Below are 57,671 nucleotides of genomic sequence, written 5' to 3' on the forward strand. Positions count from 1 at the left end.
ATGGTGATGGTGTAAACATCAGCCGCATTCCCGGCTTTGACGGTAAGTATTTAGACCCTTTTTTAATGATCGACGAGCTTAAGTCAGATGATCACAGTGATTTTATGGGCGGTTTTCCTGCGCATCCTCACCGTGGTATCGAAACCTTTACGTATATTATTAAAGGTGGTTTTGAGCACCAAGATCAAATGGGCAACAAAAAAGCGATTCGTGCTGGTGACGTGCAGTGGATGAGTACCGGCTTTGGTGTGATCCATAGTGAAATGCCATTAGCAGATGCCAAAGAAGGCATGCATGGTTTTCAGATTTGGCTCAATATGCCAAGTTCCGAGAAGCTCAGAGCACCACGTTACCAAGATACCACTGAAGCGCCTGCGCCGACGACACGAAATGAACAGGGTGTTGAGCTTAAAGCATTAGCTGGAAGCTGGCAGTTTTCCGGTGAAGAGCAGGTATCAAGCCTTCAAGATCTTGCTGCTAATGGCATGCTGGCTGATGTGACCTTACCTGCAGGAACTGTATTTAACCATGCGCCTTTAGCGCAAACCAAAGTGATGCTTTATGTTCATACTGGTGAAATACACACAGAGCAAGGTGGTCCTGTAAAAGCGGGTAGCTTACTCATTCTTGAGCCTGGTAGTGACATTGAATTTAACTCACAAACAGGGGCTGGAGTTTTAATCCTTGCTGGAGAACCACTCAATCAGCCAATCGCGCACATGGGTCCGTTTGTGATGACTACCCAAGCTGAGTTACAGCAAGCGGTTCGAGATTATCAGTTAGGAAAATTTGGCACACTATAGGAGGTTATTGTGGGATTACTTGTAAACGGTCAATGGCAAGATAAATGGTACGACACCGATAACAACCAAGGTGAATTTAAACGTGAGGCGGCCCAGTTACGAAACTGGGTTACCGCTGATGGTAGCGCTGGTCCAAGTGGTGATGCAGGCTTTAAAGCTGAAAAAGATCGCTACCACCTTTATGTCTCTTTAGCCTGTCCTTGGGCTCATCGCACCTTGATATTTCGCCACTTAAAGGGGTTAGAAGATTATATCAGCGTGTCGGTTGTAAGCCCTGACATGCTAGAGCATGGTTGGACGTTTGATAAAGATAATCACAGCACCGGTGATGCTCTTTTCAATAGCGACTTTATGCATCAAATTTATACGCGTAATAAAGCTGATTATTCAGGCCGTGTTACGGTGCCTGTGCTTTGGGATAAAAAAACGCAGCGTATTGTTAGCAATGAATCTGCTGAAATTATCAGAATGTTTAATAGCGCGTTTAATGCACTCACAGGTAATGAGCGCGACTTTTATCCTACAGCATTACATGCTGAAATTGACGAAATTAATGAGTTTGTTTATCACAACATCAACAACGGTGTATACCGTGCAGGCTTTGCGACAACGCAAGAAGCTTATACAGAAGCCTTTGATGATCTATTTGCAGCGCTTGATAAAATTGAACAACGTTTAACAGAAAACCGTTATTTAGTAGGCGATACACTCACAGAAGCTGATTGGCGTTTATTTACCACTTTAATCCGCTTTGATAGCGTTTATGTTGGTCATTTTAAGTGTAACTTACGTACTATCGAGAGTTATCCGGCAATCAGTAACTATCTGCGTGAGTTGTATCAAGTTGAAGAGGTAAGTAAGACGGTTGATTTTTACCATATTAAACGTCATTACTATTTCAGTCATACTATGATCAATCCAACTCAAGTCGTGCCAAAAGGGCCTGATATAGACTACGCTCGACCACACAACCGTGGTTAATAGACAATGATAACTAACAGTTTAATGACTTGATTAAACTGTTAGTTATAACTATCCATCACCTTGCGGATGGTGTCGATGCCAAACATTACCTTCTGAATAAATGATTCTGAGCTTTTCACTAAATTAAAATTAGGGTGTTGAGACCAAACAGCTTGTAGTTTGTCATCAAGTAATATGGCTTGTTGGTCAGACTCATTTCTTACTGGGTTATTAGAATGAATACTTTGTCCAGATTTAGCTGCAGTTTCAAAAAAGATCACTGCATCATATTGGTTAAGTTCGGTTTGTAGGTTGGTATTTAAGCATTGAAAAAATTCATCTTGCTCACCAGGCCAATAGGCTAGTCCATCTAAGCTACCACGATCGCAAAGCATTAAACGATCTGGGTGCATGGTTCGCTGAATATGCTCTAAGTGTTTTTGTAGGTTATAAATAGCCTGTTGGTGAGCCTTGATAAGGTGAGGTTCGTTGCTACGTTCAATTCCTCCGCCAAATAACATGGTGGCAGATTCAGGAACGACAACAATTTGTTTTGAAAACTCGCGTCTTAGTAAATCGATAGCTGTAGTTTTACCACCTCCGGGGCCGCCAGTTAATACTATCCGTTTTTTCACTAATAATTCCCGAAATTAATTTCTGATACTTTAAGGTAGTGAAATTGCGACTTAATGAGAAGTAAAAACTCTGATTTTACTGATAAAGATCATAATAATCTAAGAAGCCAACTAAACTGACTAACTTGTTTTAATTTGCTTTTAGATTGGTCATTGCTTTGTAAAGCTTGATAACCCATCCCTGCGGTGAAGGCGCTAGCAAGGCCGACTTTAGTGACAGCAAAGCGTTTTAAACGATAGTTGAATGCTTGGTGATGCTGACGTTTAAGTTCATTTTGCATGTCCATACTATGACTAAGATCAGTGACTTTTTTCAGTGGTTCGCGAATAAAGTAGTTAATTAACATTATTTTTCCTTATCAATGTTGAATAATTGGCGGGCACTTTTAACCGTTCGATCAAAACCAATTTTACTACTGATATAGCCAATATTTTTCCAAAGCCAAAACAAACAAAGCAGTTGCAAAACGATCAGCGATAAAGCGCAAAGAGCGACTGATCCACTTAAACTGAATATGGCAATACCTATTGTGGCTAACAAACCAGCCCAAAGTAAAACTAAACCACCTGCAAAGCAGACCAGCATGATGATAGTTAATGCCAAAGAGCGTGTCGATAATCGCCACTCAGCTGCAGCTACCTGTTTACACAACCCAGCTTGGGTACGGTAGTCTACGTAAAGTTGTTCAGCATATTGCGACAACTTGGCAAGGTGATCTTGCCACTGATCAGCATGCAAAGGCTGATCAGTGGCTGCTTGCGACTTCTCTTGTGAATGTTGAGAGTGCGGCATGTTATTTACGGCGAATAAGTGCGCTAACTAACATACCTGCAGCAAACGCAATACCTGCTGTTGCAAGCGGATTCTCAGAGGCAAGCTGACGTGTTTTGCTACTGTACTCACCTAGTTTCTCGCGAGCTTGAGCTTGTTTCTCTGAAATAGTTTGTGCTGAATTTGATGCGCCTTCACGAACTGAATGCTCAGCTGATGCAGCACGAGTTGACAGCGCGTCAACTGCATGATGAGCTGCCTCAGTTGCTTTTTCCGTAAATGGCGCCTCTACTTCAGTTGGTTTCGGATTTGTTTTGCTGTTTGCAGTACTTGAATTCGATTTCGACGTTGCTGTAGCCATGATCATTCCTTAAAAATTGCCATTATTGGTATTCAATAACTCGCAACCTTTATACCAATTATTAAATCATTTAATTTCAGGGTGTTATATTTTTAGACTCTGAGATCAACATAATTTCTAGTAACTATTGCACAGTAGTTAAGTAAAAATTACAGGCTAAGAAAGATGTACGATTCATTTGTAACTATTCATTGGTTATTCATTAATCATTTTTCCCCAATTCGTCGCCAATAAAATAGTAAAAAAAATTTTTTTATTTGTTTTCCACTTTTTCCCACGTAATTCAGTGGCTTTGCTTGAAGCCTTATTTTTTCTGGCTTTAGAAGCCTATTATGATGATCAGCTTACTTGACAAAAAGCCTTGTCAAGCCCTAAACTGGAGCACTGTGGTAAAAAGTGGTTTTTAGTGGATCAAATTGGATCGGAAATAATCATTAACAATTTATAACCTATTTTAAGGCTAATTATGTTTAGGGGTGCAAGCTCGCTGAGTTTGGATGATAAAGGACGCTTTGCGGTACCAACCAAGTACCGAGACGCGATCTTGTCTGAAGATCAGGGAACCGTTATTTGCACAGTCGCACTGAATGAGCCTTGTTTGTGGTTATACCCACTAGCCGAATGGCTAGAAATTGAAGAACGATTATTAAAGATCTCTAACATGAATCCACGAGCACGCCGAATGCAACGTATGTTGCTTGGCAATGCTACAGAGTATCAACTAGATAAAAATGGCCGGATTTTGCTTGCTCCTTCTTTACGAGCTCACGCGGAACTTGGAAAAAAAATCATGTTGGTTGGCTTGATGAATAAGTTTGAAATTTGGGATGAAGATCGTTGGCATGAACAAATGCGCCAAGATACTGAAATTGAACGCTTAGGTGAGTTTGAGGCAAATCCCGAATTCGATAACTTCTCGCTCTAACCACAATAATAAAAAGGCAAAAAATAGCTAATGACAGCGCAATTTGAACATGTCTCTGTACTGATGGACGAAACCATAGACGCTTTGGATATTAAACCCGAAGGCATTTATATGGATGGCACGTTTGGTCGCGGCGGACATTCAGGACAAATTCTTGCGCGCTTAAATGAGCATGGTCGTTTACAAGCAATTGACCAAGATCCGCAAGCTATTAAAGCTGCTGAAAAGTTTGCAGATGATGCACGTTTTTCGATTGCCCATACCCGTTTTTCCAACCTTAAAACAGTCGCTGAAGACAATGATTTAATTGGTAAAGTAGACGGAATTTTATTAGATATTGGCGTGTCATCCCCGCAGCTAGATGATGCTGAGCGCGGCTTTAGCTTCATGAAAGATGGCCCGCTAGATATGCGTATGGACCCAACCAGCGGCCGCAGTGCAGCACAATGGCTAGCTGAAGCTGAACTTGAAGATATCACTCATGTCATTAAAACCTATGGTGAAGAAAAGTTTGGCCGCCGTATCGCTCATAAAATCATTGAGACTCGAGAGCATACTCCAATCACTAGTACAAAGCAGCTTGCTGATTTAGTTGATGAAGCTGTACCAGTAAAAGATAAATATAAACATCCAGCAACACGTACATTCCAAGCGATCCGAATTTATATCAACAGCGAGTTAGAAGAAATTCAAACGGCACTACAAGCTGCTGTTGAAGTGCTTAAGCCCGGTGGTCGATTAGTGGTTATTTCGTTTCACTCGTTAGAAGATCGCATTGTTAAGCAGTTTATTAAAAAACAGAGTAAGGGAGAGGCGATACCCAGAGGTCTGCCTTTAACTGATGCACAAATAAATAAAAACCTGACGTTAAAGGCAGTGGGTAAAGCCATTAAGCCAAGTAAGGCGGAAATTGATGCAAATCCTCGTTCACGCAGTTCTGTGTTAAGGGTTGCTAAGAGGTTGTAATGAAAGCAAAAGCGACGAATCGCCAACCTAATTTATTTGTTGAAGTGTTTAAAGGTCTTGCTGCTAATAAGCTGACCTTAGCCTTGTTGGTTGTGATTCTCGCGTCAAGTTTAAGTGTTGTGCAGGTGACGCATTTAGCGCGTCAGCAGTTGATAACACAAGATGAGTTATTGCAAGAACGTGATGAGCTTGATCTCGAGTGGCGTTACTTGCTTGTAGAAGAAGAGTTTTATTCGCAGCATGCGCGCATTGAAGAAATCGCGACCATGCAATTAGAAATGAAACGGCCGACCAGCCAAGACGAACAGGTGGTAGTACTGCAATGAGAAGCAGAGGGAAAAAGCCAACTAATACCTTGATCACATGGCGCTTTATGCTTGTGTGCTCTGTGCTGCTTTTAGTCTTTATGACACTGGTTGCACGTGCCGCATTTTTGCAGGTTATTGAGCCCGATAAAGCACGTTCTGAAAGCGATAAACGTACCGTTCGCGTTGAAAAACAACATGTACAGCGCGGAATGATCTTTGACCGTAACGGCAAAGAGCTTGCGGTGAGTGTGCCTGTTGTAAGTGTGTATGCTGATCCCAAGGCACTGCATAAATCATTAACGAGCAAGGTGCTGCGTCAAGCGCGTAAGAATGGTGAAGATCAAAATGCACTTGCTGAAAATACGGCTGAACTAAACAAGCGCATCGCTACTTATTATAACAATGACATTCGTTGGCGTGAGCTTGCGGATGTATTACGCATTGAACCAAGTAAAATCAACTCACGTCTTCGTGATAATCCAAAACGCCGTTTTGTTTATTTAAAACGTCAAGTAACACCTGCAGTTGCAAACTATATTGGTGATTTACGTTTACCGGGTATCCATCTGCTGGATGAGTCTAAACGTTACTATCCGGCAGGAGAAGTGACTGCACATGTGATTGGTTTCACAAATATCGATGGTCATGGTATCGAAGGTATTGAAAAATTATACGAAAAATCGTTAACCGGTGTTGAAGGACAAAGAACAATACGTAAAGACGCTCAAGGCCGAGAGGTCGAAGTGCTTGATGAGCGTGAACGTGTTGAACCAGAAAATATCCATTTAAGTATCGATCAACGTATTCAAGCGATTGCCTACAAGGCGATAAAATCGGCTGTGCTGACATATAAAGCGACCTCGGGCTCAGCTATGGTCGTGGATGTAAAAACAGGCGAAGTATTGGCTATGGTAAATAGCCCGTCGTTTAATCCTAATAATCTTAATGATGCTGCTCCACATAAGCGTCGAAATCGAGCAATTACTGATTTGTTTGAGCCAGGCTCAACTGTTAAGCCGCTAGCCATTTTAGCTGGTTTAGACTACGGCTCAATTCAACCGGATTCAATTGTTGATACTTACCCTGGCTGGATGCGTGTTGGTGGCAGCCTTGTCCAAGATACGCGTAACCATGGTGAAATGACATTAAGAGAAATCTTAAAATACTCAAGTAACATGGGTGTGACTAAAGTTAGCCAAGACTTACCAAAAGACTATTTTGTCGGGCTTTATCAAAAAGTCGGATTTGGTAGTGATAGTGGAACAGGCATGGTCGGTGAAAGTAGCGGCTTGTTTTACCCTAATCGTCGTTGGTCAGATCATGAAATAGCAGCATTATCATTTGGCTATAACTTAGCTGTGAGCACCGCACAAATGGCACGTTTTTATGCCATGTTAGGTTCTGGTGGCGTGATGCGTCCTCTTACTGTACTTAAGCAAGAGTCAGTGCCTGAAGGTGAGCGCATTTTTCAGCAAAAAGATGTTGAAGCCGTCGTCCATATGATGGAAAGCGTGTTCGAAAAAGGCGGCACGGCACAAAAAGTTCACGTCGATGGTTATCGCGCAGCTGGCAAAACAGGTACCTCTAAAAAAGCCGCTGTAGGTGGTTATGGTGATGAGTATGTCGGCTACTTTGCTGGTGTTGCACCGGCAAGCAATCCACGTTTAGCGGTAGTAGTATTGATCAATGAGCCGGGTGGAGATGTTTATTATGGCGGTGCGACGGCAGGCCCTGCATTTGCAGAGATTGTCTCCAATGCCTTAAGAATTTTAAACGTCGCACCGGATAAAGATGCGGTTGCGTACGTAGAAGGCAAAGATAACGATGCGTGATTTAAAACCAATTCTGAGTCAAATTGAAGTTGAGGCCACTAGTTTGCTGGTTAATCAACTACGTCTTGATAGCCGAGACGTAAAAACAGGCGATGTTTTTGTAGCTGTTAAAGGCCATCAACTTGATGGCGGACAATTTATAGATAAAGCCATAGAAAATGGCGCTGTAGCAATTATTGCTGATAGGTTATGCGAATTTGAAAGTGATTTTGAATCGCTTTACTTGGTCACAGACCTAGCGAAGAAACTACCTGCTTTAGCTGCTGCGTTTTATCATCAGCCATCAAAACAATTAGATCTGGTTGGCGTTACTGGAACAAATGGTAAATCAACCACAACTGCGATGATCGCGCATTTAGCACAGCAATGTCATAAATCAGCAGCGGTCGTGGGGACGCTTGGCTATGGGCATCCAGAGCAATTAACTCCATTAGTTAATACCACACCATCAAGTGTTGATTTGCAGCGAATTTTGTTTGAATTACATGAACAGCACACCGATGTTGTTGCAATGGAAGTTTCATCACATGGCCTTGTGCAACAGCGTGTTGACCATTGTCAGTTTAAAGCAGCCGTTTTTACTAATTTATCTCGCGACCATTTAGATTATCATGGCACTATGGATGCCTATGGTGATGCAAAGCTGATGTTGATGCGTGATCACAATCCTGAGATTGTGGTTCTCAATCAAGATGATACACAAGTTGAGCAGTGGTTAGAAAAATACGACTTTAACAACTTAATTTGCTACGGCCATAAAAACTTAGCACCAGAAGGTGCGCGCTATGTTTACTTTAGCGATGTTGTTTATAGCAACACCGGGATTTCGGCAACATTCGAAACAAGCTGGGGTCAAGCACAGGTGCAGTCTGCATTATTTGGTGAGTTTAACTTGTATAATCTGGCTGCGGCGATGGCCACTCTACTTGGTATGGGGTATCCGCTGGCACAGTTAGTTGCTGCCTGCAAAACACTGCAACCAGTGGCTGGTCGTATGCAAGCGTTTAGCGTACCAGGGCAGCCAACCTGTATTGTTGATTACGCGCATACACCCGATGCGTTGGCTTTAGCATTACAGGCTTTACAAAAGCATGTACCTGGAGGCGTAAGCTGTGTGTTTGGCTGTGGTGGTGACCGTGATAAAGGCAAGCGGCCAATGATGGCAAAAGCTGCTGAAGGCAACGCAGACCGTATTATTATTACTAGCGATAATCCGCGCAGTGAAGACCCTAATGCCATTATTGCTGATGTGGTGGCAGGTCTTGAGCATGCTGAAAAAGCCCATTGTGAAGCTGATCGCGCTAAAGCAATTAGTTATGCAATAGAGCAGGCCGGTGCTGATGATGTGGTTTTAATTGCCGGTAAAGGCCATGAAGATTATCAAATTATTGGCGATACACGAATCGACTTCTGCGATCGCCAATATGTACAACAACAATTAAAAGAAAAATCGCAAGGGGCGCAGTTATGATCCCTATGGATTTTGATTGGCTAGCAAAAGTTCTAGCAACTGATTACCAAGGTGGTAATCAAACGGTAAAAAATATTAACACCGACACCCGTACTCTGTGCGAGGGTGAAGTGTTTTTAGCGCTACAAGGGCCTAACTTTGATGGTCATAAATTTGTTGCGCAAGCAAAAGAGAAAGGGGCGATTGCAGCTATTGTAGCGCGTCCTGTTAATATTGATATTGTGCAGTTTGTGGTGAGTGACACACGTATAGCGCTAGGCCAAATTGGCGCAGCTGTGATGGCACAGGTTGCACCAAAAACAATCGCTATTACAGGTAGTGTGGGTAAAACCACTGTAAAAGAAATGTGCGCGGCGATTTTATCAGGTCATGGTGAAGTACTGGCAACCAAAGGTAACTTTAATAATGACATTGGTGTACCTCTGACCTTGTTACGCCTTGAGCCACAGCATCAATATGCGGTAATTGAATTAGGCGCCAATCACATTGGTGAAATAGCTTACACAGTCGCGATGACTAAACCTGATGTTGCTGTGGTTTGTAATGTGGCTGAATCTCATTTAGAGGGATTTGGATCATTACAAGGTGTGGCTACTGCAAAAGGCGAAATCTACGACGGCCTAAAACCTGACGGTGTTGCAATCGTTAACAGCGACAGTGATTTTGCAGATTACTGGCTCGAAAAACTAACTGATCGCAATGTAAAACGTTTTTCTACTCAGCAAAAACTAGATTACTGGGCAGAAGATGTGGTGCTTGACGAGCAAGCGCGTGCGTCTTTTGTGCTTTGCAGTAAACAGCAAAAAGTTCCTGTTACTCTCGCATTACCGGGCAAACATAATATTGCTAATGCACTAATAGCGACAGCATTAACCACTGAGCTGGGTGTAAGCCTAGAAAGTGTTGCTAAGGCATTGGCTGGCATGGGAGAAGTCAAAGGTCGTGTCAATGTACTTAAAGTATCAGACACTCTAACCGTAATTGATGATACTTATAATGCCAATGTGCAGTCAGTAAAAGCGGCGATTGATTTATTAAGCGACATGCCTGGACGTCGAATTTTTGCGTTAGGTGATATGGGCGAACTTGGCGAAGAAGCCCGCTTTTATCATCAGCAAGTAGGCGAATATGCAAAACAAAAAGGCATTGATGAGCTATACAGCCTAGGCGTATTAAGCAAGTCGGCCAGTGATGTATTTGAAAAACCCAATCGTCACTTCTCGAACCGTGAACAACTATTACAACAATTACAAAGTGTGCTTACTGAATCTCAGCAAAAGACCACCCTTGTAGTAAAAGGATCGCGCAGTTCTCGTATGGAACTAGTGGTAGCAGATTTAGTTAATAGCCAGCAAGATGGCAACAATGGAGTATCGTCATGTTAGTTTGGTTGGCAGAGTATTTAACACAATATTATAGTGGCTTTAATGTTTTTTCTTACCTTACGCTGCGTGCGATTTTAGGTATTTTAACTGCGCTGCTTATCTCTCTTTATTTTGGTCCTAAGCTTATTCGTGGCCTACAAAAAATGCAAATTGGTCAGGTGGTACGTCACGACGGCCCCGAATCTCACCTATCTAAAAAAGGTACGCCTACCATGGGTGGCATTTTGATTTTAGGGGCGATTTTTACCAGTACATTACTGTGGGCTGACCTTTCAAACAAATATGTATGGGCAACCTTATTTGTGGTGGGGTCATTAGGTGTAGTTGGCTTTATTGATGACTACCGTAAAGTGATCCGCAAAGACCCTAAAGGCCTAATTGCGAAGTGGAAATACTTTTGGCAATCAGTGATTGCATTAGTGGTTGCCAGTGCGCTTTATTTTACTTCGCAACAAGGCAGTGAAACCTCGTTAGTTGTGCCGTTTTTTAAAGATGTGTTACCACAGCTAGGGCTGTTTTATATCGTGATGACCTATTTTGTAATTGTAGGTACTTCGAATGCGGTAAACCTAACGGATGGCCTTGATGGTTTAGCAATTGTGCCAACCATTTTGGTTGCTGCGGCGCTTGCTATTATTGCTTACTTAACCGGTAACGTTAACTTCTCAAGCTACTTACATATTCCGCATTTGCCATTAGCAAGCGAACTTGTGGTTGTATGTACTGCCATAGTTGGCGCAGGACTGGGTTTCTTGTGGTTTAACACTTACCCAGCACAGGTATTTATGGGTGATGTAGGCTCATTAGCACTCGGTGGTGCACTGGGTATTATTGCGGTGCTTGTTCGTCAAGAACTGGTACTTATCATCATGGGTGGTGTGTTTGTAATGGAAGCATTATCGGTGATTTTACAAGTAGGCTCTTATAAATTACGTGGTCAACGTATTTTTAGAATGGCGCCTATTCACCATCATTATGAATTAAAGGGTTGGCCTGAGCCGCGCGTAATTGTGCGCTTTTGGATTATTTCAATCGTGCTAGTTCTTGCTGGCCTTGCGACATTAAAGATCAGGTAAATGACAGTTATTAACGAGATAAAAAACAAACAAATCTCAGTGCTCGGACTCGGTGTAACCGGTCTGGGCATTGTGCGTTTTTTATTGTCTCAGAATATTAAACCAATTGTTGTTGATAGCCGCATGGCGCCGCCGGGTGCGGATTGGCTAAACGAGCATGCCAGCGAGTTAACTACGTTCTTTGGTGATTTAGAACAGGCAGACTTAGCCAGCAATGACATTATTATCATCAGCCCTGGTCTAAGCCTTGCTACACCGGCTGTTGCAAAGGCCATTGCTGCGGGCGTTGAAGTGATTGGTGACGTTGAGCTTTTTGCCCGTTTAACCGATAAACCAATTGTTGCGGTAACAGGTTCAAATGGTAAGTCGACAGTGGTTACCTTGGCGTTTGAAGTACTGAAAGCCGCTGGTTATAAAGTAGGGCTTGGCGGTAATATTGGCACAGCAGTACTTGATTTATTGTCGCAAGATTACGACGTTTATGTACTTGAGCTATCGAGTTTTCAGCTTGATACCACGCACAGCTTAAAAGCGAAAAGTGCCTGTGTATTGAATGTTAGCGAAGATCACCTTGATCGCTACTCAAGTTACCAAGCATACATTGACTCAAAGCAAAGTATTTATAACGGCTCAGAGCTTGCTGTTGTGAATGCCATTGATGTAGCAACCCATACAGCAAAGCAACCACAAGTAAGCTTTGCACTTGCAAATGCAGACTTTGCCTTAGTAGAGCATCAAGGTGAGACGTACTTTGCAGCACAAGGTAAACCTGTGTTACCTGCAAGCTGTTTGAAAGTTGTTGGCTCACACAATCAACAAAATGCACTAGCAGTTATGGCGCTACTAAGCCCGTTTAGCATTTCTACAGAGCATTATCAGCAAGCGTTTAGTACGTTTACTGGGCTTGCACACCGTTGTCAGTTTGTCGCTGAAATTAATGAAGTGAAATACTTTAATGATTCAAAAGCGACCAACGTTGGCGCAACCATCGCTGCTATTGAAAGCTTAGCTGATCAAGCAAAGCAATTAGTTGTGATTGCTGGCGGTGATGCAAAAGGGGCTGATTTAGATGCCTTGAAACCCTATTTGAATGACAAAGTGAAAGCTCTTATTTGTTTTGGTAAAGATGCTAAAGCACTGGTGTCATTAACTGAAAAAGGTCATTTAACCACGAATATGCATGAAGCTGTGCAATTGGCAAAGCAGTTAAGTAGTAGCGGTGACATCGTATTGCTTGCTCCTGCGTGCGCCAGCATTGATATGTATAACAACTATATGCAACGTGGTGATGACTTTGCGCAGTGCGTATTGGCGGAGGCAATATGATCGCATTTGCCGACATTCGTGAAGCATTAACCCCTAAGCAATCGCCACAGCTTTATGATGTGCCGTTGTTGTATTGTATGTTGATGTTGATAGGTGTTGGTTTTGTGATGGTTACAAGTGCCTCAATGCCAACCGCAGAGCGATTATTTGATAATCCGTATCACATTATTATTCGCCATAGCATGTTTTTAATCATGGGCTTTTTTCTATTTTGGATTGCCACAAGTGTGCCTATGGACTGGTGGAAACGCAGTAATGCCTATTTATTGTTATTGGGTTTAGGTTTACTGGTGTTGGTACTTATAGTTGGCCGCGAAGTGAATGGTGCAAAACGTTGGATCCCCATAGGCCCTGTAGGTTTTCAGGTGGCAGAAGCCGCTAAGTTATTCTTTTTTAGTTATATTGCCGGCTATTTAGTTCGTAAGCGCGAAGAAGTACAAGAAAATCTAAAAGGCTTTTTTAAGCCACTCGTTGTCTTTGGTGTTTATGCATTGCTTATTTTAATGCAACCAGATTTAGGTACTGTTGTTGTACTTTTTGTTACCACTGTCGGTTTATTATTTTTAGCCGGTGCTAAGTTATGGCAGTTTTTTGGACTGATCTTAACGGGCATTGCAGCCATTGTGGTGCTAATTATCGCTGAACCATACCGTATGGCCCGTGTAACTGGCTTTTTAGAGCCATGGGAAGATCCGTTTGGTAAAGGGTATCAGTTAGTACAATCACTAATGGCCTACAGTCAAGGCGGTTGGTTTGGCCAAGGCTTGGGGAATAGCGTACAAAAACTGCAATATCTACCAGAGGCGCATAATGACTTCATCTTTGCCGTAATTGGTGAAGAGCTTGGCTTTTTTGGTGTACTGAGCATTTTGATAGTACTAGGTGTATTCGTATTTAGAGCCTTGCTAATTGGTCAAAAAGCCTTGAAGTGTGGCAAAGAGTACGAAGGCTATTTTGCCTTTGCAATAGGTATCTGGTTTGCGTTTCAAACCATGGTCAATGTTGGCGCAAGTGCCGGAATATTACCTACAAAAGGCTTAACATTACCGTTTATTTCTTACGGTGGTTCTAGCTTATTAATTATGACCATAGCAACAGGTGTACTTTTGCGGATCGATTTTGAAACAAAAATGGCGACTAAGCAGGCAACCTCACGCGGAGGTAAACGATGAGTAAAAAGTTACTTGTTGTTGCAGGCGGTACTGGCGGACATATTTTTCCGGGTATTGCCGTCGCTGATTTTTTAAAGCAGCAAGGCTGGCAGGTCAGCTGGATTGGCACGCCTGACAGAATGGAAGCGACAGTGGTACCTAAGCACCACATTGATATTGACTTCATTAATGTCAAAGGGGTTCGTGGTAACGGTATTAAACGCTTGATTAAAGCCCCGTTTATGGTGATGAATGCTATTTTTCAAGCGCGTAAAATTTTAAAAGCACAAAAGCCTGATGTGGTGCTTGCTATGGGTGGTTATGTGACCGGACCTACTGGAATTGCAGCTAAAAGCTTAGGCATTCCTTTGGTTATTCATGAGCAGAATGCAGTTGCAGGCATGAGTAACCGCTGGTTAGCAAAGTTTGCCAATAAAGTGCTTGCCGCTTTTCCATCTGCTTTTGCAAAAGAACACTGTGAAGTGGTAGGTAATCCGGTCAGAGCAAGTGTTGCAAATGTTACAGCTAAGCAGACAACTACGCCGATTAATGTGCTTGTGGTGGGTGGTTCGTTGGGCGCGCAGGTACTCAATGAGACTTTACCTGCTGTATTCAGTGAACTTTCAGCGCTAACAACGCTTAATATATGGCACCAAACGGGTAAAAATAATGAACCGAATGTGACTGCCAGCTATCAACAGTTAGGACTAGCTGAAAATAGCAAAGTTGCTGAATTCATTGATGATATGGATAGTGCATATCAGTGGGCCGATTTGGTAATTTGCCGCGCTGGTGCGCTAACGGTTAGTGAGATTGCCGCAGCGGGTCGAATGGCGTTATTTGTGCCTTTTCCACATGCAGTGGATGACCACCAAACGGCCAATGCAAAGTATTTAGTGACTGAGCAAGCCGCGCTGATTATGCAGCAAAGTGAGTTTAATAAAACAGCGGTCGTTGAATTATTAACACCGTATGTAAACGCACCAGAGAAAATTTCAACAATGGCAAGTAAAGCAAAACAGCTTGCTATTTTAGATGCCACAGCCAATGTTGCCAAACGCTGTGAGCAACTAGCAGATAGAAGAGATTAGTAGTGAAAGAAAGCACGAAGAAAGAAAACAACACTCGTCCTGCGATGCGTCGTATCGACACCATCCACTTTGTTGGTATTGGTGGTGCAGGCATGGGTGGAATTGCCGAAGTACTTGCTTTTGAAGGCTACCGCATCACAGGTTCTGACATTGCGCACAGTGCGATGACTGAACGCTTAATTCAAGTGGGTGCAGAAGTATTTATTGGTCATGACGAAAACAACGTAAAAGATGCCAGTGTTGTGGTGGTATCAAGTGCTATTAATGAGCAAAACCCTGAGATTAAAGCAGCTAAAGCGGCGCGAATTCCTATTGTTCGCCGCGCAGAAATGCTTGCTGAATTAATGCGTTTTCGCCACGGTATCGCAGTGGCCGGCACCCATGGTAAAACCACAACAACCAGTTTAATTGCCAGCATTTATGCACAAGCCGGTCTTGATCCAACCTTTATTATTGGTGGCTTGTTAAACAGTGCTGGTAGTAATGCCAAGGTCGGTAAAAGCGACTTCTTAATTGCTGAAGCCGATGAGAGTGATGCGTCATTCTTACACTTACAGCCTATGGTTTCGGTGATCACAAACATTGAAGAAGATCACATGGATACTTACGGCGGCAGCTTAGAAAAAATGAAAGACACCTATGTTGATTTCATTCATAACTTACCGTTTTATGGTTTAGCTGTGGTGTGTATTGACTCTGAAGTTGCGGCAGAGCTTATTCCGCGTTTTGGACGCCCTGTTATTACTTATGGTGAATCGGCTGAAGCTGATTATCGCATGCTTGATTTTAGTCAAACTGCGAATACTTGTTCATTTAACGTAGTAAATAAGCAAGGCGAAAGCTTAGCTGTAACGCTTAATATGCCTGGCAAGCACAATGCACTTAACGCGACAGCGGCGATTGCAGTGGCAAAAGATCAAAACATTGCTAACCACGCGATTTTAGAAGCGTTAACAAAGTTTGAAGGGGTAGGCCGTCGTTTTCAGCATTACGGTACCTTTGAAAATGAGCGTGGTAGCGTGATGCTAGTTGATGACTATGGACACCATCCATCAGAAGTAGCAGCAACGATTGCAGCGGTTCGTGAGGGCTGGCCAGATAAACGATTAGTGATGGTTTATCAGCCTCACCGTTATAGCCGTACTCGTGATTTATACGAGGAGTTTGTCAAAGTACTGGCTGACGTTGATCAGTTATTACTGTTAGATGTGTATTCAGCAGGTGAAGAGCCTATTGTGGGAGCTGATAGTAAGAGTTTATGCCGTAGTTTACGCCAACGAGGTAAAGAACCATTACACATCGCTAGCAGCTCTGAGCTTGCGGGTGTTCTTGCAGATACCCTGCAAGATAATGATTTAGTTTTAACACAAGGCGCTGGTAACATAGGCCAGTTAGTGAAAAAGTTAGCAGCAACCAACTTGTCAGTTGAACAACTAAAGCAGGTAAATATATGAGCCAGTTAAGCGACAAATTTGGCAAAGTAGCGGTACTTTTTGGTGGCACATCTGCCGAACGAGATGTCTCGCTAAAATCAGGCCAAGCCGTATTGAACGCTTTGCAAAGCGTTGGCGTTGACGCCATTGCTTTTGATCCAAAAGATAACTCATTATGGCAATTAAAGGATTTAAATATAGAGCGCGTATTTATTGCGCTTCATGGTCGTGGTGGTGAAGATGGCACCATTCAGGGCGCTCTTGAATTTATGGGTATTCCGTATACCGGTAGTGACGTACTTGGTTCTGCGCTTGCGATGGACAAAGTTCGCTGTAAGCACTTGTTTAAAGCAATGGGCCTGAGCACTGCACCATATACTGTTGTTGATAGCCGTAATGAATTTGATAGCCAAGCAATTATTAATGAATTTGGCAAAGTGATGGTAAAACCGTCACATGAAGGCTCAAGCATTGGTATGGCAGAAGCAAGCAGCGCAGAACAGCTAGATGCCGCTTTAAACGCTGCATTTAAGTTTGATAGTCAAGTGTTGGTAGAGCAGTGGATCACTGGGCGTGAATTTACTGTAGCGGTACTTGGTCAAGATGTTCAGCCTGTTATTGAGATGACCACGCCAAATGGTTTTTATGACTACCAAGCTAAGTATCAATCGAACACAACTCAGTATCATTGCCCAGCTGATTTATCAGTACAAGAGACTGAGTTATTGCAAGATATGGCATTAAAAGCATTTGATTTAGTCGGTGCAAGTGGTTGGGGCCGTGTTGATGCAATGCGTGATCAGCAAGGTAACTTCTATTTATTAGAGGTTAATACTGTGCCAGGAATGACAGAAAAGTCGTTAGTACCTATGGCTGCAAAAGCAAACGGTGCTAGCTTTGAACAATTAGTGGTTCGCATTTTGGAGCAAACGCTTTAATATGCATCCGGTTTTAGAAAAAGCAAAGCAGTTAAAACAACAACTTAATTGGTCGTTGATATTTGGTGTGAGCTTTTTTTTAGTCGTGGTTTTTGGTCTAGTAAAAATCACGACAGGTGTGTCTGACTGGTTAGTTGAAAATAAAGATGCGCAAATAAAGCATTTATCGGTATTAGGACAACCCAAATATACAGATGAAAAAGCGATTATTGGCGCAATAAAAAAAGCGGATTTATCGAGTTTTTTTGAATTAGACGTGAAACATGTGCAACGCTTGGTACAAAGCTTACCTTGGGTTGCGACAGCTTCAGTAAGAAAGCAATGGCCAGATACTCTGCAAGTTTACGTAGTAGAGCATCAAGCAGTTGCGCACTGGAACAGTGGAGCGCTTTTAAATCAATCAGGTGAGGTATTTGAAGCAACTAGCGATAAGCTACCTGATACACTTCCTCAGCTTTATGGCCCAGAGGGAAGTGAAATTGAAGCCTGGACAGCATTTCGTCAATTTCAAGAAATGCTTAAGGTCAATAATTTAGAGCTGACAAGTTTAGCGCTTTCAGAGCGCTTTTCATGGCAGTTATGGCTTGATAACGGCATTCGCCTGAATTTAGGTCGTAAAGAAAAAGCAAAGCGTGTACAGCGTTTTATTGATGTGTATCCGCGCATGGAACAACGTGCAGATGCACAAATTGATGTTGTTGATTTACGGTACGATACCGGTCTTGCAGTGAGCTGGAAGCCACTTCAAGAAGAGCAATTAGAAAATAAGAGTAAGGCATGACTAAGTCAGCAGAAAGAAACCTAGTGATTGGATTAGACGTTGGCACATCAAAAGTAGTAGCCACCGTTGGTGAGATCACCGCAGATAATAAACTCAGTATTGTGGGTGTTGGCAGCCAAGTATCGCATGGTATGGATAAAGGCGGCGTTAACGACCTTAACCTTGTTTCTGAATCGATTCGTCGTGCTATTGACGAAGCGGAGTTGATGGCTGATTGCCGTATCAGCTCTGTTTACTTAGGTATATCTGGTAAACATATTCAATGTCAGAATGAAAGCGGTGTGGTTGCAATCAATAACACAGAAGTGACTGATGAAGACATCGAGAATGTAATTCATATCGCGCGTTCAGTGCCTATTTCGGCTGAACGCAAAATGTTACATGCTCTGCCACAAGAATACAGCATCGACATGCAAGAGGGGATTAAAAACCCATTAGGTATGAGCGGTGTACGTATGGAAGCCCGTGCACACATTATTACTTGCTCGAACGATATGGCAAAGAATATTGAAAAGTGTGTTGAACGTTGTGGCCTTGAAGTCGATCAGTTGATCTTTACGGCTCTGGCATCATGTTACTCAGTACTAACGGATGATGAAAAAGAGTTAGGTGTCGCTGTATTAGATATTGGTGGTGGTACAATGGACATCACTATTTATATCAATGGTGCGCTGCGTCATTCGGCTGTTATTCCGGTTGCTGGTAACCAAGTGACTGGTGATATTGCAAAAATATTTAGAACACCTATATCACATGCAGAGTCACTCAAAGTACAATACGCATGTGCAAGCAGCCAAATGGCAAGCAATGAAGACACTATTGAAGTACCAAGTGTAGGTGGACGTCCAGCGCGAATCATGTCGCGTCATACTTTATCTGAGGTTGTTGAACCTCGTTTTAGAGAATTATTTGAGTTGGCGATGGAAGAAATACGCCGCTCAGGTTTAGAAGACCAGATTGCTGCAGGTCTCGTCATTACAGGCGGAACAGCAAAAATGACTGGCGCAATGGAAGTGGCAGAAGACATTTTCCAAATGCCGGTCAGAATTGGCAAACCAATCGGGATTGTTGGTTTGACAGATTATGTAGATGATCCTTCGTACGCGACCGCGGTTGGTTTGTTACAATACGGCCGTACAATGCAATCGATGAATGCACAAAAGTCGAAAGCGGAAGGTGATAATAATTGGTGGAACCGTATTACTAAATGGTTCCAAGGTGAGTTTTAAGACTCAAGTCGGAGAGTAAACATGTTTGATATGATGGAACAGCACAGCGAAGAAGCTGTCATTAAAGTAATTGGCGTGGGCGGTGGCGGCGGTAACGCTGTTGAGCACATGGTAAAACAACAAATTGAAGGCGTACGTTTCATTGCTGCGAATACGGATGCACAAGCATTACGTAATTCGTCGGCTGATGTGACTGTACAGCTAGGTACACAAATCACCTCAGGTTTAGGTGCGGGGGCAAACCCTGAAGTAGGTCGAAACTCAGCAGAAGAAGACGCTGAGACAATTCGTGCCAGCCTTGAAGGTGCTGACATGGTATTTATCGCAGCCGGTATGGGCGGTGGTACAGGTACCGGTGCTGCACCAGTGGTTGCTAAAATTGCTAAAGAGTTAGGTATTTTAACGGTTGCTGTAGTAACTCGTCCGTTTGACTTTGAAGGTAAGAAACGCGCGGCAGCAGCTGAACAAGGCATTAATGAGTTGTCAGAAATTGTAGACTCGCTTATTACAATTCCGAACAATAAATTGCTTAAAGTTTTAGGTAAAGGCACTACACTATTAGATGCCTTCGCAAAAGCAAACGACGTTTTATTTGGTGCGGTACAAGGTATTGCAGAGCTAATCACACGTTCAGGTCTGATCAACGTGGATTTCGCCGACGTACGTACAGTTATGTCAGCGATGGGCACTGCAATGATGGGCACTGCATCAGCGTCTGGTCCTGACCGTGCACAAGAAGCGGCAGAAGCAGCTATTTCAAGCCCATTACTTGAAGATGTCGATTTAACCGGTGCTAAAGGTATCCTGGTTAATATCACAGCAGGTATGGATATTGCGATTGAAGAATTTGAAATTGTAGGTAATCACGTTAAGGCACTTGCATCAGAAAACGCAACAGTGGTTGTTGGTGCGGTAATTGACCCTGAAATGAGTGATGAACTACGCGTAACAGTTGTTGCAACAGGTTTAGGCGGCGATCGTCGTCCACAGTTTGGAATTGTTGATAATGGCTTTAAGAAAGCATCAGGCTCTGATGTACATAGCTCAATGAACCAAACGACTAGCAGCATGTATGTACCAAGCTTTGCAAGTCAAGGCAGCAGCGATGATGTAAGCATGTCTGCTGCACCTGAAAAGCAAGAGCCAGTACAACAAAGTACAGCGAGCAGCTCAGTATCTAGCAGCACTGAGAGCAGCAAAAAGTCTGATAAATCAGAAGGTGGCGATTATTTCGACATTCCTGCTTTCCTAAGAAAGCAAGCTGACTAAGACAGATTTTGTTGGTAATTTTGTTCGATAAATAAACAAATTGGCAGCTGAATGTATTTATGATACAATTTGCCGTCTAACTGTAACTATAAGTGAGCGAACCTATGATTAAACAGCGTACGATTGCAGAAGTAGTCAAAGCCATAGGAATTGGACTTCATAAAGGTGAGAAGGTCACTATTACTCTCCGACCTGCGAGCGCAAATACTGGGATTGTATTTCGTCGCGTAGACCTTGATCCGGTTGTTGATTTTGAAACAACACCTGAAGCCGTTGGTGATACGCAATTGTGTACCTGTTTAACAAACAAAGATGGCGTTCGCTTATCAACGACTGAGCACCTTATTGCGGCGGTAGCGGCAATGGGTATTGATAATCTAATTGTTGAATTAGACAGCTCAGAAGTACCTATTATGGATGGTAGTGCATTACCATTCATCTACTTGTTACAAAAAGGCGGCATTAAAGAAGTAAATGCAGCTAAGCGCTTTATTCGTATCAAAGAAAAAGTACGTATTGAAGAAGGCGATAAATGGGCTGAGATCGAACCATACGATGGTTTCCACATCGATTTTGAAATTGCGTTTGATCACCCTGCAATCAATGAAAGCCGCCAACGTATCGGTTTAGATATTACGACGCAAAGCTTCACAGAAGAAATCAGCCGCGCACGTACTTTCGGCTTTATGAAAGATATTGAGTATATGCACGCTAACAACCTAGCATTAGGTGGTAGCATGGATAACGCAGTTGTATTGGATGAGTTTAAAGTACTAAATCCAAACGGCTTACGTTATAGCGATGAGTTTGTTAAACACAAAATCTTAGACTGTGTGGGCGACATGTTTATGACTGGCCACAACATTCTAGGTAAAATCACGGCTTATAAATCAGGCCATGATTTAAACAATAAACTACTTCGTAAAATTATGGCGACTGAGTCAGCATGGGAATGGGCAACATTCGATACCCCAGTGACTATGCCAGCACCAGGCTTAGAAGTAGCGACAGCTTAATCGCAAGCATATTACAGTTATAAAAAATGACGCTTTAAGCGTCATTTTTTTTGCTTAGCTTATAAGCCTAGAATCGCTTCAAGCTCGACCAACTGATTGATTTGATAAGTTGGTTTAATATCTTCTGGTAACTCAACCCCAGGATGTTGCAACCAGCAAGTGTCGATACCAACATTATGACCGCCTAAAATATCGCTAGCAGCGGTATCACCCACCATTAAAATCTGCTCTTTTGGTGGATTACCCATTAATTGGAAAGTATGCTGAAAAATTTCTGGAGCAGGTTTGGCTTTACCGACTAACTCTGAAATAACCAGCCAATCGAACATATCCTGTAAACCTGTATGCTCTAAACGCTTTTGCTGTAGTTTAGCAAAGCCATTGGTAATAATGCCTAACTTGGCGTGTGGCTTTAATTTAGTCAGTAGTTCAACCGCACCAGGTAGTGGCACACAAATAGAGGCCATAGCGTCTAAAAAGCCATCATTTAAGGTTTTTGCTGGCACATCTAGTTTATTAGCCCACTCTGTAAAGCGGGTGATCTGTAGCTCACTGGCAGTAATTTCGTGCTTTTGATAAGCAACCCAAAGCGGTTTATTAGTTGCTTGGTAATGATGATAATCAGACTCAGTAAATTCTACGCCATAATTGGCGAACATTACCCTGAGGCCTTCAAATGCATTAAAACTAAATAGTGTTTCATCGGCATCGAATAATACGTGGCTATACTTCATGGTTATCCTAATTACTGATTAAACAGGGTAGGGTGTAAAAATGGTGCCATTGCAAGCGTTAGCGCTTGTACATAAGTACTTTCGCGTGTCGCTAAGTGATTGGTCAATAAACCAATAGCGCCACCTTGCTGCTTGATATTAACAGTATTGAATGCATCATCCATTACATCTCCCAGCTCTTTACCGGCCAGTAAGGCATCATAAAAAGGTTGAGGTAAAGGTAGGTTGCTACTGCGGCCAACGCTAAATTGCTGCTTGTTTGCAATCACCACAAAGGCAAAGGTTGCTGCGCCATAACTAAATTGTTCTGCGCCTCCCTCCATTGCGGCATAAAAGTCGGCATCAAAGTGGTTTTGGCAATACTTAACACGGTTTTCAGCGCCGATACGGGTTTCATCTTCACCTAGTGGCTGATCAGGCACACCCGATGGTGCATGCTCACCTTTGCATTCAATGATATAATCTGGGAAATAAAGACTAAAGACATTTTTAGCCGCGTTAATTTTTACAGGGTTCTTTGAACCGACAATAACACGTAATGTTTTTTTCAAGCTGGCGACTCCATTATTTCGGTTGAGCCAGCAGTGTACCCGAGTGAGTTAAATCGGCAAGTCAACTGGGGCTAAATTTTCAAGTGCGCGCTTTTTCAAAATAATATCTTTGATCAACGGTGTTAAGACCAATTCCATCGCAAGGCCCATTTTACCGCCCGGCACAACAAGCGTGTTTATGCGTGACATAAAACTGCCTTCAATCATGCGCAAATAATAGGGGAAATCTACGTCTTCTATGCCTCGAAAACGGATCACAACAAAACTTTCATCAAGAGAAGGAATATCTTTTGCACTGAACGGGTTGGAGGTATCAACCGTTGGCACCCGTTGGAAGTTTATATGTGTTCGTGAAAACTGAGGGGTAATATGGTTAATGTAATCATCCATACTGCGCACAATTGAGCCCATGACAGCTTCGCGCGAATGACCTCGTTCAGAGGTATCGCGGATCAATTTTTGGATCCACTCAAGGTTGATAATTGGCACCATGCCAATTAACAGGTCAACATGTTTGGCAACATCATGATTTTCATCAACAGCACCGCCATGCAGACCTTCATAAAACAACATATCGGTATTGGGTGCTAAGTCTTGCCAAGGCGTAAAAGTCCCCGGTAATTGATTATAAGGAACTGCTTCATCAAAGGTATGTAGGTAGCGCCTTATTTTTCCTTGGCCTGTTTCACCATAATGATAAAAAAGCTCTTCAAGGGCACCAAAATCGTTAGCTTCTCGGCCAAAATAGCTAATATGCTTGCCTTCTTGTTGTGCTTCACGGACCTTTTTATCCATTTCTGGACGTGTATAACGATGAAAGCTATCTCCTTCAATAAAGGCTGCATCAATATCTAAGCTTCTAAAAATATGCTTAATGGCATTGGTTGTGGTGGTGGTGCCAGCACCAGATGAGCCTGTAATTGCGATGATAGGGTGTTTAGCTGACATAATCATTCTCGTTATTTGTTGATACCAATCGACTTAAATATTGAAACATTCTAGCGCGCAGGCAGAATGGTCAGTAACTTAACACGATTGGTGTAGCGTGCATAAAATCAATCAGTCGAAACTGATAAAAAACGAACACTCCCTAGTTATAAAGGTCGAGCATGGTAAGGTCAAGTGACTGTCAGATTAATTAGCGCTATCATGGCATATAAAAATTAAAAGAGAGAACCCTATGAAATTGATTTCGTCTTTACTTTTCGTCGCCGCAGGGACATTTTTTACTAGTCACGTAAATGCTGCGATGCCAAAAAGCGAAATACTACTTGCTGATTTTGACACTCCTTACGGTATGAAAGTCTCGCGGATAACCGATAATAAAAGTTACAACAATCAGCCATTTTTAGTTGATTCAGGGCTGTATTACACCCATGAGGTTATTGCTGAAACTGGACAGTCACAAACAGATATTGTGTTTTATAACTTTGCTACAAAAACTAGCGTGAATATAACCAATACGGCTGTTAGTGAATATTCACCAACTTTAATGCCAAATCAGCAGGCTCTCTCAGCAATCGTTGTCGAAGAAGATGGCAAACAAAAGTTATGGCAATATCCGCTTGCTAATGAGCAAACTGCAAGCCGTATTTTTGAATGGATTGAACCAGTTGGCTACCATGCATGGGGCGCTGAAAACGACCTAATTATGTTTATTTTAGGTGAACCACATACCTTGCAGTACACGAGTATTGCAGCCGCTAAACCGCGAGTAATTGCAGCTGATATTGGCCGTACGTTAGTTTTTGATAAACACACAAACAGTTATTTATTTAGTTATAACAAAGATAATCAACATTGGGTTGCACGCTTTGCGCCGCAAACTGAAGAGGTCAGTGACTTATTTAGGTTACCTGACTCAGTGCAAGATTTTGCTTTAATTGATCAAAACACTTTGGCATATGCGGTTAATAACCGAATTTACAAGCGCAGCCTAACAGAGCCTGAAGTGGTATCACAATGGCTTGATTTAAGGCGTTTTTGTGAAGGATCAATTTCGCGTTTAAATTATAAACATAACAAACTGGCATTTGTGTGTAATAAATGAGTAACGGTTTTACACTGATTGCTGTACTGTGACTAATAATTAACGCTATTGATAAGGGACGCATTTGTCTTTTTCTGCCGAACAACTTAGTGTACAGCTGGTTAAAGCGGGCTGTCGCAGTAATTTTAAAATTAAGAATATTAACGAATTTATGCCTGCAAACTCAAAAGAAGCTTTTTATGTTCATGAGCAAAGTGGCCAAGCTAAAATCGTTATTAGACCAATTTTTGAAGTATTTAGTGCTGACTTTGATGCAATCGAAGGTATTACGCGTGTTAAAGACTATTTTCACAGCAGTGAAATGACACGCTTTCCAACGCGAATTTATAAAAGTGCGCATCCCATTCATTATGGTATCGCATTTAAAGTCACTTCCTCTGAAGCGGCTGAGCAATTTATAAATAAATTAAGCGCTATTTTGGAGCAATAAAAAGGGCCACATTGTGGCCCTTTTTGCATCTAGTAGGGTTAGCGTTTAAGGAAGCTATTTACTGAACTTAACTCACGTTTTTTCAGTGCAATACAATCATTAACGCTTTCTTCAAGCTTACTAAGAGAGCGTGCATACCCTGGTACTTCAGTGATTTTATCATTGAAGAAGGTTTTGGTTTTCTCTAGGCTTTGTGCATCACAGCTTGCGGTAGTGAAGAACGGCAAGTTTGGTACAAAGAACGGTGGTAAGTTCTTAGTGATCGCATCGTAATTGTTGTAAATCCATTCAATAAACAGTGCTTCACGTTCTTTACCATAGCCTAAACCACCTAACAGCGTGCGCATATCTGAGGCTGTTACGTCATCAGTTAAGCTGTATTCAAGTACTGCTTTTTGTAACTCTGGTTTACCAAAGTAACCCATTGCTGCCAGCATCTTAGTACGTACTTGTGGATCTTTTGTGGTTTTAAAGGTTTGCTTGTACTTTTCAAGTAACTTCGCATCACCATGGTAAGCAGCAAGATTTAAGTAAGTTGATGCTAAGTATGGGTCTACATTTTCAGGATTATTTAAGTAAAGTGCTGCTTGCGCTTTTGCGGTATCAATTACTTTTTGATCTTCACCATCAAAACCTAAACGCGTAATCACTTGCGCACGTAATTGTGATACTGCCGCGTCTTCATCTGCTTTTGCTGTTAAACCATACTGCTTGGCAGCAGGTGAAATGCTGTTACGGATAAACTTAGGCCATAGCTCACGGTTGCTGTCGTCTTCGAATACACGTTTTTGAGAAGCAAGGTAACCTAATGCTGTATTTGCGACTAATGGGTGCGCATCACTTACGAAGGCTTCTAAAGTTTGCATTAAGTGAGCGGCAGAAATAACACCTGCATCAAGTAATGAATCAACAGCAGAAAGTAGCGCTAAGCGTTCACGAACCGTTAGTTTGTCAGCAGCGTTATCGAGCAGGGCATTGAACTGTGCGTCATCTAATACCCAACGGTAATAGCCCATTGCACCTTGATCTGGGTAGATCCACTCAGGCTCAAAGTCGAGAGTCAGTTGCTGTGTTTCTTTGTTAAGCAGTACACTTGCGGTTTTAACTTTGTCGCCCGCACCATACTTAATCGCAACCGGAACATTCCACAGTTGTGCAGGTGCATCAACGCCAGCATTTACAAAACGGCTTTGGCTGATATTAATTTTTTTACCATCTTGCGTTACTTTAATAAGTGGGAAAGATGATTGTTCGATAAACGATTTTAGAACACTGGCTACATCTTTATTAGACGCTTCGCCTAGTGCTTGCCATAGATCCGCGGCTTCTGCATTCTTATACGAGAATTTCTTCAAGTAAGCACGAATACCTTGCTGGAATGCATCTTCGCCAATCCAGTTTTCAACCATAGATAAAACTGCACTACCTTTGCTGTAGGCAAGGCCAAGGCCATCCATAATGTCAGCTTCAGTTTTGATTGGTTTACGAATAGGCTTGGTACTTAAACGTGCATCTAAGGCCATTACATAATTTTGTGGTAAATCTAAGTGCGACTCAAACTCAGGGTTAATTTGTGCTGTGATTTTCGCTGCCATCCAGCTTGCGAACGCTTCGTTTAACCATAAGTCATTCCACCATTTCATGGTCACTAGGTTACCGTACCATTGGTGGGCTAACTCATGGGCAATAATTGATACATTACGCTCTTTTTTGCTGCGCGTTGCTGTCGCTAGGTCTACCAGTAAAATGTCTTCACGGTAAGTCACTAAGCCTGCATTTTCCATCGCGCCAAATGGGAACTCTGGTACTGCCACTGAGTCTAGTTTTTTGTAAACGTAAGGAATGCCAAAATAATCTTCCAGTGCTTTTAACACGCGAGGCATATTTTCTTTTGCGTAATCAGCAAGGTGAATTTTACCTTGTGGAGTCAGTACACGGCCAGGGATCGGCATGCCTTTAATTTCAAGCTCTTCAAACGGGCCTACAGCCATGGCGACTAAATAAGAAGGAATAGGCGGCGTTTTATCAAAAAAGTGTGTTGTCATATCGCCATCAACTTTGGTTTTTAATACCGGTGTGTTGGCATACACTTTTTGTGATGTTGGCGCTGTGATTGTTAGCTGAAAAGGTATTTTATAACTAGGCTCGTCAAAAACGGGAAATGCACGACGAGCATCACTCATTTCAAATTGGGTGAAAAGGTAAGGCGTACCTTGGTCTAAGGTTTTATATAAACCAACACTTTGACGGTTATAAGGTGCGGTAAAATCAACTTTTAAAGTGTATTTACCAGGCTGAATTTTTTCGTCACAAGCGAATTTAACTTTGCCTGTTTTTAGCATTTCAGCGCTTAGGTCGCAGTTTTCTGCACCTAAAATTTTCGCCATACTAACGGCATAATCAATACCGTTTAATTCGATGTAATTCGTTGCTTTTAGAACTTCTAAAGCAATTTCGGTATGACCAGAAAAATTGTCTTTTGCAGGATCAAGCGTTAGTGCTACTTGTTGTGAGCTAGGCTTGGCAAGCTTTTCGATAACATATTCATTGGCATGGGCAGAGCTAACAGCAAGTGCAACACTTACCGTTAATAGGCTTTTTAAGAACATAAATATCCCTGATTTTTTGTTGTTAGAAAGGCACCTGCTATGAGGGGCGAATCACCATGCTATCAGGTTTTAATTTGAACAGTAATAAATAGTTAGTAACAAAGTTTGTCAGTTAATTATGGCGGTCGATGAAACGTTGCCAATGCAGTTGCGGGTTTATTTGTCGGACGTTTTGTAACACGGCATTTAATAACGGCATATCAGTAAAGCGTTGCTCGTTGAAATCTTTAAAACCAAGTAAGTAGTTAAAAGCATCTTTGCTGTTTGCTTGCAGGGCATGAATTCGCACTTGTTGTTCGAAGTTAAGCCGTAAGCTGCTAATTGCGGTTTTCATACCTTGTTGATCAACATTTGGAATCGCGCATTTTTGTAAATAACCAGCTCGCTCACCTTCGCCAGAAAACCAAATACGTACTTTTTCGCTATAGCGACCTGATTTAGCGGGTAAATCAAACATTAGTCGTTGCTGGTTTTGCTCGTTTAAAAAGTCTAAGTACTGATCAAGTCCTGCATCGAGTAATGCATTATGAATAGGCACATAGCGGGGCTTGATCTTGCCATGAGTATGAAAGTCAAAGCAGCGAATGCCATCAAGGGTCACTATATTATCAAGAGTTAAATGGCCAATTTCATCACTGTAGGCACCGGTGTAATAAGCAAATAAAGGTAGCCAAAAATGCCAATGCTTAGCTTGTTCACGAACTAAACGCTGATCACCATAGATGTAACCATTATACAGGGTATGTAATTCCATGGCCGAAAAGGGCCTACGACCAAGATGGGACTTCAACCTAAAACCTTGATAATAAAGATGTGTCCAGAAGAGTATACCTGATAAGTATCAAGTTTCCAGCTTAACGACACAGCCATAAAAGTAGCCGTGTCGTTGTAAGCTCAAGGATTGGAGTTAATCGCAAAGTGCTTTAGCTAGACCAACAGGTTCGATTTCAACGCATACTTGATCATCGTTCCAGTTTAAACCAACTAGCGCATCATCTTCGTTTAGGTCTTCAACCCATTCGTCTAAAAATTCATCTAGGCCAATTTCGACTGGCGTATAGTCTTGCCACTCGTCTTTACATTGTGCTTTTGCTGCGTCTTCGGTGCCCCAAAGTAATAGCACATCAGTGTCGCTAAATTGGTTTGATTCACAGACAACAAAACCACCATCTTCGGCACCCAGTGCCCACATAGATTCGTTCAAGCGAACTTTTTCAACAAAGCTAACTAATTCTGATTCAATTTCGATATCGCTCATTTGCGTAACCCTTATCTTTATTTTCGTGGATCTGTTTGTTGTACCGCCGCGTTATCTGCAAATTTATGATAAAACTCTACTAAGCGTGTTAGTTGACTAAAATCAGTTAATTCACGAAAGCGGATCCAATCTAGCAAGCAGTATAAACTGATGTTGAGGTATTCACAGCTTTTAAATACTGGCTCAGATAAATGATCATTTAAATAGGCTAATGTTTCAGCAATTCGTTCGTTTTGTAAATTAAAAAACAATTTATCGTCGTGGGTATTAAATCCAGAGCGCTGGCAAAGTAACATTTCTACGAGTGAATCATTGCAAGCATTAATAATGGTTAAATAATTTTCTTGTTGCCAACTGAGTAATGTTTGATCTGTATTTTCTAGCAAGTAGCGAATAATTGAGTTTGAGTCAAAAACATGAAAGCCTTTATCAATTAACACAGGAATTTTTCTAGCCGGATTATGAGCAATCATGGTTTTACGGTCTTGCTCAGAGAAAATATCTAGGTTTATAAATTCAAGAGCTTGCTTATTGAGTGCAGCCCAAATACGAATACGGCGCACAAAAGGTGAGGTGGTCGAGCCTAAAAGTTGCATTTTGAGATCCTTCGCAAAAAAAAGCCGCTGGTTAGGCGGCTTTCAAATATTCGTATGAAATCAGTCAGTACGGCTTGTTACTTCAAGCAGGTGGTAGCCGAACTGTGTTTGGACCGGACCTTGTACTTGGTTAATGGGAGCTGAAAAAACCACTTTATCAAACTCAGGTACCATCATGCCTGGACCAAACTCACCTAGTGCGCCACCATCTTGCCCCGATGGGCAATTAGAGTGAGCGCGCGCAAGTTCTGCAAAATCAGCGCCCTGTTCAATTTGCTGTTTTAAATCTAAACAGTGAGCTTCACTGTCTACGAGAATGTGTCTTGCACTGGCTACTGCCATAACATCTCCCTACTATGTGTTTTAGTATTAAATTACTAGTTTAGTTCAATATTTACTGAACGAAAAATTAAATTTATTTTGCAGCTAATTCTGCTTCAATCGCATCACGTAACTCTTTAGATTCTGGCTTGGTTTTACTGTTGAAGCGCTGCACTGTCTTACGGTCTGCAGACACTAAGTATTTGTAAAAGTTCCAGTTAGGTGAGCTGGTTACTTCGTTTAAGTGTTTAAATATAGGGTTTGCATCACTACCGCGAACAGCACTGGTAGCCATCATATTAAAAGTCACCCCATAGTTAATAAAACAAACTTTTGCTGTATCTTTTTCATCGTCTTCTTCTTGAAAGAAGTCATCAGAAGGAAATCCTAATACAACTAACCCGCGGTCTTTGTATTCCTTATGGATGGCTTCTAAGCCTTCAAACTGACCGGTAAAACCACAATTACTTGCGGTATTGACGATCAATAGCGGCTTGTCTTTAAATTCACAAAAGTTAATTGATTCTTTTGAGCGCAATTTTCGTAATGTAACGTTGGTGAAATCGTCGCATTGGCTAGTTGATTTTGCTGTTGGCGTGGCTTCTGTGGTTTGTGCTGCAAGGTTTGTTGTAATTAGACCTGCTGCAAGTAACAAAGCATATTTATACATACTAATTTCCCGCTAGTTATTTGTGATGAATATACGCTAATATGCGAAAAAGTGATCATTTAATTTCAGCTATTTATGACGATTCGTACAGCAACTCAAAACGATTTAACTGATATTGTCGCGATTTACAACGAGACAATTCCTGGACGTATGGTAACCGCAGATACCGAAGAGGTGACGGTTGCGGACAGGCAAGTATGGTTCGATAGCCACTCAGAAAAACGACCTATTTTTGTTTTTGAGCAACAAGGTAAAGTGCTTGCTTGGCTGAGCTATAAATCTTTTTATGGCCGCCCCGCTTATGATGGTACTGTTGAAATCAGTATTTATATTACCCAGCGAGCACAAGGACAAGGGCTAGGAAAACAATTGCTTACATTTTCAGAGCAACATGCAAAAACGCTTGGAATTAAGGTGTTGTTAGCTTTCATTTTCAGCCATAACATGCCGAGTATAAAACTGTTCAAGCGCTTTGATTACTTGGTGTGGGGAGAATTGCCAGAGGTGGCTATTATGGATGGAAAACCTTATAGCTTAACCATTTTAGGTAAGCATATTGACGCATAACATACGGTAAAACAGATAAAAAGTGCTAACTCATTTGTGATGCTTCGAGTTTTTAGACTACGCTAATATAGGTAATTATTCTTATAGTGGGTGTGGTTTACAGTGCGCAGAATCTTAATTGTTGATAGCAATAGTGTTTTAGCGATGCGAGTAAAAGTGCTGCTGGAGCTGATCGGCTGCAGGGTTGAGCTATTACACTTTTCTATGGTTGATGATTCAGTAGTAGAACAAGACTTTGATCTTGTGGCTGCTTCTCATGGTGTACCAACGACAGTTATTCGAAGATTAATGGGCGGGTTTTCACATGACCGCTTTTTATTGCTTGCTCCAAAAGCACAGCGAAGCGATCTGCTTGAGCACTTTAGCGTGGTCAATCGATTACTGCCAAATGCAGTCGTTATTTATCCTTTTTTTGCCAATAAGGAAATTAGCTCTTTACTAGAAGAGGTGCTTGAGCTCGATAGTGACAATATTCTTCAACTTCCTAAAGTGCTACTTGTTGATCACTGTGCAGAGCGTCTAGAAAAAATAGCGCTTAACCTTAAAGGCGCACATATCGAGACGTTAACTGCTGACAACTCATCCTCTGCAATAGAACTTATCAAAGAGCATGATATTGATCTATTAATCAGTGATTTTACGTTTGCTGATGGCACGGGGCTTGAGTTATTCATAAAGCTTAAAGCGTTACAACCGCATAGCCGTTGTTTATTGTATACCTCAAAACCGGATCAGGTTTCTATGGTTGCTGCAATTCGACAAGGGGTTGAGGATGTCTTGATCAAGCCTGTTGACGATAATAGCTTATTGCAGTCAGTGCATAAGCTTTGGCAAACCGAGTTATTAAAGCGTCACAATGCTGAGCTTGTTGAGCGATTACAAAATACCGTTGATGCTCTTATCGAAAAAGACAGCTTACTGCGGGTTATTTTTAAACATACTCCCGATGCCATTATTTTATTTGATCGCCATGGCAAGATAATCGAAACCAATGATGCATGTGAACAGCTATTCGATAAGCCTTTGAAGGAGTTTGAAAACTGTTCAGTATTCGATTTTTTTGATGCAACATCCATTTTACGTATCAAAGAAAAAATAGCGACGCTAAATAAAAATCGTCAGTTTAGTTGTGATTTAAGGTTACTTAAAGAAAACGGTAACACAGTTCCTTTGGTGGGATCGTTCAATGAGATAGACCATCATGGTGAAATAGCGCTTGCGGTAATCTTTAAAAATGTAACGCACTTAAAAGAAAAAGAAGACCTACTTTTAGAAGCGAAAGATATGCTTGAGGAAGAAGTCAAAGCGCGTACGGCACAACTAGAGCATGCAAAAAATGTAGCAGAAGCAGCAAGCCTCAGTAAATCTGAGTTTCTAGCGAATATGTCTCACGAATTAAGAACACCAATGCATTCTATTTTAAGTTTTGCTCGTTTTGGCTTAGAAAAAGTTGCTAATGACGACTTAAGCAAAGATAAATTAAATAAATATTTGTCACGAATAGAGCAAAGCGGAGAGCGGCTTTTATCTTTACTTAATAACCTTCTCGATCTGTCAAAGCTTGATGTCGGTAAGTTTCCTTTTAATCCGCAAAAGCACAACCTCAGTAACATTATAAAAACCAGTATTGATGATGTTTCGGGCACCGCCCTTGAAAGAAACATTATTATTCGTTTATCGGGGGGAGAACAAGGTATTACCCTTGATTGTGATGAAGAGCAGATCAACCAAATCATGCGTAATTTATTAGGTAATGCTCTGAAGTTTAGTGAGCCTAATAGTGAGATTGAAATTAGTTTGTCGTCACAAGAAAAAATGGCCGAAATCGCTGTTATTGACCATGGTATAGGTATTCCTGAGCAAGAACTTGAAAAGGTATTCGCTAAGTTTGAACAAAGCAGTAAAACTAATAGCGGTGCCGGAGGAACTGGGCTTGGGCTTGCTATTTGTCGCGAATTTGTCACTTTGCATCAGGGCACAATTAAGGCACTTAATAATGAACATGGCGGTGCGACAATTATCGTTCGGTTGCCCCTGCAGATAGATTTACCAAAACACTTAACGAATGACACTAAACCAATAACACTTAATTCATAAAACGGAAGAAATAACATGGCCTTGAAGCGAATTTTAGCCGTAGATGATGAACCATTTAACTTAGAAATCATTGAAGAGATTTTTGAAGATCTCGATTTTGAGCTGAAGATGGTAAATAGCGGTCCAGAATGTTTAAACGTTGTTGAAGAATTTGCTCCACAAGTCATTCTGCTTGACGTAAGTATGCCTCAAATGAGTGGTTATGAGGTTTGTCGCAAACTAAAAGAGAATCCAAGTACAGAAAAGATTATTGTCATGTTCGTATCGGCAAGAGGCACTGTAGAAGAGCGAATGGAAGGCTATTCCGCTGGTGCTGAAGACTATATTGTGAAGCCATTTAGCCATCAAGAGCTAAAATTAAAATTATTGAACCTCAATCAAGTCCTTATTGAAAAAGAGGCTCTAGAGCAGCAAGTAGAAGATGCCACATCAACTGCGTTTAATGCGATGGCTAATAGCAGTGAAATGGGGCAAATAGTTAATTATATTGAACATATAGGTTTGATTGAGAGTGAACGTGAGTTAGGAAAAGCCTTTTTAAACTGCCTAAAGTCATTCGATTTACAAAGTAATGTCGAGTTTAGATTAGGTACGCATGTTGAGCATTTTTCTGTAACGGGTGTGTGCTCACCGATCGTCATTGAATTGTTCGACATGTTAAAAAGAAAAGGGCGCCTTCATGAGTTTTCGAACCGCATTTTAGTTAATTACGACATGATTAGTCTGCTTATCTTAAACATGCCAGAGCAAGACCCCGATAAACATGGTCGAATACGCGACCATATTTGCTTTCTAGTGAGTGTCACAGAGCAACAATTAAAAGCGATCATTACTAAAAAAGAGTTATTAAAACAGCAGCAACAACTAAATGAAGCTGTGAGTAATGTACATAGAAAATTTACTGGCTTAATCAAGCTGTTAGATGACAACCGAATTAGTAATGAGGCAGTATTTAAACAGCTACAAGAAGATCTTGAACAGCGAATACCCACTATGGGCTTAGATGAAGACCAAGAGATATTTATTTATCAAAAGGTGGATGAAACGATTCAAAACTCGGTAGCCAGAGAAGAGTCTGTCAAAGGAGTTAAATCAGCGTTTCATGAAATCGAAAATGATTTATCGCAACTATTAACACGTTAATTTAGGCATCCCGCGGCAATCCTTTTTCAACAATACGAATTAGCCGCGCAGTTTTGCGTAACTTAATTTGTCGCTTGTTTTGCTGTTGCTCGAGCGCCCATTCGATATGCTCGGCAACTAAAGGGCTGGCATTAACAAGCGTATCGCTCAAAGCTTGGATGATGTTGTCGTTGTAATCGGCATTACCTAATCCTACAGCGAGGTTTCGTTGCCAACGTTCGTGACCAATGCGGCGGATAGGGCTGCCTTCGGTATTTTTTAAAAACGTCGCTTCATCCCATGCAAAGAGCGTCAGTAAATCTTGGTCTTTAAGCTGTTGTCTGGGATGAAAGTCAGCTTCATCGGTTATTTGTCCGTAACGATTCCACGGGCAGACTAACTGGCAGTCATCACAGCCATACACGCGATTACCTAAAAGTGGGCGATACTCTTCAGGGATTGCACCTTGCAATTCAATAGTAAGGTAAGAGATACATTTACGCGCATCAACAACATAGGGCTCAACAATGGCACCGGTAGGGCAAAGGGTCATACAGGCTACACATTTACCACAGCCTTCAAAGCTATTTTCTTGATCAATAGGCAGCGGTATATCAACAAACAATTCACCTAAGAAAAACCATGAACCCGCTTCTTTGTTGATTAATAAGCTGTGCTTTCCACGCCAGCCTAGGCCTGCTTTTTCGGCCAGTTGTCGCTCAAGTACAGGTGCAGAGTCAACAAATGGACGAAAGCCTAACTGGCCAACATGTTGTTCAATTTGCTGGCCTAACTTTTTTAGGCGGTTGCGAATTAACTTATGGTAATCACGACCTAGTGCATAGCGACTAATATAGGCTTTATCGGTCTGTTTGAGATTTTTAGCAAAACTTGCATCAGGCGGTAGGTAGTTCATTTTTACTGAGATGACTCGCTGCGTGCCAGGTACCAGCTCAGCGGGGCGCGCTCGCTTCATTCCATGGGCTGCCATATATTCCATCTCACCGTGATAGCCTAAATCTAACCAGCGCTGTAATTGTGCCTCGTGTTTAGTAAGATCAATATCAGTGATCCCGACTTCTGCAAAGCCAAGGTCTTTACCCCATTGCTTTATTTGCAGTGCGAGTTGTTCATAATCAGTAGCAGGTGTTGTCACGGTCAATAAAAAAGTAGCCAAGAAGTGGCTACTTTATCATAGATTAGCTACATTCAGCAGCTAAAAGAGACTATACAAAGCGTTTAAGCTGCTCTTGGGTTTGTTGGCTGAGTAGATGAGATTGCTCACAATCAGCCAGGGATTCATCTATTTGCTGTTTAGCTTGCTCACCTAACGCCACAATTTGCTCAACACTTTGATGAGTTTGGGTTTGAGTTTGCTCTAATAAACGCACCGCACTAACAATTTGTTGCAGTTGCTGTTGATTTTGCTCAAATTCAGCGAGCATGTTACTAAACCCAGTTGATGTGTTGCTAATTGCTGTTTCGGCTTCACTTGAGTGGCTAATGAGCTGCTCAGATTCTTTATTGGTTTCGCTTACTAGACTATTCATTTGATTGATGAAATCGCTAATTTGGCGGGTTGCATCATTGACTTTTACTGAGAGGGTTCTTACTTCATCGGCAACCACCGCAAAACCACGGCCGGCTTCACCAGCACGGGCTGCTTCAATGGCCGCATTGAGAGCAAGTAAATTAGTTTGATCTGAAAACTCTTCGACCATTTTCAAAATAGCGCGAATGTTTTCGCTGTTCTCTTTCAACCCTGATACGGTAGCTGAGAAGTTACCGAGTATTTGGCTGATCATTGCTACTTTTTTAACGAGGGATGACAGTTCATGAGCTGAGTTTTGTACAAAACTAAGGTGCTCACTGTTAACATGATGCACGCTGTCAGTATTTGCTGATATATTTTCAAGGCTCGAGGTAATTTGATTGCTTGAGTCAGTAATTGTTTGACTGAACTCAATTTGCTGGTGGCTCAATTGCGCTGTTTGCTGCATTGACTGGGTCATTTTTGAGCTACTATCAGCACTCGCTTGGGCACTTTGATACGTAGTGGCTAACAACTGACTCAAATGGGTAGTAAAAGTGTTGTATTGTTCACTTAAATCTCGAAATTCATCGTAAGTAAAGTGCGGTAACTTTGCAGACAAGTCGGCATCATGTTGATTAATTTTTTCTAATGTATCGCGCATTGCCTGCACCGGGCGAACAATTAAAAAGCGCATATAAAACACAGTAAAAATAAAGCTGGCAAAAATGATAAAAGTCATCAGCCAAAATAAACCCATACTGGTTTGTTGTTCTGAAAGACTGCTGTAAAGCCAGATAAGCGTGATCGCTTGAAACGCAAACACAAAACCTAAATTACCGACAATCTTACGTGTTAGGGTGTAAAAGAAAGTTTGTTCGATAAAATTATAAATGCGCATATAGCTACTCAATATGGTGTTGTGTTGATTCATTTTGGCGTATTTTAGTATTGTTCATTTTCACATAATTCAACAGTATAGCTTAGTTTTGTTGAGTTACAGTGACTGTAGTGTCATTTGTGTATGACATGGAAAATTAGTGAAAATACCATCTACGCCATACTCTAGCATAAGCTCTATATCTTCTACCTTATCGACCGTATAGGCATAAACTTGAAGACCGCGTTGCTTAGCATCCGCAACAAACTCATGGTTTATAAAGTTTTTATCTACATGAATGCTATAAGCATGCAGTTTTTGCGCAAATTCACTGTAATTAATTGGAATAGAGGCGGTGAGAGCACCAATCTTTACCCAAGGCAGTTTTTGTTTAAGCCACATTAGTTGGTGATGATCAAATGATGAGACTAAAAGGTTATCTCTAGAAATTTTCCCGGTACTGACATTTGACTCAATAAGCTCAACAAACTTGTCTAATGAAAAGGTGTGCTTTAGCTCTAAATTGAGCAAAGTTTTATCATCGACCCAATCAATAGCTTGCTGTAAAGTCGGCACTACTTCGCCATTACCCGCATCGTACTGTTGAATTTGCTCTTTTGAGCAAGCATTCACTTTACCGCGACCTGAGGTTGTGCGATCAAGCCAGGTGTCATGAATAATCATGTAGTCATCAAGGCAGCTTTGTACATCAATTTCGATACCATCTACTGCCAAATCTACGGCGGCGAGAATGGCGCTCTTGGTATTTTCTGGGTAGGTACCGCTGGCACCTCTGTGAGCGAATACTTTTATCATTGCTTATGTTTCCGAGTCACTGACCATGTTTCATAAAAAGCGGCGCTTATCACTAATGCACCGCCCAATAGGGTGCTAATTGAAGGTTGCTCATGCAAAATTAAAAAAGCGAAAAACGTGCCATACAAAGGTTGCAAACAAGATATTAAACCAGCCGTTGAAGCCGATAAGTTTTGCAGACTTGCCGCAAACAATGAGTGGGGCGCTGCTGTAAAAATAACCCCAACGGTAATTAATAGCAGCCAATTAATTGTATCAACTTGTAATGGCGGCACTTCAACAAAGGCACAGAGCATGATACTGGCAATCCAGGTTTGATAAAGCATGGTTTGAGGACCGCCATATTGGCTAAAGTAACGCTTGTGAACAATATTCCTAAAAGCAAAAAATAACGCCGATAAAATGCCAATGACAATGCCCATAGTTACATCATTGCCTAAACTAGCATCAGGAATGAGCAAGTAAATGCCAGCCATTACAACCAAAGCACTAAAAATATCTTTCAGTTGTGGTTTGTTACCATGAAAAAAAGGTTCTAAAAACACTGTGATAACAGGGTAGGTAAAAAAGGCAATCATACCTACAGCGATACCAGCCAATTGCATACCAGCAAAGTAGGTGAGCCAATGAATCCCAACCGTTACGCCAAGCAATAAGGCGATGAGGTAATCACGACCAGAGCGGAGCTTGATGGCTTTCTTTTGAATTGTGAGTAAGATCACTAATGCACAGCCTGCAATCGCTGTTCGGTAAACGGTAATATCTAATGCACTTAAGCTGACTAACTTTGCAAATAATGCCGTTCCACCAAATAGCAGTACTGCAATGTGCAAGTATATTAGGCTTTGTTTGTGTGCCTGCATTACTGACCCTATTATTGTTGTTATTAACTCTCTTTGTAACGGTAATCCTTTACTTTGTAAACTCCCCAAATAGGCTAATCCATTCGTTTAATTCCAAAATTACAAGCTTAAATAGCGATAGTAATAATAACGGCAACACAAATAGCAATGCTGCTTTCTATTACAGCGACTGCTGTGTTTTTATCCTGCATTGCTTGATCAATCGAAATTTTACTGAAAATAATTTTATCAACTAAGTAACGAACAACCGGTAAAATTAAAAAGCCAAATAATGCGTCAATAAAGAATAAACTTAAGCTTTGCTGCCAAGAGTGAAAGCCACCAATAAGCGCATGACATAAAATAATAGCCAATGCCAACATGGTGCCCGAAAAGCTCAGCGCAACAGCTTTATTACCTTTTTCTAGTTGCTCATTCAAATTAAAAGCTGTGAGGTGATCATAGCCTTTAGCGAAAATAATTAGCATAAGTTGACCTAGCAAGTAGAACACTATTGCTGATAACCAAGTACCTTCTCCCGTTAAAGCGCCTCCAATGATCAAGGCTGCAGCCATGTAATTAGCGGCTTGAACCAAGCCAACTGCTTCATTTTGTTGATTTATTAGTTGCTCTTGGTTGCAAAATAAACGAAGTAATAATTTGTCATTTAAAATACGTGAACATGTTAACAACACCATTCCTAGTAAACTGTAGAGCGAAACATTTATTAAATCGGTAATTAAGCCTTTACTTGGGCCTGTTAAAACAAAACCATAGATAATAGTGATTGCTCCCAAATACCCTCCAATTGAAAGACCCAGAGCGCTATTTGCATTATCGGTTAATTGACTGGTGGTGTTATAAGGAGTTGCTAAGTTATACGACAGTTTTGCAACGGCTATAATTGCAATGAATAGAGCTATGTAGGCGCTATTGTAAGCCATGCTTGAAAGATAGTGAGTTAAGTTAATATCCATAACGGTTGGGTTATTTTGTTGTTCTTTTTCGAAAATATTAACACAGAGTGTTTGTTGCAAAGAATATCAACGCTTCATTTTTGGCAGAATTAATCAATTTCTTAAAAGTTTCATCGCTTTTTTATGACAATTGTCATGATGTATTGCTTACAAATGTCGTTAAACACTCATTCTTTTTTAAGTAACACTATACCTGTACCGATACATGCCGGTTTGTCATTCATTAATATAAAGGGTATAGCTATGAATCTAATTACTAAAAATATTTACTCGTTATTCGCTGCGGCAATTACATTTAACACAAATTACGTATTTGCTGAACAAAGTACTATAGATAGTATTGAACTTGCATCTCAACAGCATAACTTGTCAGAACTTACCGAAATAGCAAAAAATGCAGCAGGGTATGATGCAGCGCTTGTGAATTATCGCCTTGCTATTGCACATAATATCATGGGTGAAACTGAAAAAGCGCTTGCCTTACTTGATATTGCACAAGCAGTGCTTTTAGACGATAAACTTGGCGCAGATAAAAGTGAGGCAAACGCATTGCTTGCTCAAGTGTATGGTTATCGTATTTCGATTAAACCTATTACAGGTTTTTACTACGGCATAAAATCGAACAATGCGTTAAATAATGCGGTGCAAATTGACAAAAGTAATCCTCGTGCTCATCTAGTTAAAGGTATAATTGCTTTAAACACACCTAGCATGTTTGGTGGAAGTAAACAGCAAGCGCTAAGCTCATTGAATGCGTCTCTTATTCACTATCAAAATGATAATAATGATGGTTATAAATGGGGGCAGGCGGAAGCATATGTCTGGCGTGGGTTAACATATTTAGCACTAAATGATGTGCAAAAAGCAGTGCAAGATTGGCAAACATCACTTGACCTTGCACCAAACTATACATGGCCTAAAGTTTTGATAAATAACAATAAGCAGTAACTAATCGTGGGCAGCCATATGCTGCCCAAGTTTAGATAAGATTTAAAAAAGCCAAAAAATGGGATTGAGCATAAATGAAAAGTGATAGTTTTAGACAAAGCTTAGCAATTGAAAAAAAGCCTTACTGGGTCTGGGGTCCACTTGTTTTTTCAAGTTTTTATTTTTTACCGTTGATTCTAAGTTTTGAGCAATTCGCAGCTTTAGATATTTTTATTATAGTTATGATATATATAACTTTTATTTTTTACTATGTTAAAGCTGCTAACGCAAAAGGTGAAGATGCACTCATTCCAGTGTCTATAATTGTTATTATCGCAACTTTTGGTACATATTTAACTCTTGGAACACAAACTTTATTTGGCTTTGCTTGCTATTTTTTTGGGTTCAACTTTAGACAAAAAAAAGGCGTTTTAGGGCTAGTTGCTGTTGCTTTAAGTATTTTTCTCGCGGTGTATTTATTTGATTTGAATAATCCATATTTTATTGCGCCAGCACTCATCATCAGCATTGCACTTTATTTTATGGGACGTGCTGAGAGGCGTGAACGAATACATCAGTTAAGTGAACAAAAAAGTCAACATCAAATAGAACAGTTGGCAATGATTGCTGAACGTGAACGCATTGCACGAGACCTTCATGATTTAGCTGGTCACAGTCTATCGTCGATTGCTCTAAAAGCAGAACTAGCCGAAAAGTTAATTGTTAATGATAACGTTGAGCAAGCACAGAGTGAAATAAAGCAAGTGGCGGCCATTAGCCGAGATTTACTCAGTGATATTCGTAAAGCAGTAACAAATATGAAACAGTTTAACCTCACTAAACAGTTAGAGTTTTTGCAAGAAGAGCTAACACAAAATGGCTTTAATGTAATAGTAAACAATGAATTAACAAACTTATCTACAGCAACACAAAAAACCGTATCGCTTATTGTTACTGAGGCTTGCACTAATATTTTAAGGCATAGTAAAGGGAATGAAGTTTTAATTGATATTAGTAAGGAACTAATATCAATTAAGGATAACGGTATAGTAACCACATTTAAAAGTGGCAATGGCATTAATGGCATTAAGCAGCGTACTGAAGCACTTGGCGGAGAGCTTATTGTGGAAAATAAAAAAGGGTTTAACCTGACTATGAATTTTCAAGCGAATTTATCATGATTAATTTACTCATTGTTGAAGATCAGCAAATGGTTAGGGAAGCAATTAGTGCGCTTGTTGGACTTGATCCATTTATTAATGTCGTTGGGCAAGCAGAGGATGGCAAAGCTGCACTTAAATTTATTGAACAAAATAAGATTGATATGGTGTTATCAGATATTGAAATGCCCAATATGTCAGGCATCGAATTGGTAGAAATACTGAGTAAGCGCCATTCTGATATTAAAACCATGATAATAACTACATTTTCAAAGGCAGGTTACATAAAACGTGCTATGAAAGCAGATGTTCGCGCCTTTATTTTAAAGGAAGCGCCATCAGAGCATTTAATTAATGCAATAAAATCAGTCAATCAAGGCCGAAGAGTCATTGATCCCGAACTTGCTTTACTTGCATTATCTGACACTGATCCATTGACTAATAAAGAACGCAAAGCATTAAAATTAGCCGGTGATGGCTTAAAAACTCAAGATATTGCAAAAACATTGTTTTTATCAGAAGGGACGGTTAGAAATTATCTTTCAGAAGCAATGAGTAAACTAAATGCGGTAAACCGAGTAGATGCTGCTCGCATAGCAAGACAAAAAGGGTGGTTATAAGGTCCTTAATTTTGCTATTAAATTATTGAACAATTTGAGTGCGAAAACTGGTTTAATCAATTTCTTAAAAGTTTAATAGCTTTTGCCTGTCTCATTGTTAGGATATGGGTTAAAATAACCACATAACCAACTAACAAGATAGTGAATGTCAAAACAGGATCCAAATCTCAGTCGAGAACAAGAAAAGTACGAAAACCCAGTCCCTAGCCGTGAGTTCATACTTGCTCACTTAGAATCACGCGCAAAACCAGCTAATTTCACACAACTTTGTGACGAATTACACGTGAATGATACTGAACGTCAAATAGCGTTCAAACGTCGCTTGCGTGCAATGGAGCGCGATGGTCAATTGTATTTCAATAAATTTAAATGCTATGCATTGATAGATGAATCAGGCTTGGTAAAAGGTAAAGTCATAGGTCACCGTGACGGATTCGGCTTTTTAGAAGTTGAAGGCGAGAGTAAAGATTGGTTTATCGCGAAACACCAAATGAATATGGTGTTGCACGGTGACATTGTGCTTGCTAAAGGTAACCGCAAAGGTTCAAGTGGCAAATGCGAAGCACGCATCATTAAAGTGCTTACCAATGAACGCGCGCCAATTGTTGGCCGCTATTTTGTTGAGCACGGAATTGCCGTTGTGGTAGCGGAAGACCCGCGTATTACGCAAGACATTATGATACTGCCGGGTAGTGAAAATGGCGCACGTCATAATCAAATGGTACAGGTGCAAATTACGCAAAACCCTAGTCGACATATGAATGCTGTGGGTAAAGTGACAGAAGTACTTGGTGAGCATTTAGCTCCCGGTATGGAAATTGAAGTTGCACTACGCAATCACGATATCCCTCATGTATGGCCTGAAGCGGTTGAAAAACAAGTTGCTCATTTAGGTGAGTTTGTTGATGAGCAAGCTAAACAAGGTCGAGTTGATTTACGTGATTTACCACTCGTTACTATTGATGGCGAAGATGCCCGTGACTTTGACGATGCGGTTTATTGCGAGCGTAAACCCTCTGGCGGTTGGCGCTTATGGGTGGCAATTGCCGATGTGTCGCACTACGTTGGTATGAACACGCCACTGAATAAAGAGGCAATTGAGCGCGGTAACTCAGTGTATTTTCCTGAGCAAGTTATTCCGATGCTACCAAAAGTGCTATCGAATGGCCTATGTTCATTAAACCCAGAAGTTGACCGTTTATGTATGGTCGCAGAAATGACAGTGTCTGATGCAGGCAAGTTATCAGGGTATAAATTTTACGAAGCGGTAATGAATTCGCACGCTCGTTTTACCTACACTAAAGTGAATGCGATTTTACAAGGCGATGAAAAGCTGCGTGAAGAGTACGCCAAGATGGTGCCACATTTAACTGACTTACAGCAAATGTACATGGCACTTAAAGCTGCTCGCCAAGAACGCGGTGCGATTGAGTTTGAAACCCTAGAAACGCGCTTTGTGTTTAATGCGCATCGCAAGATTGAATCAATCGTTCCTGTGGTTCGCAATGATGCACACAAACTTATCGAAGAGTGTATGATTCTAGCGAACGTATCAGCAGCCCGCTTATTAGAAAAACACGAAGCAAGTGCGCTTTATCGCGTGCATGATGAGCCTGATGCTGAAAAGTTAGGTTTTTTCCGAAACTTTTTATCAGAGCTTGGCATCGAAGCGGCGATTTCTGATGAGCCAACACCAAAAGAAATCACTCAAGTGTTAGCTAAATTAGGCGACCGCCCAGAAGCAGAACTTATTCAAACTATGCTGCTACGCTCGATGAAGCAAGCTGTTTATCAGCCTGATAACATTGGCCATTTTGGGTTAGCCTTACCAGCTTATGCGCACTTTACATCGCCAATTCGTCGTTATCCAGATTTAGTCGTGCACCGTGCTATTAAAGCGGTGCTTAAAGCGCAAGGCCAGCAAACTTCGGGTGAATACGCTTACACTGATGACGAAGTAGATATTTTAGGTGAGCAGTGTTCAACCACTGAACGCCGTGCCGATGATGCGACTCGCGAAGTGGCAGATTGGCTTAAATGTGAATTTATGCAAGATCATGTTGGTGACGAATTTGGTGGGGTGATCTCATCGGTGACTAACTTTGGTTTATTTGTACGCTTAGACGATTTACAAATCGATGGCATGATCCATGTGACCAACTTAGGCAACGAATACTTCCATTATGATGGCGCTAAGCATTGCTTGATTGGTGAGCAAACTCACACAGTGTATCGTTTAGGCGATAAAGTGACGGTTCAGGTGTCATCTGTAAGTCTTGACGAGCGCCGTATAAACTTAGTATTAGCGGGTGAAGCACCACAAGATCGTTACGCTCGTCGTCGTGGTCGCGGTGAACCTGCAAAACCAAGCGTTCGCGCGCAGCTTAAAGCTGGTAAAATTCCCGGTAAAAAAGGTGAATCAAATCGCTTTGAAGCAAAGTCAGGTGACAAAGATAATGAAAAACGTGGTAAGTCTTCTCATGCTAAAGGGCGCAAAAAGCCCAGCGGCAAACAGGCTGATGCTGTAAAAGCCAGTAAAAAGAAGAGTAAGAAAAAAGCCACTAAAAAGGCAAAAAGGCCGGGCAAGAATGCCCGCAAACAAAGTAGCCGAGGAGCAAACAATACGTGAGTAATGAATTAATTTTTGGTTTTCACTCAGTTGAAGCAATTTTAGAAAAAGAGCCGGAGCGCTTTTTAGAAATTTATGCTTTAAAAGGGCGTGAAGATAAACGTTTAAATCCGGTTATTGACCAAGCACGTAAATTCGGTATTTCTGTTCAGTTTATGCAACGTAAAGCGCTAGACAATAAAGCAAACGGTGAGCAACACCAAGGCATTATTGCCAATGTTAAAGCTGCACGTATGTATAGTGAAAAAGACCTTGACGAAATTATAGCCCGCGAAGAAACCCCTTTCTTATTGGTGCTAGACGGCATAACGGATCCACATAATTTAGGTGCGTGCCTACGAAGCGCTGATGCTGCCGGTGTACACGCTATTATTGTTCCTAAAGATAAATCAGCTAAATTAAATGGTACCGCGCGCAAAGTAGCGTGTGGTGCTGCTGAAACAGTGCCACTTGTGCAAGTGACAAACTTAGCGCGTACTTTACGTGAAATTAAAGACGCTGGTGTTTGGGTCGTTGGTACTGCTGGTGAAACCGACACTGAGTTATTCGATGCAAACCTCACTGGGCCAATGGCTGTAGTAATGGGAGCTGAAGGTGACGGAATGCGTCGCCTTACCCGAGAACATTGTGATTTACTAGTAAAAATTCCAATGGCAGGGACGGTATCGAGCTTAAATGTATCTGTTGCCACGGGTATTTGCTTATTTGAAGTACTTCGTCAAAGAAATGCGACGCAACTTTAATGTCAGGTCGTTAATTTATGCATTAAAAAGCCAGTGAATATTCACTGGCTTTTTAATGGTCTAGAGCAAATAAACCTTATTCGATATTTTGAATTTGCTCATTGAGTAGCGGCCTAGACCCTAACAAACTCAACGAGTTATCGAAAAGAAACCGTTCAAAAATGCCTGTTTGCCCACCAAACTGCCCACCACTTGCCTATGGCTTTTACTAAATCTTAGTGGTTAGCAATGGAAAAACAGTGCCGTTTTTATGCTGCTGTTAGAGCTAAAACATAGCAGTTTTGAAGGGCTTTATCGAGCATGATTTCCGTCAACATAGCTTTGCCATTTTTTCACTGGTTCTACACGATAGTAATGAGTCAGCAGAAAGCTCACTTAGCCTGAAATGGGCATTATGGTGTCCATTTTAATAGAAATAAGCTCAATATGGATACTATGGTATCCAAGAGAGATAAGACTGAGTGTCGAATGGTAAGCATCAGGTCTACAAATTGTTATCCCTAAGGTAACTTTGTGTAGACCTTCGGGGCTAGGCAACGTGCCTTTACCATCTCTCTGGTAAATACTGCGTGAAATACAAAGGCATCACGATATTGGTTTGTTCTAACGCTGAAGAGCCTTGTGTACCCGTTAACTTAAAGGTTTTATTTGGAGTACATTTTTCAACGTAGGATGCCAACGATTTTGCTCTTGTACGTTTACCACTTTTGACTTCCACAGGGATGATATCGCCTTCATCGGTCGCCAAAATAAATTCGATTTCGGCGCGGGCGTCATTCCATGAATAGCTTGGGTCAACGCCAATAGCTGTGAGCTCTTGTTGCACAAAGTTTTCAGCCACATAGCCTTTGTATTCATAGTTTTGTTGCTTAATCTCTTTATAACTGCTGCCCAGCATATGATTGAGCAGGCCCACATCAAACAGAAATAGTTTAACCATATTGTCTTTTTTATAGGCCGCCAACGGAGATTTAGGTAATCCTTCAATAGGGTAGTTTGGCAAAGCTAAGCGGCAGCAGTTAAGCCAATGGATCGCGGTTTCAAAATCGCTATAACGAGATTTACGCTCATGCACATGCTTAAATTTAAAGCGTTTAACTGACTCATCGCTGACAAGTGATAGCTGGGCAGGAATGCTATTAAACACCGATTCAATCAGTGTGGCATCGACCTTGCCCGCGTACTTACCGAAATCGCGGCGATAACCTTCAACTAAATCGGCATGAATTTTTGTGACTTTTTCAACACGCTCTAGAATGCTTGAATCCTTAAACTGATACCAAGCAGAAACGGCTTCCGGCATACCACCGGTAAAAAAATAGTCGGTTAGTTTATCCATCAATTTAGTGTGCACCGCCGGTGTGCTTGCTTGACTATCAAATGCTTTGATCAGTGCTTGCTCGTTGGATGCGTAAATAAATTCTTGGAAGGTCAGTGGTCGTAAATTGTATTGTTCTACCTTGCCCACAGGGAAGGTGTTGAGCAAACCAATATTTGAACCGCTGGCTGCGACAAAATAGGACGGTGCTTTTTCGGCAAAATACTTCAGCGAAGTTACAGCTCGTTCACATTCGCCAATTTCATCTAATATCAGCAAGTCGGTGTCTGGATTGAACGCTTGGTTGGTTAACAACTCAATGTTCATTACTAGCTCGTCAGGTGACAACGAGCCATCGAACGCTTCTTTGTAAGCTGGGTTTTCAAGGAAGTCGATACGAAGGATGTTGGCAAAGGTATTCCCAAACAACTCTTGCAGTAGATAGGTTTTACCTGTTTGTCTTGCGCCATCGATCAATAATGGCTTGCGCACAGGTTGACTTTTCCATGCTATTAGGGCGTTGAGTAAGTTGCGCTGCATTGTCATTTCCCGCCAATTAAGACTGTTAACTGCCTGTAGTATAACTCAGTCTACACTTTTACGCGCAGAAAAGTGCGGAATTTTACATTTTTATGCGCATAAAAGTGTTATGACGTTATCGTTGGGCAAGGCTTTCCCTTTTGAGATGGCTTTGGGCACTTACCCTTTGGGCATCTGGGGCAGTCTGGGCAAAGCCTTAGTTCACGCCACTTAGGCACACACTAGCCCTGCCCACAGGGTATTTATGACTTGGGGCATTATGTAAATTCTGGGGCAAGTAGCTACTTGTACCCTCAGAAAGCTGCACGATCCGGGCATTTATCTGCCTACTGCGTCCGTTTAGTACTGGCAAACTCCTAACTGAACTTAACAGATCAGTGAGGAAGCAAACGATGAACCCAACCACACAATCACCCACAAACTCAGTACACCCAGCGCGTCAGCAGCGGATTTTGCGCTTGCCCGAGGTAAAGGCCAAAACAGGCTTTGGCCGCAGTACCATTTATGCCCTGATGGCCAATGGTGAATTTCCCCGTTCCATTCGTATTGGCGCGCGTGCCGTGGGCTGGTTAGAAAGCGATATCGACCAGTGGATTGAAACCCGCCGTATCGGTGCTGCTTATGGCCGTGGATAAACCATCAGCATCAACCCAGTTACCTGCCGATGAGGTGAATAACAACATGCCAACATTACCGGCTGGTTTTGCCTATAACGCGCAAAACTGGCTGGTGATGCAACCAGCAGGGCAAGATAGCCCAGTTAAAATCTGTTCTTGGTTGCAAGTAGCTGCTCGTACCCGCGATCCGCAAGGGGACAACTACGGCTATTTATTGCACTGGTTAGACGATGACAATCGCCATCGCTACTGGGCTATGCCCGCAGAACTATTGGCCGGAGACGGCAGCGAGTACCGTCGAATCCTACTCAGCCGAGGAATGCGCCTAAGCAACAGTGTCAAAGCGCGGCAGTTGCTCTCGCTGTTTATTCAACAAATGGGCGAACTGGCTACGCAAAAGGCTATCAGCGTGAACTGTATTGGTTGGCATCACCACGCTTATGTGCATCCGCGCCTCACCTTTTACCCAAGCGTACACAACAACCCGCGCATGGTGCTGCAAACCATGCACCCGATAGAAGGCTTTATTCAACAAGGTAGTAGCGACAGTTGGCGGCAGCACGTTGGCCGTTATTGTCTAGATAACCCGCTATTAATTGTTGGCGTTTGTGCTGCACTGGCTGCGCCTTTGTTGCATTTGTGCGGGGTGGATGGTTTTGGTTTACACCTCTACGGTGCCAGCAGCACTGGTAAAACCGCAGCGCTGTATCCGGCATTATCGGTGTGGGGCGAACCTAATCAGCTGCGCCACAGTTGGCGTGCCACGGCCAACGGTTTAGAAGGCACAGCATTAGCGCATAACGATGCCTTGCTGGCGCTCGATGAAATGGGTGAAGTTGATCCAAAAGAGGCGGGTGATGTCGCTTACATGCTTGCCAATGGTCAGGGTAAAACACGAGCAGGCAAATACGGTGAAATGCGCTTACCCGCCCGTTGGCGTTTGGTGTTTTTATCTACTGGCGAAGTGACGCTCGAAAGCCATCTTGCCAGTATTGGCAAACGCGTGAAAGCGGGGCAGCAAGTGCGCGTGATTGATCTCAGTGCCGATGCTGGAGCGCAAATGGGCGTGTTTAACCAGAGTCATGGTATGAACGCTGCCGATTTAGCCGATCATCTTAAACAGCAAAGTCGCCAACATTACGGCAGCTTGGCCTTGGACTGGTTACGGTATTTAACGCAGCACAGCGCGCAGGTGCGCCCCGTTTTCCAAAACGTACGCCAACGTTTTTTAACCGGCTTACCACCCGAGGCTGACGGCCAAGTGCGTCGAGTTGCCGAAAAATTTGCCTTACTGGCCAGCGCAGGCTTGTTAGCCATTCAAGCCGAAGTACTCGATTGGCCAACCCAAAATGTCGAAGCCGCCTGCTTAAATCAGCTTAACCAATGGATACTTGCCCGCGGTGGTGTGGCCGCCAATGAAGACCAACAAGCCATTCGCCAAGTACGAAGTTTTATTGAGCAGCATGGCGAAAGTCGTTTTACACCTAAACAAATCGGTTACAGCAGTCAAGTACGCCAGCGTGCAGGTTGGCTTGATACTACTGGCCCACAAACTCTCTACCTGTTTTACCCAACTGGCTGGCGTGAAGCCACCGAAGGCCTCAGCCCAGAACGTGCCGCCAAAGCACTGATGGCCGCAGGCTACCTAGTTCCCGATGGCAACCGACCACAGCGCAAAGTCAGCCTGCCCGACAACACCCGCCCACGCATGTATTGCGTAAAAGGCAGTATTTTGGATGACTAAAAAGGCGATGAATCCTGTGTGGGCTTGTCGCCTGGCAGTGAACTGCCAGGCGACATATGGACTGGGTTAAGTTTGAAGTCCATTGCAAACAAGACCGCTAGAGTACTGGCTGTGTACTTAGCTATTCGACACAGCGTGCTGACTAAATCAATGCCATTTCCAGTTTATGTTTGCGCTTCACCCAATCTGGTAAAGAGCGTTCGAGTAAGCGATAAAACTCTGGGCCGTGGTTGTGGTGCTTTAGGTGACACAGTTCATGAATGATCACGTACTCAATGCATTCTTTCGGTGCTTTAATCAGATCACGGTTTAAGGTCAGCGTTCCGCTTTTTGATAGACTGCCCCAGCGTTTTTTGAGTTGCATGATTTTAATTTTTGGCTTGTCTGTATCTGAATGTTTGAACTTGTCCCAACAATCCGAAAACACCTTATTTAAATGAAAATCGGCTTTTTCTCGATACCAATCATTAAGTAGCGACTCCACATGGTCTGGTTTACCATTGGCTGACGTTACCCAAAAAAAGCCTGCTTTCAGTGCCACATCGTTGTCAGTGCCTACTTCAATTTTTAGCCGATACTTCTTGCCTAGATACAAATGGCTTTCACCACTGACGTATTTGCGAGAAGGGGTTCTTGGGTCAAACTGGTCAAAGTAGCGAATTTGGCGCTTGATCCACCGAGCGCGCTTTTTCACCTTAGCTTCAATGGCCTCACGGTCGGTGCCTTCAGGAGCTTTCACAAAAACTGATTTGTCAGGGTGAACTGATATTTCCAGCGATTTGCGTTTAGAAAAAGCCAGCTGGAAGGGGATTTCTCCCCCTCCGTATACAACCGCTAGCCTTTCAGCACTTGCCGCTGGTGCCTCGGTTTGCTTGATGGTTGACGACATCAAGAATGCCTCCGGTGCTTCGCAACCTGCATGGTTTTCTCAATGATTTCGTCCATTTGCTCTAAGCTCAGCGTCACGCCGTACTGATCTTTGACTTCGTCATAAAGAAAATCGTCAATATCATTCATCGCTGTTTTTTGAACGTCGGCATCGTCCCAAAAATCAACTTTCCAATGGGCATCAATAATCTTTTGTATCGCTAACGATGTTTGTGCCGCAATGGCATCAAGTTGAGCATCATCGAACTCGTTGAGGGTTGCCACTTGCTGAAACTGCGGCTTAATCAAGCCAAAGTAGGCACACGCTTCGTCGTTCTCACGAATGCAATCAGGCATATCATCATGCTGCTTCGTGGCCACTTTGTTACGAATATCAATCACTCGGTTGAGATACTCTAAGTCTGAGATGCGCTTGGCCTTAAAGTCATCAATAGCGGCTTGGATCAGCTTCGAAAACTTCTCATAAAACGCAGGGTCTTCGTCCATATTCTCTGAAATACTGCGCTTTGTGGCGTGGGCGATGGTGTCCGCTTTTGATGCCGTGGTTTTGGTTTGATAAACCCCTTGCTCTTCTTTCACGGCGGTAAACATTTTTTCATCAAAAATATTCACGGGCTCGTTAAGCTGAGTCACCTCATTAGCCTGAATATGGGTATCCAGCAGTTTTTTAATTTTCGGCTCGTAGTCGCGATAATCAATCGCCTCGGCGTAACGCAACTTAACCGCCGCCTTTAAGTTCTGAAAGCGTTTTAAATCGTTTTTATAGGTTTGTAGCTTTTTCTCATCAGAGCTCATGATGAACTGCTCAGACGATAAAGCGATGGCTAAAGATTTACTGTACGCCGATAAACATTCGTAAAACTCTTCACGCAGCTCGTCATCGGCCAACAATACCTCATAGGCTTCTTCGTCTTTTGAGTTTTTAACGGCTTTAAACAAATCCCATAAGTCAGAGTAACGCTGTGGCAGCTTAAACACTTCTTCATTGATGGAGGTGAGCGTGCCTGCTAAGTCATCTTCGTCAAACCCTTCAAAGGCTTCATACATGGTTAGGGCTTTATCCAGCTCGCCCAATACGCTGGCATAGTCGATGATATAGCCAAACTCTTTACCTTCGTACAGGCGGTTAACCCGAGCGATAGCCTGTAATAGCGTGTGCTCTCGCAGGGTTCGGCATAGATACAGCACGGTGTTGCGCGGTGCATCAAAACCGGTTAATAGCTTATCCACCACAATGAGTATTTCAGGGTCATCACCGTATTTAAACTGATTGATGATTTGCTTGGTGTACTCTTCTTCAGAGCCAAAGCGCTTCATCATTTTGTCCCAGAATTTACCTACCTCATCGGTTGGTCCTTCGTCCACTTCGTCGTGGCCTTCGCGGGTATCAGGGCCAGAAATCACCACTTCAGTGGTGACGATGCCAATATCCTGTAGAAACTCTTGGTACTTTAATGCGGCCTGTTTACCTGGGGCAACTAACTGAGCCTTAAAGCCGGTGCCTTGCCAGTTCGCACGAAAATGCTCGCTGATATCAAAGGCGCGCATGTAAATCACCTGATCAGCTTTGTTGAGCATTTCAGCGCGGGCGTATTTCTTTTTAAGATCGGCCTTTTGCTCTTTGCTTAAATCGGCGGTGTGGCGCTCAAACCAGAGGTCGATAGCCGACTGATTCTGCTCCATCTCAACATGTCGGCCTTCGTACAGCAGTGGCAATACTGCTTCGTCGGCAACCGCTTGTTTAATGGTATAGTGCGGCTCAATCAGGCCACCAAACTTGGCAAAGTTATTCTTTTCTTTTTTCAGTAGCGGTGTGCCGGTAAAGCCAAGAAAACAGGCATTGGGCAACATTTGGCGCATTCGGGCCGCCAATGAGCCAAAGTTGGTGCGGTGACTTTCATCGACCAATACAAAAATATCGTGCGATTCATCTACAAACTTCTCGGCTACCCAGCCTTTATCAAATTTGTGGATCAGTGTGGTGATCAAACCCACTTTATTTTTAAGGTGCTTCACCAAATTACGGCCAGACGTGGCACGTTCGCGGCTTAAACCACAGGCCGCAAAGGTATTACCCAGTTGTTTATCAAGATCATCCCGGTCGGTAACCAAAATGATTCTGGGGTTGATAAGCTGCGGCTCTAGTGCCATAGCACGGGTGAGCATCACCATGGTGAGCGATTTACCCGAGCCTTGGGTATGCCAAATAACACCACCTTGGCGGTTTTCTTTAGCACCATTGCCTTTATTGGTTAGGCGTTTAATTCGGGCGATAGTCGCTTTAATCACAAAATATTGCTGATAGCGGGCTACTTTCTTAATGCCACCATCAAACAGGGTAAAGCGATACACTAAATCTAACAAACGCTCTGGACGGCACAGGCTGTGAATGGCATTGTCTTGCTCCGTCACCAAGCGTTTACCTTCTGCCTCTAGTGCATCAAAAAATGGCCGTGCGGTAGCAAACTCGCCACTGAATAGCTGTGCTTTAGTGTCTTCGTCTAAAGCGGTATTTACGCCTTTATCGACATCGGCAGGTTTATCTTCCTGCTCCTTCCATACGCCCCAAAACTTCTTAGGTGTGCCAGCTGTGGCGTATTGGGCGGCGTTTTTATTTACCGCCAACACTTGCTGCACATAAGTAAACAGGCGCGGAATATAGTCATCGCCCTGGTTACGAATATTTTGTGATACGGCTTGCTCTACATCCACTTTAGGTGATTTACATTCAATCACGCTAAAGGGAATGCCATTGACAAACAGGACGATATCTGGGCGCACGGTATCGGTGCTGCGCGCGCGCTCAACTGAGAACTCCGACACCACATGAAAGCTATTGTTGCTTGGATTTTTCCAATCGATGTAATTGAGGGTAAAGCTTTTTGAGTCCCCCTCAATGGTTTGCTCCATGGCTGAGCCTAAGGTGATTAAATCGTAAATAGACTCATTGGTTTTTTGCAGGCCATCAAACTTAATGTTTTTGAGCTTTTGGATCGCGGTTTGAATGTTCTCTTCGCTAAACAGATACTCGCCACCTTTATAGTTAATGCGATTAATCTTTTTTAGCTGCTGGCGAAGCACCCCTTCCAAAATTACATTGGCACTGCGCCCACCCCGTTCGGCCAAAGCCTGCTCAGGGGTAAGGTACTGATAACCCAAGTTGATCAACTGTTGCAGGGCAGGAATTTGCGACAAGTACTTTTCGTTAAACTCAAAGCCCGAAGGCTCCGAGTTTGCTGCGTAATTGACTGGCGGTGTGCTCATGCGAAGCCCTCCTTAGAAAGCTCCTGACGTGCTCCCTCAGCGTCGGGCTGGGTACAGTTCACTTGCCACTCACCGGTAAGCAGTTTTTGCATCAGGCCGCGTTTTTGGCTGCGGTATTGTTCTAAGGTCTTTTTGAGTAAGCTGATTTCCTTTTGAGCAAGATTGAGCTTGCAGGTTACGTCTTTTTGCACGTCCATTGCTGGCAATGGGATATCAATTGCGCCAAGATCTTTAAAACTAACCGTCTCACGTACGCTACCCTGAGCACTGTTCTTAATACGTTGGCGTGCTTCACTTGAATTAAGCCAGTGCAAAAAGTAGTCGCTACATACTTTTTTCGTATCTAGTTTAAACACGACGTACATTGGGCTTAAAATGCCATTTTCCCAGTCATCAAGACGAGCAATAGAGCCCACATTGATTCGAGACGGGTTGTAAGCATATTGGCCTTGTTCAACAACTTTGTAGTTCGACACGTTTGCGCTGGCTACTCGCCGCTCAAATTGCTCTTCTGGCAACACAAAGCCACTGTGATTTGTCACGCTTAAAACGCGTTCAATTGTACTGTTTTTGTTGCGTTTAGAAATTTCTGTCATCAAACCAGAAGCTGCCGTGCGTTTATGACCAGCACGGTTGATCAAGTTAGAAGTTAACCACTCAAACTGCTTTTCCTTAGCCGCAATTAACGCCTCTGTTTTTTCGATGGCGTTGTCCCACAGTTCGAGAATTTTAGCAATATTCCTTTGTTCTAAAAGGGATGGGAGCTCTATCTTAAAATTACGTATATCGGATGGGCTAATATGAGGTACAGCGGTTTCAGTTTTTGAAAATTTTGCCATTTGCTCAAAACGATGAGACCGCACGATATAGCTTAAGAAGCTTTGGTTAAGGGTTGACTTTGCTCTTAATCGAGCTACTCGCTGGACAAGTAAGCTTGGGATATCGCGCTTTCTAATGACAGATACTTTTAACCCAGCCTTTACCCATGTACGGTCAAGAGCAATGACGATGTCATGCTCTTTTAGCTGATATCGAGACAATTCCTCGTAGCTGTTTTCATCCCAAAACTTAGCATCGTCCCAGCGGATATTATTTTGCATAACATTATCGCCTCTTAGTAGGCGAATTCCTTGCTCTTTATACTCTGAACTTTTGAAAGCAAAACCTGTTAATAAATCTATGTGCTTACTTAGGGTCGAACTTACCCAACCAGAGGGGTATCCATTCACTTTACTCATTGATCACCCTCCAACTTCTTCTGTGCACGCGCCAACTGGGGAATGCCTTTTTCTGGTGTTGGCAAATCTTCCGGCATGGTGCCGCCCAGCTCCTCAATAGTGGCACGCACTTTGGCACCTACCTCAAAATGGGTTTGGTTGGCATGGGCTTTATTGCTGACCTGATCGCGCTTTAGTTTCTCTTCCGTTTGCGTGGCACGGAACAGGTTAGCGGCAAGCTCAGTACTGCCCATATGGTCGAGGATTTTTTGGCTCTTTTTTAAGCCTTTGTGCTGGTGAATGGCTTTATTGTCTAACCCACCATACAAGCCTTTATAACCATGGTTTTGGAAAATGGCGTAGTCCAAACCAGACTCAACACCTGCATCACGGGCTGCCGCAGCCAGTTGCTTGTTGTGATCGGCCAGTTCATTACGCAGCATTAAGCGTTTTTGGTCTTCATTTAGTTGCTGAAAGCCAGTGTCATCTTGTAGCTCTTGGCGACGAGTCTGAATGGCAAAATAGGTCTGCCCATTGGCGATCACCGGCTTGCTGGCATCACCGTTTTGCACAATGAGGTAACAGGCGTAACGGGACAAGGCAAACGAGTCCATTTTGCGCTGGGCACCTGAGCCAATTTCGACCATCTCGTGGATCTCCACGAAATGGTCGGCCAGCGCTTGGCCACTGTTTTCACAGGCTTTTTTGGCTTTCTCGATAACCGGTAAAAAGTTACGGTACTCTGCATAGTCCAATACTTTCGCCAGCTGGCGGGCCAGCCAAATTTCGCCACCTTGTTCATTAATTACGCGAATGCTTTCAAAGCTGGTATGTTCTGGTTGGGGAAGTTGCTTGTTACTCATCGTGCACCTCCCACCATTTTCGTGACGTCACGCAATTGGTTTGTAGTGCCGTACTCCCACTTAGACACCATTTTGTTGGCGTCAACAAAATGGTTGTTGTTCGTCATACTCATTCAGCCACCTCCGTTGTGCTTTTTTGCGCCTCGTTAGGTACGATATCCTTTAGCAGCGCTGCCATTTTGTTGCGGACCTCGGCGAGTTCGCTTTCAAGGGTGGTGATTTCAGCCTGTACCGAAATAATATCGACCTCAACTTCTTCTTCGAAGGTATCGACGTAGCGCGGGATATTCAGGTTAAAGTCGTTCTCTTTGATCTCGTCAAAGGTGGCTAAATGGGCGTATTTTTCTACCTCTTCACGGGCTGTGACCGCCGCAACAATTTTGTCTAGGTGCTCATCCAGCAGGATGTTTTGGTTTTTCCCTGCTTGGTAATGATCTTTACCGCTAGCATCAACAAATAGCACGTCTTTGCGGTTTTCATTGGCACCGCCTTTCTCACGTGAGCGGTCAAATATCAGAATTGCCACGGGAATGCCGGTACTTGGGAACAGGTTACCGGGCAAGCCGATCACAGCATCTAACAGGTTTTCTTCAATCAGTTGTTGACGAATACGGCCTTCAGCTGCGCCTCTAAACAGCACTCCATGAGGGACTACTACGGCAATGCGGCCTTCTTTTTCAACGGCGGCTTCAACCATGTGGCTGATAAAGGCAAAGTCGGCCTTTGATTTAGGTGGTAGCCCGCGCCAGTAGCGGTTGTATCTGTCGGATTCAACGTCTTCTGAACCCCATTTGTCGAGTGAAAACGGTGGGTTAGCAACCACGTTATCAAACTTCATCAGTCTGTCATTTTCGACCAGCGCAGGTGAAGTGAGGGTGTTACACCATTCGATACGAGCAGAGTCGGAACCGTGCAAGAACATGTTCATACGTGCCAGCGCCCAGGTGCTGCCGTTGACTTCCATGCCGTAGAGTGAGTAATTGCGGTCACCCACTTGGCGTGCGGCTTCAATCAATAAACCGGCTGAGCCACACGCAGGGTCACAAATACGCGCCCCCGATTTTGGTGCAGACAGACGCGCAACCAGCTCAGAGACTTTATGAGGGGTATAGAATTCACCGGCTTTTTTACCTGCATCGGAGCCAAAGCGCTCAATAAGGTAGATGTAGGTATTACCAATGACATCTTCAGACACGCGCGACGGGCTCATGTCGAGTGCGGGCTTGTTGAAGTCGTCCAGCAAGGTTTTTAGGCGACGGTTGCGGTCTTTGGTTTTACCCAAGTTGGCTTCGCTGTTGAAGTCGATGTTACGGAATACGCCTTCTAACTTGGCTTTGTTCGCGGTTTCAATATGCTCTA

At 42.5% G+C, this 57,671-nt stretch carries 54 protein-coding genes (2 of these 54 cut by a window edge); 30 read left to right on the plus strand and 24 right to left on the minus strand.

Translation table 11 applies throughout. The features are described 5' to 3' along the window. Positions 1-803: the 3' portion of a pirin family protein gene (locus ACSFVZ_RS11930; RefSeq protein ID WP_435558940.1), read on the plus strand. 40 nt of this gene lie to the left of the window's left edge; 803 of the gene's 843 nt are visible here — the last part of the coding sequence; the start codon falls outside the window, past its left edge; its stop codon occupies positions 801-803. A 9-nt stretch (positions 804-812) separates the two neighbouring features. Beyond that, positions 813-1,784, plus strand: a complete 972-nt coding sequence (locus tag ACSFVZ_RS11935) for a glutathione S-transferase family protein (protein WP_135923481.1) — start codon at positions 813-815, stop codon at positions 1,782-1,784. Positions 1,785-1,825: 41 nt separating this feature from the next. Here ACSFVZ_RS11935 and ACSFVZ_RS11940 read toward each other — a convergent pair whose 3' ends face one another. From ACSFVZ_RS11940 to ACSFVZ_RS11955, 4 genes are all read right to left on the minus strand, one after another. Next, complete coding sequence (locus ACSFVZ_RS11940) at positions 1,826-2,401, minus strand: AAA family ATPase (RefSeq protein WP_435558941.1); 576 nt, start codon at positions 2,399-2,401, stop codon at positions 1,826-1,828. An 89-nt stretch (positions 2,402-2,490) separates the two neighbouring features. Beyond that, a complete protein-coding gene (locus ACSFVZ_RS11945) occupies positions 2,491-2,748 on the minus strand; it encodes a hypothetical protein (protein WP_135923483.1) in 258 nt (85 codons plus the stop codon). After that, entirely contained in the window at positions 2,748-3,194 is a 447-nt protein-coding gene (locus ACSFVZ_RS11950; protein ID WP_135923484.1) for a hypothetical protein, read from the minus strand. The genes ACSFVZ_RS11945 and ACSFVZ_RS11950 overlap by 1 nt, the downstream gene beginning before the upstream one ends. A gap of 1 nt (position 3,195) precedes the next feature. Next, positions 3,196-3,534 carry a DUF883 C-terminal domain-containing protein gene (locus ACSFVZ_RS11955; RefSeq protein WP_135923485.1) on the minus strand — a complete coding sequence of 113 codons (339 nt, stop codon included), beginning with the start codon at positions 3,532-3,534 and terminating at the stop codon, positions 3,196-3,198. Positions 3,535-4,000: 466 nt separating this feature from the next. On the opposite strand from ACSFVZ_RS11955, the gene mraZ reads away from it, so the two are divergent. The 16 genes from mraZ to lpxC all read left to right on the plus strand — a co-directional run bounded on the left by mraZ (position 4,001) and on the right by lpxC (position 21,731). Then, positions 4,001-4,459, plus strand: coding sequence for a division/cell wall cluster transcriptional repressor MraZ (mraZ, locus tag ACSFVZ_RS11960; RefSeq protein ID WP_135923486.1), 459 nt, complete (start codon positions 4,001-4,003; stop codon positions 4,457-4,459). Positions 4,460-4,489: 30 nt separating this feature from the next. Further along, positions 4,490-5,425, plus strand: a complete 936-nt coding sequence (gene rsmH / locus ACSFVZ_RS11965; protein ID WP_135923487.1) for a 16S rRNA (cytosine(1402)-N(4))-methyltransferase RsmH — start codon at positions 4,490-4,492, stop codon at positions 5,423-5,425. Further along, positions 5,425-5,751 (plus strand): cell division protein FtsL, encoded by a 327-nt coding sequence (gene ftsL / locus ACSFVZ_RS11970; RefSeq protein WP_135923488.1) that lies wholly within the window; start codon positions 5,425-5,427, stop codon positions 5,749-5,751. Before rsmH ends, ftsL begins: the two co-directional genes overlap by 1 nt. Further along, entirely contained in the window at positions 5,748-7,565 is a 1,818-nt protein-coding gene (locus tag ACSFVZ_RS11975) for a penicillin-binding transpeptidase domain-containing protein (RefSeq protein WP_135923489.1), read from the plus strand. Before ftsL ends, ACSFVZ_RS11975 begins: the two co-directional genes overlap by 4 nt. Continuing rightward, the gene (murE, locus tag ACSFVZ_RS11980) at positions 7,558-9,036 is read left to right on the plus strand and encodes a UDP-N-acetylmuramoyl-L-alanyl-D-glutamate--2,6-diaminopimelate ligase (RefSeq protein ID WP_235382442.1); all 1,479 of its coding nucleotides are present in this window, start codon (positions 7,558-7,560) and stop codon (positions 9,034-9,036) included. Before ACSFVZ_RS11975 ends, murE begins: the two co-directional genes overlap by 8 nt. Further along, positions 9,033-10,421: a UDP-N-acetylmuramoyl-tripeptide--D-alanyl-D-alanine ligase gene (locus ACSFVZ_RS11985; protein ID WP_435558944.1), complete on the plus strand. Its 1,389-nt coding sequence runs from the start codon at positions 9,033-9,035 to the stop codon at positions 10,419-10,421. The genes murE and ACSFVZ_RS11985 overlap by 4 nt, the downstream gene beginning before the upstream one ends. Further along, positions 10,415-11,497 (plus strand): phospho-N-acetylmuramoyl-pentapeptide-transferase, encoded by a 1,083-nt coding sequence (gene mraY / locus ACSFVZ_RS11990; RefSeq protein ID WP_135923492.1) that lies wholly within the window; start codon positions 10,415-10,417, stop codon positions 11,495-11,497. The genes ACSFVZ_RS11985 and mraY overlap by 7 nt, the downstream gene beginning before the upstream one ends. Further along, positions 11,498-12,823, plus strand: coding sequence for a UDP-N-acetylmuramoyl-L-alanine--D-glutamate ligase (gene murD / locus ACSFVZ_RS11995; RefSeq protein ID WP_435558945.1), 1,326 nt, complete (start codon positions 11,498-11,500; stop codon positions 12,821-12,823). It abuts the gene before it with no gap. Next, positions 12,820-13,995, plus strand: a complete 1,176-nt coding sequence (gene ftsW / locus ACSFVZ_RS12000) for a cell division protein FtsW (protein WP_135923494.1) — start codon at positions 12,820-12,822, stop codon at positions 13,993-13,995. The genes murD and ftsW overlap by 4 nt, the downstream gene beginning before the upstream one ends. Beyond that, positions 13,992-15,065 carry an undecaprenyldiphospho-muramoylpentapeptide beta-N-acetylglucosaminyltransferase gene (gene murG, locus ACSFVZ_RS12005; protein WP_281546873.1) on the plus strand — a complete coding sequence of 358 codons (1,074 nt, stop codon included), beginning with the start codon at positions 13,992-13,994 and terminating at the stop codon, positions 15,063-15,065. Before ftsW ends, murG begins: the two co-directional genes overlap by 4 nt. A 44-nt stretch (positions 15,066-15,109) precedes the next feature. Next, positions 15,110-16,519, plus strand: coding sequence for a UDP-N-acetylmuramate--L-alanine ligase (gene murC, locus ACSFVZ_RS12010; RefSeq protein ID WP_206769127.1), 1,410 nt, complete (start codon positions 15,110-15,112; stop codon positions 16,517-16,519). Continuing rightward, positions 16,516-17,436 carry a D-alanine--D-alanine ligase gene (locus ACSFVZ_RS12015; RefSeq protein WP_199526636.1) on the plus strand — a complete coding sequence of 307 codons (921 nt, stop codon included), beginning with the start codon at positions 16,516-16,518 and terminating at the stop codon, positions 17,434-17,436. Before murC ends, ACSFVZ_RS12015 begins: the two co-directional genes overlap by 4 nt. Before the next feature lies 1 nt (position 17,437). Next, positions 17,438-18,217, plus strand: coding sequence for a cell division protein FtsQ/DivIB (locus ACSFVZ_RS12020; RefSeq protein ID WP_135923498.1), 780 nt, complete (start codon positions 17,438-17,440; stop codon positions 18,215-18,217). Beyond that, complete coding sequence (gene ftsA / locus ACSFVZ_RS12025; RefSeq protein ID WP_036971185.1) at positions 18,214-19,446, plus strand: cell division protein FtsA; 1,233 nt, start codon at positions 18,214-18,216, stop codon at positions 19,444-19,446. The genes ACSFVZ_RS12020 and ftsA overlap by 4 nt, the downstream gene beginning before the upstream one ends. 21 nt (positions 19,447-19,467) lie before the next feature. Beyond that, a complete protein-coding gene (gene ftsZ, locus ACSFVZ_RS12030) occupies positions 19,468-20,715 on the plus strand; it encodes a cell division protein FtsZ (RefSeq protein WP_135923499.1) in 1,248 nt (415 codons plus the stop codon). Between the two features lie 104 nt (positions 20,716-20,819). Continuing rightward, positions 20,820-21,731, plus strand: a complete 912-nt coding sequence (gene lpxC, locus ACSFVZ_RS12035; RefSeq protein ID WP_135923500.1) for a UDP-3-O-acyl-N-acetylglucosamine deacetylase — start codon at positions 20,820-20,822, stop codon at positions 21,729-21,731. 59 nt (positions 21,732-21,790) lie between these two features. On the opposite strand, the gene yjjG is transcribed toward lpxC, so the two are convergent. From yjjG to ACSFVZ_RS12050, 3 genes are read right to left on the minus strand one after another with little or no spacing between them, the layout of a single operon-like run. Beyond that, positions 21,791-22,465, minus strand: a complete 675-nt coding sequence (gene yjjG / locus ACSFVZ_RS12040; RefSeq protein ID WP_253039758.1) for a pyrimidine 5'-nucleotidase — start codon at positions 22,463-22,465, stop codon at positions 21,791-21,793. 11 nt (positions 22,466-22,476) lie between these two features. Then, complete coding sequence (gene yjjX / locus ACSFVZ_RS12045) at positions 22,477-23,016, minus strand: inosine/xanthosine triphosphatase (RefSeq protein ID WP_435558947.1); 540 nt, start codon at positions 23,014-23,016, stop codon at positions 22,477-22,479. Between the two features lie 48 nt (positions 23,017-23,064). Next, positions 23,065-23,964 (minus strand): phosphoribulokinase, encoded by a 900-nt coding sequence (locus ACSFVZ_RS12050; RefSeq protein ID WP_135923503.1) that lies wholly within the window; start codon positions 23,962-23,964, stop codon positions 23,065-23,067. A 232-nt stretch (positions 23,965-24,196) separates the two neighbouring features. Between ACSFVZ_RS12050 and ACSFVZ_RS12055 the strand changes: the two genes are divergently transcribed. Next, positions 24,197-25,066 (plus strand): hypothetical protein, encoded by an 870-nt coding sequence (locus ACSFVZ_RS12055; protein ID WP_135923504.1) that lies wholly within the window; start codon positions 24,197-24,199, stop codon positions 25,064-25,066. 64 nt (positions 25,067-25,130) lie between these two features. Beyond that, complete coding sequence (locus ACSFVZ_RS12060; protein WP_435558948.1) at positions 25,131-25,496, plus strand: hypothetical protein; 366 nt, start codon at positions 25,131-25,133, stop codon at positions 25,494-25,496. Positions 25,497-25,534: 38 nt separating this feature from the next. On the opposite strand, the gene ACSFVZ_RS12065 is transcribed toward ACSFVZ_RS12060, so the two are convergent. From ACSFVZ_RS12065 to ACSFVZ_RS12090, 6 genes are all read right to left on the minus strand, one after another. Beyond that, positions 25,535-28,105, minus strand: coding sequence for a M1 family metallopeptidase (locus ACSFVZ_RS12065; RefSeq protein ID WP_435558949.1), 2,571 nt, complete (start codon positions 28,103-28,105; stop codon positions 25,535-25,537). Between the two features lie 112 nt (positions 28,106-28,217). Next, positions 28,218-28,895: a site-specific integrase gene (locus ACSFVZ_RS12070; RefSeq protein ID WP_135923507.1), complete on the minus strand. Its 678-nt coding sequence runs from the start codon at positions 28,893-28,895 to the stop codon at positions 28,218-28,220. A gap of 117 nt (positions 28,896-29,012) precedes the next feature. Next, positions 29,013-29,363 (minus strand): DUF2750 domain-containing protein, encoded by a 351-nt coding sequence (locus ACSFVZ_RS12075; RefSeq protein WP_054552718.1) that lies wholly within the window; start codon positions 29,361-29,363, stop codon positions 29,013-29,015. Positions 29,364-29,380: 17 nt separating this feature from the next. Next, entirely contained in the window at positions 29,381-29,959 is a 579-nt protein-coding gene (locus tag ACSFVZ_RS12080) for a glutathione S-transferase family protein (protein ID WP_138556730.1), read from the minus strand. A gap of 60 nt (positions 29,960-30,019) precedes the next feature. After that, positions 30,020-30,301, minus strand: a complete 282-nt coding sequence (locus tag ACSFVZ_RS12085; RefSeq protein WP_054552716.1) for a peptidylprolyl isomerase — start codon at positions 30,299-30,301, stop codon at positions 30,020-30,022. A 73-nt stretch (positions 30,302-30,374) separates the two neighbouring features. Next, positions 30,375-30,950 carry a glutathione peroxidase gene (locus ACSFVZ_RS12090; RefSeq protein WP_135923509.1) on the minus strand — a complete coding sequence of 192 codons (576 nt, stop codon included), beginning with the start codon at positions 30,948-30,950 and terminating at the stop codon, positions 30,375-30,377. A 75-nt stretch (positions 30,951-31,025) separates the two neighbouring features. Here ACSFVZ_RS12090 and ACSFVZ_RS12095 point away from each other — a divergent pair, with 75 nt between their 5' ends. From ACSFVZ_RS12095 to ACSFVZ_RS12105, 3 genes are all read left to right on the plus strand, one after another. After that, positions 31,026-31,517 (plus strand): GNAT family N-acetyltransferase, encoded by a 492-nt coding sequence (locus ACSFVZ_RS12095; RefSeq protein ID WP_435558950.1) that lies wholly within the window; start codon positions 31,026-31,028, stop codon positions 31,515-31,517. A 144-nt stretch (positions 31,518-31,661) separates the two neighbouring features. Next, positions 31,662-33,614, plus strand: a complete 1,953-nt coding sequence (locus ACSFVZ_RS12100) for a sensor histidine kinase (protein WP_253039765.1) — start codon at positions 31,662-31,664, stop codon at positions 33,612-33,614. Positions 33,615-33,629: 15 nt separating this feature from the next. After that, complete coding sequence (locus ACSFVZ_RS12105; protein ID WP_138556729.1) at positions 33,630-34,757, plus strand: response regulator; 1,128 nt, start codon at positions 33,630-33,632, stop codon at positions 34,755-34,757. A 1-nt stretch (position 34,758) separates the two neighbouring features. Here the strand turns inward: ACSFVZ_RS12105 and queG are convergent, their stop codons facing one another. The 5 genes from queG to ACSFVZ_RS12130 form a co-directional block, all read right to left on the minus strand. Continuing rightward, complete coding sequence (gene queG, locus ACSFVZ_RS12110) at positions 34,759-35,913, minus strand: tRNA epoxyqueuosine(34) reductase QueG (RefSeq protein WP_421967612.1); 1,155 nt, start codon at positions 35,911-35,913, stop codon at positions 34,759-34,761. A gap of 49 nt (positions 35,914-35,962) precedes the next feature. Next, positions 35,963-37,168 (minus strand): methyl-accepting chemotaxis protein, encoded by a 1,206-nt coding sequence (locus ACSFVZ_RS12115; RefSeq protein ID WP_138556728.1) that lies wholly within the window; start codon positions 37,166-37,168, stop codon positions 35,963-35,965. 96 nt (positions 37,169-37,264) lie between these two features. After that, complete coding sequence (locus ACSFVZ_RS12120) at positions 37,265-37,963, minus strand: glycerophosphodiester phosphodiesterase (RefSeq protein ID WP_135923513.1); 699 nt, start codon at positions 37,961-37,963, stop codon at positions 37,265-37,267. Then, positions 37,960-38,826 carry a DMT family transporter gene (locus ACSFVZ_RS12125; protein WP_235382452.1) on the minus strand — a complete coding sequence of 289 codons (867 nt, stop codon included), beginning with the start codon at positions 38,824-38,826 and terminating at the stop codon, positions 37,960-37,962. Before ACSFVZ_RS12125 ends, ACSFVZ_RS12120 begins: the two co-directional genes overlap by 4 nt. A 107-nt stretch (positions 38,827-38,933) precedes the next feature. Beyond that, the gene (locus ACSFVZ_RS12130; RefSeq protein WP_235382453.1) at positions 38,934-39,842 is read right to left on the minus strand and encodes a DUF350 domain-containing protein; all 909 of its coding nucleotides are present in this window, start codon (positions 39,840-39,842) and stop codon (positions 38,934-38,936) included. A gap of 183 nt (positions 39,843-40,025) precedes the next feature. On the opposite strand from ACSFVZ_RS12130, the gene ACSFVZ_RS12135 reads away from it, so the two are divergent. The 5 genes from ACSFVZ_RS12135 to rlmB all read left to right on the plus strand — a co-directional run bounded on the left by ACSFVZ_RS12135 (position 40,026) and on the right by rlmB (position 45,861). Continuing rightward, the gene (locus ACSFVZ_RS12135) at positions 40,026-40,730 is read left to right on the plus strand and encodes a tetratricopeptide repeat protein (RefSeq protein ID WP_171040380.1); all 705 of its coding nucleotides are present in this window, start codon (positions 40,026-40,028) and stop codon (positions 40,728-40,730) included. 74 nt (positions 40,731-40,804) lie between these two features. Continuing rightward, positions 40,805-41,890: a sensor histidine kinase gene (locus tag ACSFVZ_RS12140; RefSeq protein ID WP_199526627.1), complete on the plus strand. Its 1,086-nt coding sequence runs from the start codon at positions 40,805-40,807 to the stop codon at positions 41,888-41,890. Beyond that, positions 41,887-42,489 (plus strand): response regulator transcription factor, encoded by a 603-nt coding sequence (locus tag ACSFVZ_RS12145; protein WP_054561025.1) that lies wholly within the window; start codon positions 41,887-41,889, stop codon positions 42,487-42,489. The genes ACSFVZ_RS12140 and ACSFVZ_RS12145 overlap by 4 nt, the downstream gene beginning before the upstream one ends. A 145-nt stretch (positions 42,490-42,634) precedes the next feature. Further along, positions 42,635-45,118 (plus strand): ribonuclease R, encoded by a 2,484-nt coding sequence (rnr, locus tag ACSFVZ_RS12150; protein WP_138556724.1) that lies wholly within the window; start codon positions 42,635-42,637, stop codon positions 45,116-45,118. Continuing rightward, positions 45,115-45,861, plus strand: coding sequence for a 23S rRNA (guanosine(2251)-2'-O)-methyltransferase RlmB (rlmB, locus tag ACSFVZ_RS12155; RefSeq protein WP_135923516.1), 747 nt, complete (start codon positions 45,115-45,117; stop codon positions 45,859-45,861). Before rnr ends, rlmB begins: the two co-directional genes overlap by 4 nt. Positions 45,862-46,405: 544 nt before the next feature. Here rlmB and ACSFVZ_RS12160 read toward each other — a convergent pair. After that, on the minus strand, positions 46,406-47,719 hold the full coding sequence (locus ACSFVZ_RS12160) for an ATP-binding protein (RefSeq protein WP_001189491.1): 1,314 nt from the start codon (positions 47,717-47,719) through the stop codon (positions 46,406-46,408). 392 nt (positions 47,720-48,111) lie between these two features. On the opposite strand from ACSFVZ_RS12160, the gene ACSFVZ_RS12165 reads away from it, so the two are divergent. Beyond that, positions 48,112-48,354: a helix-turn-helix transcriptional regulator gene (locus ACSFVZ_RS12165; RefSeq protein ID WP_017043889.1), complete on the plus strand. Its 243-nt coding sequence runs from the start codon at positions 48,112-48,114 to the stop codon at positions 48,352-48,354. Next, entirely contained in the window at positions 48,341-50,080 is a 1,740-nt protein-coding gene (locus ACSFVZ_RS12170) for a DUF927 domain-containing protein (protein ID WP_435558951.1), read from the plus strand. The genes ACSFVZ_RS12165 and ACSFVZ_RS12170 overlap by 14 nt, the downstream gene beginning before the upstream one ends. A 142-nt stretch (positions 50,081-50,222) precedes the next feature. Here the strand turns inward: ACSFVZ_RS12170 and ACSFVZ_RS12175 are convergent, their stop codons facing one another. From ACSFVZ_RS12175 to ACSFVZ_RS12195, 5 genes are all read right to left on the minus strand, one after another. Next, the gene (locus ACSFVZ_RS12175; RefSeq protein WP_435558952.1) at positions 50,223-50,969 is read right to left on the minus strand and encodes a M48 family metallopeptidase; all 747 of its coding nucleotides are present in this window, start codon (positions 50,967-50,969) and stop codon (positions 50,223-50,225) included. Continuing rightward, complete coding sequence (locus tag ACSFVZ_RS12180) at positions 50,969-54,232, minus strand: type I restriction endonuclease subunit R (RefSeq protein ID WP_435558953.1); 3,264 nt, start codon at positions 54,230-54,232, stop codon at positions 50,969-50,971. The genes ACSFVZ_RS12175 and ACSFVZ_RS12180 overlap by 1 nt, the downstream gene beginning before the upstream one ends. Beyond that, on the minus strand, positions 54,229-55,470 hold the full coding sequence (locus tag ACSFVZ_RS12185; protein WP_435558954.1) for a restriction endonuclease subunit S: 1,242 nt from the start codon (positions 55,468-55,470) through the stop codon (positions 54,229-54,231). Before ACSFVZ_RS12185 ends, ACSFVZ_RS12180 begins: the two co-directional genes overlap by 4 nt. Next, positions 55,467-56,312, minus strand: a complete 846-nt coding sequence (gene dinD, locus ACSFVZ_RS12190) for a DNA damage-inducible protein D (protein WP_085284098.1) — start codon at positions 56,310-56,312, stop codon at positions 55,467-55,469. Before dinD ends, ACSFVZ_RS12185 begins: the two co-directional genes overlap by 4 nt. A gap of 109 nt (positions 56,313-56,421) precedes the next feature. After that, positions 56,422-57,671, minus strand: partial view of a type I restriction-modification system subunit M gene (locus tag ACSFVZ_RS12195; protein ID WP_435558955.1) — the 3' portion only. The gene runs 385 nt beyond the window's last position; the window shows 1,250 of its 1,635 coding nt (coding positions 386-1,635); the start codon falls outside the window, past its right edge; it ends in the stop codon at positions 56,422-56,424.

Source organism: Pseudoalteromonas nanhaiensis, assembly GCF_051235485.1.
Classification (GTDB): Bacteria; Pseudomonadota; Gammaproteobacteria; order Enterobacterales; family Alteromonadaceae; genus Pseudoalteromonas; species Pseudoalteromonas lipolytica_C.

Coding starts and splice junctions, on each gene's coding strand:
- ACSFVZ_RS11945 (WP_135923483.1), bottom strand. CDS start 2,748: ATGTTAATTAACTACTTTATTCGCGAACCACTGAAAAAAGTCACTGAT.
- ACSFVZ_RS11950 (WP_135923484.1), bottom strand. CDS start 3,194: ATGCCGCACTCTCAACATTCACAAGAGAAGTCGCAAGCAGCCACTGAT.
- ACSFVZ_RS11955 (WP_135923485.1), bottom strand. CDS start 3,534: ATGGCTACAGCAACGTCGAAATCGAATTCAAGTACTGCAAACAGCAAA.
- mraZ (WP_135923486.1), top strand. CDS start 4,001: ATGTTTAGGGGTGCAAGCTCGCTGAGTTTGGATGATAAAGGACGCTTT.
- rsmH (WP_135923487.1), top strand. CDS start 4,490: ATGACAGCGCAATTTGAACATGTCTCTGTACTGATGGACGAAACCATA.
- ftsL (WP_135923488.1), top strand. CDS start 5,425: ATGAAAGCAAAAGCGACGAATCGCCAACCTAATTTATTTGTTGAAGTG.
- ACSFVZ_RS11975 (WP_135923489.1), top strand. CDS start 5,748: ATGAGAAGCAGAGGGAAAAAGCCAACTAATACCTTGATCACATGGCGC.
- murE (WP_235382442.1), top strand. CDS start 7,558: ATGCGTGATTTAAAACCAATTCTGAGTCAAATTGAAGTTGAGGCCACT.
- ACSFVZ_RS11985 (WP_435558944.1), top strand. CDS start 9,033: ATGATCCCTATGGATTTTGATTGGCTAGCAAAAGTTCTAGCAACTGAT.
- mraY (WP_135923492.1), top strand. CDS start 10,415: ATGTTAGTTTGGTTGGCAGAGTATTTAACACAATATTATAGTGGCTTT.
- murD (WP_435558945.1), top strand. CDS start 11,498: ATGACAGTTATTAACGAGATAAAAAACAAACAAATCTCAGTGCTCGGA.
- ftsW (WP_135923494.1), top strand. CDS start 12,820: ATGATCGCATTTGCCGACATTCGTGAAGCATTAACCCCTAAGCAATCG.
- murG (WP_281546873.1), top strand. CDS start 13,992: ATGAGTAAAAAGTTACTTGTTGTTGCAGGCGGTACTGGCGGACATATT.
- murC (WP_206769127.1), top strand. CDS start 15,110: ATGCGTCGTATCGACACCATCCACTTTGTTGGTATTGGTGGTGCAGGC.
- ACSFVZ_RS12015 (WP_199526636.1), top strand. CDS start 16,516: ATGAGCCAGTTAAGCGACAAATTTGGCAAAGTAGCGGTACTTTTTGGT.
- ACSFVZ_RS12020 (WP_135923498.1), top strand. CDS start 17,438: ATGCATCCGGTTTTAGAAAAAGCAAAGCAGTTAAAACAACAACTTAAT.
- ftsA (WP_036971185.1), top strand. CDS start 18,214: ATGACTAAGTCAGCAGAAAGAAACCTAGTGATTGGATTAGACGTTGGC.
- ftsZ (WP_135923499.1), top strand. CDS start 19,468: ATGTTTGATATGATGGAACAGCACAGCGAAGAAGCTGTCATTAAAGTA.
- lpxC (WP_135923500.1), top strand. CDS start 20,820: ATGATTAAACAGCGTACGATTGCAGAAGTAGTCAAAGCCATAGGAATT.
- yjjG (WP_253039758.1), bottom strand. CDS start 22,465: ATGAAGTATAGCCACGTATTATTCGATGCCGATGAAACACTATTTAGT.
- ACSFVZ_RS12050 (WP_135923503.1), bottom strand. CDS start 23,964: ATGTCAGCTAAACACCCTATCATCGCAATTACAGGCTCATCTGGTGCT.
- ACSFVZ_RS12055 (WP_135923504.1), top strand. CDS start 24,197: ATGAAATTGATTTCGTCTTTACTTTTCGTCGCCGCAGGGACATTTTTT.
- ACSFVZ_RS12065 (WP_435558949.1), bottom strand. CDS start 28,105: ATGTTCTTAAAAAGCCTATTAACGGTAAGTGTTGCACTTGCTGTTAGC.
- ACSFVZ_RS12075 (WP_054552718.1), bottom strand. CDS start 29,363: ATGAGCGATATCGAAATTGAATCAGAATTAGTTAGCTTTGTTGAAAAA.
- ACSFVZ_RS12080 (WP_138556730.1), bottom strand. CDS start 29,959: ATGCAACTTTTAGGCTCGACCACCTCACCTTTTGTGCGCCGTATTCGT.
- ACSFVZ_RS12085 (WP_054552716.1), bottom strand. CDS start 30,301: ATGGCAGTAGCCAGTGCAAGACACATTCTCGTAGACAGTGAAGCTCAC.
- ACSFVZ_RS12090 (WP_135923509.1), bottom strand. CDS start 30,950: ATGTATAAATATGCTTTGTTACTTGCAGCAGGTCTAATTACAACAAAC.
- ACSFVZ_RS12095 (WP_435558950.1), top strand. CDS start 31,026: ATGACGATTCGTACAGCAACTCAAAACGATTTAACTGATATTGTCGCG.
- ACSFVZ_RS12100 (WP_253039765.1), top strand. CDS start 31,662: ATGCGAGTAAAAGTGCTGCTGGAGCTGATCGGCTGCAGGGTTGAGCTA.
- ACSFVZ_RS12105 (WP_138556729.1), top strand. CDS start 33,630: ATGGCCTTGAAGCGAATTTTAGCCGTAGATGATGAACCATTTAACTTA.
- ACSFVZ_RS12115 (WP_138556728.1), bottom strand. CDS start 37,168: ATGCGCATTTATAATTTTATCGAACAAACTTTCTTTTACACCCTAACA.
- ACSFVZ_RS12120 (WP_135923513.1), bottom strand. CDS start 37,963: ATGATAAAAGTATTCGCTCACAGAGGTGCCAGCGGTACCTACCCAGAA.
- ACSFVZ_RS12125 (WP_235382452.1), bottom strand. CDS start 38,826: ATGCAGGCACACAAACAAAGCCTAATATACTTGCACATTGCAGTACTG.
- ACSFVZ_RS12135 (WP_171040380.1), top strand. CDS start 40,026: ATGAATCTAATTACTAAAAATATTTACTCGTTATTCGCTGCGGCAATT.
- ACSFVZ_RS12140 (WP_199526627.1), top strand. CDS start 40,805: ATGAAAAGTGATAGTTTTAGACAAAGCTTAGCAATTGAAAAAAAGCCT.
- ACSFVZ_RS12145 (WP_054561025.1), top strand. CDS start 41,887: ATGATTAATTTACTCATTGTTGAAGATCAGCAAATGGTTAGGGAAGCA.
- rnr (WP_138556724.1), top strand. CDS start 42,635: ATGTCAAAACAGGATCCAAATCTCAGTCGAGAACAAGAAAAGTACGAA.
- ACSFVZ_RS12160 (WP_001189491.1), bottom strand. CDS start 47,719: ATGCAGCGCAACTTACTCAACGCCCTAATAGCATGGAAAAGTCAACCT.
- ACSFVZ_RS12165 (WP_017043889.1), top strand. CDS start 48,112: ATGAACCCAACCACACAATCACCCACAAACTCAGTACACCCAGCGCGT.
- ACSFVZ_RS12170 (WP_435558951.1), top strand. CDS start 48,341: ATGGCCGTGGATAAACCATCAGCATCAACCCAGTTACCTGCCGATGAG.
- ACSFVZ_RS12175 (WP_435558952.1), bottom strand. CDS start 50,969: ATGTCGTCAACCATCAAGCAAACCGAGGCACCAGCGGCAAGTGCTGAA.
- ACSFVZ_RS12180 (WP_435558953.1), bottom strand. CDS start 54,232: ATGAGCACACCGCCAGTCAATTACGCAGCAAACTCGGAGCCTTCGGGC.
- ACSFVZ_RS12185 (WP_435558954.1), bottom strand. CDS start 55,470: ATGAGTAAAGTGAATGGATACCCCTCTGGTTGGGTAAGTTCGACCCTA.
- dinD (WP_085284098.1), bottom strand. CDS start 56,312: ATGAGTAACAAGCAACTTCCCCAACCAGAACATACCAGCTTTGAAAGC.